Raw genomic sequence first — 49,587 nt, 5'->3', positions numbered from 1 at the left:
CGTACTGCCGTTGCAGTACGCGCGACGGCCTCCGCTCGCACGATGCCGACTACGAAGGCCCCGGACGAGCATGATCGCATGGCGAAACTCCTGTACCGGCTCGGCCGGATCGCGTTCGAGAAGCGGCGACTCGTCGCTCTGCTCTGGGTGGGGATCATGGGCGCGCTGGTGGTCGGGGCCGCCGCCGCGCCCACACCGCCGCCGGACACCTTCTCCATTCCCGGTACCGAATCCCAGCAGGCGTTCGACCTGCTCGAGGAGCGCTTCCCGGGCACCAAATCCGATGGCGCGCAAGCGCGTATCGTCTTCGTAGCCCCCGATGGGCAGCGGATCGACTCGCCGCGCAATCAAGCCGCGGTCGAGCAGGTCATCGGCTCGGTGGCGGGCGGTGCGCAGGTGAAGGGCGTACTCGACCCGTTCCAGGCCGGCGCGGTGAGCGCCAACGGCACGACCGCCTACGCCACCGTGAGCTACGGCGAGACCAGTGATCAGCTCACCGACGCCACCAAGACAGCGCTGACGGACACCATCGAGGCCGGCAAGGCCGCGGGCGTCACCGTGGAGATCGGCGGCACCGCGCTGATGCCCGAACCCGAGATGGGCGCGGCCACCGAACTCGTCGGCGTGGCCATCGCCGCCATCGTCCTGATGATCACCTTCGGCGCGTTCGCCGCCGCCGGACTCCCGTTGCTGACCGCGCTGATCGGCATCGGCGTCGGCATCGCCGCCATCGTGGCGATCGGAATGTCCACCACCACAACGACACTGGCCATGATGCTGGGCCTGGCCGTCGGCATCGACTACGCGCTGTTCATCGTCTCGCGCTACCGCACCGAACGCGCGGACGGGTACACCGCCAAGGAAGCGGTGGGCCGCGCCGTCGGCACCGCGGGCTCGGCGGTGGTCTTCGCCGGCCTCACCGTAATCATCGCGCTGGCCGGTCTCGCCGTCGTCGGCATCCCCGCGCTCACCAAGATGGGCCTGGCCGCCGCGGGCACCGTGGCCGTCGCGGTCACCATCGCGCTGACCCTGCTGCCGGCGCTGCTCGGCTTCTTCCAGAACGCGGTCATGCCGCGCGCTTTCCGCAAGGCCGCCAAGGCGACAGGCGAACAGACCCCGGACGCGGTGAACGCCGCCGCCGCCGCTCAGCTGCGCGAGGACAAGCCCGGCATGGGCACCCGCTGGGCCCGGTTCATCGTGCGCCGCCCGGTCGCGGTACTGCTGATCGGCCTCGTCGGCATGGGCGTGCTGGCGCTGCCGGTGCAGAGCCTGGAGCTCGGCATGCCGGGCGATGAATCCCAGTCCACCGAAACCACGCAGCGCCGTGCCTACGACGCGCTCGCCGCCGGTTTCGGCCCGGGGTTCAACGGCCCGCTCACCATCGCGGTGGATCTCGCGGGCGTCGCTAATCCGCAAGGGGCACTGGAGCAGATCTCGCGCACGCTGACCGAGACCGCGGGCGTGGTGTCGGTGACGCCGCCGATCCCGAACCAGGCCGGAGACGCGGCCATGCTCACCGTGGTGCCCGCCACCGGCCCCTCCTCCACCGAAACCAAGGACCTCGTTCACGAATTGCGCGGCGAGGCAGGCGATCTCAAGGCCGCGACGGGCGCGACCGTGCTGGTCACCGGCGCGACCGCCATGAACATCGACGTCTCGCAGAAGATGGCCGACGCCCTGCTGCCGTACCTGGCGGTCGTGGTCGGACTCGCGATCCTGCTGCTGATGCTGGTGTTCCGCTCCATCGCGGTGCCGATCAAGGCGGCGCTGGGGTTCCTGCTCTCGGTCGGCGCGGCCTTCGGCGTGATCGTCGCGGTGTTCCAGTGGGGCTGGCTGGCCGGTCTCATCGGCGTGGATCAGACGGGCCCGGTCATGAGCATGATGCCGATCTTCCTGATCGGCGTGGTGTTCGGCCTCGCGATGGACTACGAGGTCTTCCTGGTCACCCGCATGCGGGAAGCCTTCGCGCACGGTGAGAGCGCGACCGACGCCATCGTCACCGGATTCCGGCACAGCGGCCGGGTCGTGGTGGCCGCGGCGGCGATCATGATCGCGGTGTTCGCCGGCTTCGTCGGCGGCGGCGAGCCCATGATCAAGATGATGGGTCTGGGCCTGGCGGCCGCGGTGTTCTTCGACGCCTTCGTGGTTCGCATGACCCTGGTCCCGGCCGTGCTGGCCCTGCTCGGCGACAAGGCGTGGTGGCTGCCGCGCTGGCTGGACCGCATCCTGCCGAACGTGGACGTGGAGGGTGAGGCGCTGACCGAGCACGCCGAGCCCGCCGCCCCCGTGCGCGAACTCGAGGACGCGCGCGCCTAGCGACCGGCGCACCAGGTGGGCCGTCCCGGGTGGGGCGGCCTACCGGTCCCGGTGCGGCCCGCCGATTAGGGTTCTCAACGACGAGAAGGGACGCGCACATGACCGCCGAATGGTCGCAGTGGCCGCGCCGGCACAGCCGGGCCGTCGACGTGATGGTTGCGGTGCTGCTGTGCGCGCTGGCCACCTACGCCAGCCGCCTGATCGATCACGGCGACGGCCGCGGGCCGGTGGTCGACCAACCGGCCTCGCTGGTGGTCTTCGGCCTCTCGTGCACGGCGTCGCTGGCGCTGTTGTGGCGCCGGCGTTTTCCACTCGCGGTGCTGGGCGTCACGACCGGCTGCGGTGTCGCGATCGCGGTGTGCGGCTTCGAGCCGTCGATTCTCACCGCGGGCGCGGCGCTGGTGGCGGCGTACTCGGCGGGCATCTGGGCGGCGGATCTGCGCACCGCCAAACTCGCGCCGGTGCTCGCGGGCGGCGCGCTGCTGTTGGCTTCGCTGGTGCACGATTTCACGCCCATCCTCACCGGCGGCCGCATCACCCTGATAGCCGCGGTGCTCGTGGCGGGCGCGTTCGCCGAGGCCGGGCGCAGCCGGCGCGGCTACCTCGCGGCCCTGCACGCGCGCGCCGAACTGGCCGAGCGCACCCGCGAGGAGGAAGCGCGCCAGCGGGTCGGCGAGGAGCGCGTGCGCATCGCCCGCGAACTGCACGACATCGTCGCCCACCACATGGCCCTGGCGCACGCCCAGGCCTCCACCGCCGCATACCTTCTGCGCAGCCAGCCGGACCAGGCGCAGGAGATGCTCGACCAGCTGGCCGGCACCACCTCCGCGGCCCTGCGCGAACTCAAGGCCACGGTCGGACTGCTGCGCGAGGACGATTCGGACGCCCCGCTCGAGCCGACCCCGGGCCTGGATCAATTGTCCGAGCTGCTCGGCTCTTTCGAGCGCACCGGACTGCGGGTCGAGCTCTCGGTCACCGGCGAGCCGCGCCCGCTCTCGCCCGGCGCGGATCTCACCGCCTACCGCATCATCCAGGAGGCGCTGACCAATGTCACCAAGCACGCGAGCACCGCGACCGCGACCGTGCGCCTGGTCTACTCCCGGCTGCTGCTGACCATCAGCGTGAGCGATGACGGCGGGTCCGAAACCGTTCGCGCGGAGCCTGATTCGGCGGACGATGACCAGGGCTACGGTTTGATCGGCATGAACGAGCGCGCGGTCTCGGTCGGCGGTCACCTGCGCGCCGGCCGTCGTCCGGACGGCGGTTTCGAAGTCACCACCGAACTTCCGCTCGAGCCACCCCGCGTCGCCGACCACGAGGACAAACCATGACCATCCGGGTACTGCTGGCCGATGATCAAGCCCTGCTCGCCGGGACCTTCCGGCTGCTGATCGATTCGGCCGAGGACATGGAAGTGGTCGGGATGGCCGGAAACGGCAGGGAGGCAGTGGATCTGGCGCGTGCGACCGGACCAGACGTCGTGGTCATGGATATTCGCATGCCCGGGATGGACGGCCTGGCGGCGACCCAGGAGATCTGCGCCGATCCGGCCCTGCACGAGACCCACGTGCTCATCCTGACCACGTTCGAACTCGATGAGTATGTGGCGCAGGCCCTTCGCGCCGGGGCCAGCGGCTTCCTGGGCAAGGACGTGGGTCCGGAGGAGCTGCTGCGCTCGATCCGGGCGGTCGCCGCAGGGGAGGCGCTGCTCTCGCCCACCGCGACCCGCACCCTGATCTCGCGCTATCTCGCCCGCCCCGAAAGCCGGGTGAGCGCAGCCGAATCGCTCGAGGTGCTCACCGCGCGGGAGCGCGAGGTGGTGGCGATGGTCGCGGAGGGGCTGTCGAACGAGGAGATCGCCGAGCGGATGTACGTCAGCCCGCTGACCGTTCGCACCCACGTGCAGCGCGCGATGTCGAAAGTCGGTGTGCAGAACCGCGCCCAGCTCGTGGTGATCGCGTTCCAGTCCGGCCTGGTACGGGTCGAGCCGCCGCGCCGCGGTACGAGCAACTGAAATTAGCCCGGCCGTCGGCCAGGCGCTGAAATCCCTTCCGGCGGCGGGGCCGTCGGGGATGCGATCCAATTGCTTTGGTACCGTTGATGCCTTACGTGACTGATGTGACGGCTGTTGTCAATCAACACGTGGCGTTCCCGCGTTTCGTCCGATTTCTCGGTTAACCTAGCGACATTTCGGCAAACTGCTCGTGTCCGGTTCGCCCTGTTGGTTGGGGTGGCAGCGGTCGGGGGCAAGCAACGAAGAGGAGTGTCGGCGGATCGTGACTGTCATCAGTGCGGACAAATCCGAGATTCGGTCCCAGGCGCCACAAGCCGAAGCGCAGATCATCGCGCTGTGCAATCAGAAAGGGGGAGTGGGAAAGACGACCTCCACGGTCAATCTCGGCGCGGCACTGGCCGAAGCCGGGCAGCGGGTGCTGCTGGTCGATCTGGATCCGCAGGGCGCGTTGTCCGCGGGGCTCGGGGTGTCCCACTACGACCTCACCATGACCGTGTACGACCTGATCGGCAAAGATACGCCGCCGGTCGACGAGGTGCTGCTGCACACCGGTGTGGAGCGCCTGGATCTGCTCCCGAGCAATATCGACCTGTCCGCCGCGGAGATTCAGCTCGTCAACGAGGTGGCTCGCGAGTACTCGCTGCGCCGGGTCCTCGAACCGCTGCGCGATCGCTACGACTACATCCTGATCGACTGTCAGCCCGCGCTGAGCCTGCTCACGGTGAACGCGCTGGCCTGTGCCGACGGCGTGATCATCCCCATGGAGTGCGAGTTCTTCTCCCTGCGTGGGCTCGCGCTGCTCACCGACACCATGGAGAAGGTCCGCGAGCGGCTCAATCCCCGGCTGAACATGCTCGGCATCGTGATCACCATGTTCGACTCCCGGCTGCTGCACGCGCGTCAGGTGCTCACCCGGGTCGAGGAGATCTTCGGCGAGCAGGTCTACGAAACGATGATCACGCGCACGGTCCGCTTCCCCGACGCCAGCATCGCGGGTGAGCCCATCACCTCGTGGGCGCCCAAATCGCGTGGCGCGGACCAATATCGGGCGCTGGCGCAAGAGGTGCTCAAACAGCGCTGAATCCGGGTGCCGCGGCCGGCGGATGAAATGCGCTGCGGCCGTGGCGTTCGCGAGGTCGTGCCGGTTGCCTCAGCCCACGATGTACGCGGGCTGCGGTCCGGTCGTGGCTATCGTGCTCTGCCCCCGGGTCAGGTTCACCGTCACCTGCCCGCCCGAGCTGTTCGGCAGAATCCGGCCGGGCGCCACGAGATTGCCCGTCCACCGATGCGCCGCCCCGTCGCAGTCCACCTGAACCGGACCGTCGAGCCGGATGGCGATCGGCCCCCCGATCCCGCCCTGGAACATCTGCTCCAGTGAACCGTCCACCACCTCGACCCCCGCGATCCCGCCGCCGTCGCAGGTGGCGCTCCCGCTGATGCCCAGTGTGGCGACCTGATAGACGAGTTCCGCGTCCGCTGACACGGCGGGCGATTGCGCCCCCGCGGGCCCGGCCAGAATTCCGGCGCAGGCCGTGGCGGCCAGTAAATAGAGCGGCAGTCGGCGATTCGGCATGACGGGCCCTCGAATCAATCGATGAATCACGATCGTCTTCCCATCATGCGCGCGCACCCCGGGCCGGTCCGGGAATTTTGCTGAACCGTTGCGCCCGGAATAACGGTCAAATCGGTCAATTCGACTCATTGAAGTCGGCGCCGAGAATTATCGACGGCACCGAATGTCTGGGAATGTGGTCGCGGCTTAGCGATCACGGCACTCGGTGTCAATTCGACCCGCCGGTTCCCTAGGGTCTCATTGTCGATGGATTTCTCGATGCCGTCGCGGTCGATGCCTTCGGCGATCGAGCATGCGGCTCTCTTCGCGGCCTCGGCGTACTCGGTGGAGTTGCAGGTAGCTGCATGAAAGTCGCCGGTGTGCGGCTCGGGCGGCCCGGGAGGGAATCTCGCCGCCGGTCGTTGCGTGGATGGACGGTGTGCGGCCCTGGTCGCCGATCATCTTCTTGTTTCGATGCGTGGTGACCATCGGGTTTTTCTGTTTTACACAGGCGACCAATTGGTACGCGGGCAAGAGACTGGACATTCGATCAAAGTGGTGTAGGTCACAGTTTGATAGAAGTTCGCCCCACGTGCCGCAAACTCTTTTCAGCTTCTTTGGACAGTCTTTACGATTACGCCGTTCCGCTCTGAATAGCGTCGTGCCTACACAGCTTCGCCCGCCGCTCGCTCTCGATGCCAGTACATGTTGACCGATGAACCGGGCCGTAAAACGCTCCGGCGAAGGAGAAATATGTCCACCGACACCGAACAGCTTCCCCGGACGTCGCTGCCCGGCCTCCATGACCTGATCCGCCACGACTTACCGGCCTCACTGGTCGTCTTCCTGGTCTCCCTACCCCTGTCCATCGGCATCGCGGTGGCCGCGGGCGCGCCCGTCGCGGCCGGCCTCATCGCCGCCGTCGTGGGCGGCCTGGTCGCGGGTTCGCTCGGCGGTTCCACCCTGCAGGTCAGCGGTCCGACCGCCAGCCTCACCGTGGTGGTCGCCGAGTGCATCAATCAATTCGGCTGGGCCGTCACCTGTTTCATCACCGTGGCGGCGGGGGTGTTACAGATCGTGTTCGGGCTCAGCCGGATCGCCCGCGGCGCGCTGGCCATCGCCCCGGTCGTGGTGCACGGCATGCTCGCCGGGATCGGCGTCGTCATCGCCCTGCAGCAGGTGCACGTCCTGTCGGGCGGCAATTCGCTGAGCTCGTCCTGGGACGCGATCACCGGACTGCCCGGGCAGTTGCGCTCGGCGCGCCTGGGCGATCTGTTCGTCGGACTGCTCGTCATCGCCATCCTGGTGGGCTGGAAGCACGTCCCCGAACGCGTGCGCGCCATCCCCGCCCCGCTGGTGGCGGTGGTCGCGGCCACGCTGGTCGCCTTCGTCCTGCCGGTGAGCGTCGAGCACATCGTGCTGAACGGCTCGCTCGTCGACGAGCTGAACCTGCCGCAGGTGCCGCACGGCGGCTGGGGCACGGTCGTGCTGATGGCCGTCACCGTCGCCCTGATCGCCAGCGTGGAGACCCTGCTCTCGGCGGTCGCGGTGGATCGCATGCAGAAGAACTCCGCCCGGCGCACCGACCTCGATCGCGAGCTGATCGGCCAGGGCAGTGCCAATGTGGTGTCCGGTCTGATCGGCGGCCTGCCGATCGCGGCGGTCATCGTCCGCAGCATCACCAATGTCAAAGCCGGTGCGCGCGGGCGGTCTTCGACCATGCTGCATGGGCTCTGGATCCTGGTCTTCTCGGTGGCCCTGGTCGGGGTGGTGCGCCAGATTCCCAAGGCGGCGCTGGCCGGTCTGCTCATCGTGGTCGGCATCCAGCTCATCAAGCTGGCCCACATCCGGCTCGCCAAGCGCAACGGCGACCTGGTGGTCTACGCCGCGACGGTGACCGTGGTGGTGTTCTGGAACCTGCTGATGGGCATGCTGTTCGGCTTGGCGCTGGCCTTCGGGCTGCTGCTGTGGCGCGTGGTCCGGGTTTCGGTGTCCGCGGCCGAGGTGGGTCCGCTGCGCTGGAAGGTGACCGTGGACGGCACCTTCACCTTCCTGGCTCTGCCCCGGCTCGCGCCCGAATTGGCCAAGGTGCCCACCGGATCCGACGTCACCATCGAGATGACCGTCGACTTCCTGGACCACGCCGCCTACGACGCGATCCAGGAGTGGGTGGGCGAGCATCGGGCCGACGGCGGCACGGTGGAGTTCGTGGAGCGCGGCAGCGCGACGATGGCAGCCGCGGTGTCCGGTCCGCCCGCGCGCGGGCATTCGCGGCACATGGTCGACGAGGTCCTCTCGCCGTGGCGGCGCAACGGGCAGCGGGTGGATCCGGTGGTCGCCGGCGTCGCGGCCTATCACCGCAACCACGCCCACGCGATGCTCCCGCACCTGGATGTGCTGCGAAATGGCCAGGAGCCCGATTCGCTGTTCGTGACCTGTGCCGACTCGCGCATCGTGCCCAATGTCATCACCAATAGCGGGCCCGGGGATCTGTTCACTGTCCGCAATGTCGGGAATTTGATCCCAGCTGATCGCCGGGACTCCTCGATGGAGGCCGCGCTGGTCTATGCCCTGGACAAACTCGACGTGCGTTCGGTGGTGGTCTGCGGACATTCCGGATGCGGCGCGATGGAGGCGCTGCACGCCGAGGCGGTCACGGGGTCGGGTCTGGACGACTGGCTGGCCAATGCCCGGCCCAGCCTGGACCGATTCCGTTTCGGGCACGTGGTGGCCGAGGCCGCGGCGGCCGCGGGATTCGGTCCCGTCGATCAGCTCGGCATGGTCAATGTGGCGGTGCAGTTGGAGACGCTCTACGCGCACCCGGTGGTGCGGCGCGGCGTGGATGAGAGGGGGGTGGTGCTTTCCGGTCTGTTCTTCGATATCGCGACAGCCCGAGTGGTGGAGGTCACGGTGGACGGAATACGTGAGATCGACGATGTTGAGGCCGATAGCCATTGTGGCTCAGGTTTTCTCAGCCTTTGCTAAGTCTTTACTTCTAGCCTGGCACGACTCGTCCGGTGAGTTGTGGCCAACGCCGTCCACAGCATCTTTCGATGCCTTCAGAACATGTTCGACATCTTGCGGATCGCTCGCGATCCGGAGTAGGAGCCGAAATGTCCACAGACACCGATTCACCGCCCGGCAGAGCGGACCACTGGTCCACCACTCTGCTGCGCCACGATCTGCCCGCGTCATTCGTAGTTTTCCTGGTTGCTCTACCCCTGTCCCTGGGCATCGCCGTGGCCTCGGACGCCCCGATCGCCGCCGGCCTCATCGCCGCGGTCGTCGGCGGCGTGGTGGTCGGCATCCTGGGCGGTGCGCCGCTCCAGGTGAGCGGTCCGGCCGCCGGCCTGACCGTGGTGGTCGCCGAGACCATCAATCAATTCGGCTGGAAGACAGCCTGTTTCATCTTCGCCGCGGCCGGCGTCCTGCAGATCCTGTTCGGATTGAGCCGGATCGCGCGCGCCGCGCTCGCCATCGCACCGGTGGTGGTGCACGCCATGCTCGCGGGCATCGGCATCACCATCGCGCTGCAACAGCTGCACGTGCTGCTCGGAGGGGCGTCGCACAGTACAGCTTTCCAGAACATCGTGCAGCTGCCGGGGGAGCTGACGAGTCTGCACGGCGACGATGTGCTCATCGGCGGTGTGGTCATCGCCATCATGCTGGGCTGGAAGTACGTGCCCGAACGCGTGCGCGCCCTGCCGGGGCCCCTGGTCGCGGTGACGATCGGTACCGTGCTGTCGCTGGTGCTGCCCGGCAATGTGGAGCGAATCGTGTTGAGCGGCTCGCTGTTCGACGCCATCGGCCTGCCCGGCGTGCCCTCCGGGAACTGGGGCGCGGTCGCGCTGGCGGTGCTGACCATCGCGCTGATCGCGAGCGTGGAGAGCCTGCTGTCCGCGGTGGCCGTGGACAAGATGCAGACCGGCCCGCGCACCAATTTCGACAAGGAGCTGGTCGCGCAGGGCGCGGCCAACGTCACCTCGGGCCTGCTGGGCGGTCTGCCGGTCACCGGCGTGATCGTGCGCAGCGCGACCAACGTGCAGGCCGGCGCCAAGACCAAGAATTCGGCGCTGCTGCACGGCATCTGGATCCTGGTGTTCTCGGTCGCGCTGGTCGGCGTGGTCGAGCAGATCCCCAAGTCGGCCCTGGCCGGTCTGCTGATCGTGGTCGGCATCCAGCTGGTGAAGCTGGCGCACATCCGCCTGGCCCGGCGCACCGGCGACCTGCTGGTGTACGTGGTCACGGTGCTGGGCGTGGTGTTCCTGAACCTGCTCGAGGGCGTGCTCATCGGCCTGGTGCTGTCCTTCGCGCTGCTGCTGTGGCGCGTGGTGCGCGTCGTGGTGAACGCCGCGCCGGTGACCGGGACCGATCGCTGGCTGGTGACGGTCGAGGGCACCTGCACCTTCCTGGCCCTGCCCAAGCTATCCTCGGAGCTTTCCAAGGTGCCCGAGGGCGCCGACGTGCTGCTCGAGATGAGCGTGGACTTCCTGGACCACGCCGCCTACGAGGCCATTCACGACTGGGCCAGACAGCACGAAAGCACCGGCGGCAACGTCGAATTCGTGGAGCTGGGCACCGCCCCCATGGCCGACGCCGTGACCGGACCGCCGGTGCGTGGGCGCTCGCGCGGCCTGCTCGACGACGTGCTCAAGCCGGGGCAGGACAGCGACGGCAACCCCGTCACCTCCGGTGTGGCCGCCTACCATCGCCGGCACGCCCACGTGGTGCGCCCGGCGCTGGACGAGCTGCGCGACGGTCAGAATCCGCATTCGCTGTTCCTGACCTGCGCAGATTCGCGCATCGTGCCGAACGTCATCACCAGCACCGGTCCCGGTGACCTGTTCACCGTCCGCAACGTCGGCAACCTGGTGCCGCCGCAGGGCCGGGACAGCTCCATCGAGGCCGCGATCGTGTTCGCGCTCGAGGAGCTCGAGGTCGATCACCTCGTGGTGTGCGGGCATTCGTCCTGCGGGGCGATGCAGGCGCTCATGTCCGGCGCGCCCGCCGGGCCGGGCCTGGGTGCCTGGCTCGGGCACGCCCAGGCCAGCGTCGAGCGCTGGATGCAGCGGCATCCGGTCGGCGTCGCCGCGGACGAGGCGGGCTTCCGCTCGACCGATCAGCTCGCGATGGTGAACGTGGCCGTGCAGCTGGAGAATCTGCGGGCGCACCCGGTGGTGCGGCGCGCGATCCTGGAACGCGGCGTCACGGTGTCGGGGCTGTTCTTCGACATCGGGACCGCGCGGGTGCTCGAGGTGTCCCGCGACGGGATCGCCGAGATCACCGACGCGGACCTATCGGCCCTGGCCGCCGCGCTCGGCTGAGGCAACGACCGGGGCGTGGCGGCTCGCATGCCGCCTTCGCCCCGGTCGCGGCCCGGAACGCGCACGTAGGCTTGCACTGTGCGCACAGAGAAAGACACGGCGACCGCGACGGCCGCCGCGAACGATACGGCGGTCGCAGGCAACGACACCGCGACCGCCGACACCGCGGCGATCGACGCGATCACCGATAACGACCCGGGTCGCTGGCGCGCCTTGCGGGCCTCGATCGCCGCGCGCCCTACCCTGAACATCACCTACCGGATCGCGGTGGGAGTCCTCGGCCTCGTCGTATTGACGCTCGGGATTCTCGCGATTCCGTACCCCGGCCCGGGCTGGCTCATCGTTTTCGCGGGCCTGGGCATCCTGGCCACCGAATTCGCCTGGGCGCACCGGACACTGCACTGGACGCGCGGCAAGTATCGGGTCGCCATGGATTGGCTGGCCCGCCAGGGGATCGCGGTGCGCGGGCTCGCCGCACTGGGTACCGTCGCCATCGTGGTGGCTACGTTGTGGTTGCTCGGCACCTTCGCTGTCCTCGCCGGTCTGATCGGAGTCGAATGGGAACCATTGAGCAGTCCGCTGTTTCGGTGAACACCGGACCGGTGATCGTGCCCGGCGCGGAGTTACTGAACGCGCGCTGGCTCGGTGAGCGGATTGCCGCCATGGGCGGTTCCTGGGGGACCGGCAATACCCGGGTCGCCGGCACCCTGTGGTGGTGCATGGCCGCCTCGTCCCTGGTCGCGCCCGTGGTCGGGGCGTACGCGGCCGGTGATCCGGCGCCCGATTCGGAGCTGGAGCGGATCTCCTGCGAGATCCGCCCGGATGGCGGCGTCGAGCGCGTGTTCGCGCTCGGGACGGTGCCCGCGGACGGGAACGCCGGTCAGATACTGCGGCACACGCTCTCGCGGGTGATTCCGGTTGTGGCCGAGGTGACCGGCGCCGGGGTGGCCTCGCTGTGGGCGATCGTGGCCGACGCCATCGGCAATCGCGCCCTGGACCTGGGCGATCGGGAAGCCGGCGCACGGCTGGCTCGCGACGTGGCCGGACGGCTGCCGGTGCCGCGTTTCAGTGATGTCGGCGCCCGTACTTTTGTGCGCCGCATCTCCTGCTGCCTGGTGTTCGAGGTCTCGGGCTGCGAGATGTGCACCAGCTGCCCCAAACGCCCTGCCGCCCAGCGCGAAGCGCTGCTCACCGAGCTCGCCGCCCGCGGCGAGGGCTGACCCGCACCGCGTCCGGCGTCCGCCCGCGCCGGTGCGGACACCCCGGCGGCCGGTCCATCGGCACGGCCCCGTCACCGTGCCGATAGCATGGTGCGCGACCAAGCGGCGGGCTTTCGCCCGTCCACGACAACTCCAAGGAGCGCACAGCCGTGACCACCTCAGTGCCGAAAACCCCAGTCGCCCTCGTCCGGGTGTCGGCCGGGACTACGGCGGGTGCCGCGGTGCGCGAGGCCGACCTGCCCAGCAAGGGCCCGGAGGCCGTGATCGCCGTGCGCGACGGCGAGGGCAATCTCAAGGATCTGTCCTGGATTCCCGAGATCGACGAAGAGGCCGAGGCCGTCACCGCCGATTCCGAGGACGGCCGCTCGATCATCCGGCACTCGGCAGCCCACGTGCTGGCCCAGGCCGTGCAGCAGGAGTTCCCCGAGGCCAAGCTGGGCATCGGCCCGCCCATCAAGGACGGCTTCTACTACGACTTCCAGGTCGATCGCCCCTTCACCCCCGAGGATCTCACCAAGCTGGAATCCCGGATGAAGAAGATCATCAAAGGCGCGCAGCGCTTTTCGCGCCGCGTCACCGATGTCGAGTCGGCGCGGATCGAACTGGCCAAGGAGCCGTTCAAACTCGAGCTCATCTCCGACAAGTCGGGCATCGACGATCCGGAGGTCATGGAGGTCGGCGGCAAAGAGCTGACCATCTACGACAACCTGGATCCGCGCACCGGCGAACGTCTCTGGGGCGATCTGTGCCGGGGTCCGCACATCCCGACCACCAAGTACATCCCCGCCTTCAAGCTGACCCGCAGCTCGGCCGCCTACTGGCGCGGTGACCAGAACCGCGAGGATCTGCAGCGCGTGTACGGCACCGCGTGGGAATCGCAGGAGGCGCAGGACGAGTACCTGGCGCTGCTGGCCGAGGCCGAGAAGCGCGATCACCGCAAGCTCGGGGTCGAGCTGGACCTGTTCTCCTTCCCGGACGAGCTGGGCTCGGGTCTGCCGGTGTTCCACCCCAAGGGCGGCATCATCCGCAAGGAGCTCGAGGACTACTCGCGCAAGCGGCACACCGCCGCGGGCTACGAGTTCGTGAACACCCCGCACATCACCAAGGGCCACCTCTTCGAGGTCTCGGGCCACCTGGACTGGTACCGCGAGGGCATGTTCCCGGCCATGCACCTCGACGCCGAGTACAACGACGACGGCACCGTGCGCAAGCCCGGCCAGGACTACTTCGTCAAGCCGATGAACTGCCCCATGCACAACCTGATCTTCCGTTCGCGCGGCCGGTCCTACCGCGAACTGCCGCTGCGCATGTTCGAGTTCGGCTCGGTGTACCGCTACGAGAAGTCCGGCGTCGTACACGGGCTGACCCGCGTGCGCGGCATGACCCAGGACGACGCGCACATCTACTGCACCAAAGAGCAGATGCACGCGGAGCTGACCACCACGCTCGGCTTCGTGCTCTCGCTGCTGCGCGACTACGGCCTGGACGACTTCTACCTCGAGCTCTCCACCAAGGACCCGGTCAAGTTCGTGGGTTCGGACGAGCTGTGGGAGGAGGCGACCGAAACCCTGCGCAAGGTCGCCACCGATTCCGGCCTGGACCTGGTGCCGGACCCGGGCGGCGCGGCGTTCTACGGCCCGAAGATCTCGGTGCAGGCCAAGGACGCGCTCGGCCGGACCTGGCAGATGTCCACCATTCAGCTGGACTTCAACCTGCCCGAGCGGTTCGAGCTCGAGTACACCGGCTCCGACGGCGCCAAGCACCGCCCGGTCATGATCCACCGCGCGCTGTTCGGATCCATCGAGCGGTTCTTCGGCGTGCTCACCGAGCACTACGCGGGCGCGTTCCCGGCCTGGCTCTCGCCGGTGCAGGTGGTCGGCATCCCGGTCGCCGAGACCTTCGCCGAGCACCTCGAGGGCGTGGTCGACCGGTTGCAGGAGCACGGCATTCGCGCCGAGCTCGATCGCAGCGACGACCGCATGCAGAAGAAGATCTTCAACCAGACCGCGCAGAAGGTGCCCTTCATGCTGCTGGCCGGCGCCCGCGACGTCGAGGGCAACGCGGTCAGCTTCCGGTTCCGGGACGGCACCCAGGTCAACGGCGTTCCGGTGGCCGACGCGGTGGCGACCATCGTGGACTGGATCAAGCGGCGCGAGAACACCTCTCCGACCGCCGAGGGCTTCGAAATCCGATCGGCAATGGCATGAGTGGTGCGGGTTCGGCGGCGGCACGCGTCACCGTGCGGGGCCTGCACACCTGCCGAGGGGGTACAGCATGAGCGAACGCACGGTTCCCGGTGGTCTCGCGGAAGAGGCTGCCGGGCACGAGGATTCAGCGGGTCGCATCGTGGATCACGGTGCGGGCGAACCGGATCGGCTGCAGCGGCTGTGGACGCCGTACCGCATGTCCTACATCACCGGGGCCACCGCCGAGCGCAAGGAGCGCGCCGAGCAGGACCCGGACGCGCCCAAGAAGACCGGGCACCCGTTCACCGACATCCCGCAGATGTCGGACGAGGACGGCCTGGTGCTGGCGCGCGGGGAGTGGGTGTACGCGGTGCTGAACCTGTACCCCTACAACCCCGGTCACATGATGGTGGTGCCGTACCGCCGCGTGGCGAACCTGGAGGATCTGACCCCGCAGGAGAGCGCCGAGCTGATGGCGTTCACCCAGCAGGCGATTCGGGTCATGAAGCAGGTCTCGCGGCCCGAGGGTTTCAATGTCGGTTTGAATCTCGGCGGTGTTGCCGGTGGTTCACTCGCCGATCACCTACATCAACACATCGTGCCCCGCTGGAGTGGCGACGCGAACTTCATTACCGTCGTCGGCGGTGTGAAGGTGATGCCGCAGCTGCTGCGCGAGACGCGGGCGCTGCTGGCGGAGGCATGGAAGGAATTCGAATAGCGTGCTGAGCTTCTTCGGTCGCGAAACGTTCGCCAAAGCGACTGCGCCCCTGGGCAAAGCGCTGGTGAGCACCGGTCTCACACCGGACGCGATGACGCTCATCGGTACGACCGCCACCATCGCCGCGGCGGTGACGCTGTTCCCGTCCGATCACCTGTTCTGGGGAACGATGGTGATCTGGCTGTTCGTCATGTTCGACATGCTCGACGGCGCGATGGCGCGGGCGCGCGGCGGCGGCACGAAATACGGTGCGGTGCTGGACGCCACCTGCGACCGCGTCGCCGACGGCGCGATCTTCGCGGGTCTGGCGTGGTGGGCCGTCTACAGCGAGGGCTCGCGCGAGCTGTTCGTGGCGACCCTGGTGGTGCTGGTGACCTCGCAGGTCATCTCGTATGCCAAGGCGCGCGCCGAGGCGAGCGGGCTCTCTGCCGACGGCGGCCTCATCGAGCGCCCGGACCGCCTGGTCATCGTGCTGGTCGGCGCCGGATTCACCGGCATCGGCGGGTACTTCGGCATCGAATGGCTCTCGTACGCGGTGTACGCGGCCATGTACGCGCTGGCGGTGCTGAGCATCGTCACCGTGTTCCAGCGGGTGCTGGCCGTGCGTAATTCGCCCGGCGCCCGCGAGGTCATCGCTCCCGTGGCGGCGACCGGCAAGTCGACGAACGCGCCGGAGGAACCGCAGCGGTGAGCACCGATTTCACGTCCGCGATGACCGACAAGGCATACGCGGCCGGGTGGCGACTGGTGCGCGGACTCCCGGACGGGGCCGCGCGCAGGGTTTTCGACGCGGGCGCGGATGTCGCGGCGCGCAGATCGAACCGGGCGTCGCACGCCGGCCATCCGAATCAGTTGCGGCACAACCTGGCCCGGGTCATCGGAACCACGCCGGAACTCGTGCCCGACGCCCTGATCCGCGACAGCATGCGGGCCTACGCCCGGTACTGGCGCGAGGCGTTCCGGTTGCCGTCCATGAATCACGCGGAGATGGCGCGCTCGGGCATCATCCAGGTCGCGCAGATCGAGAATCTGGAAACGGCCCTGGAGGCCGGGCGCGGCGTGGTGCTCGTGCTGCCGCACTCGGGCAACTGGGATATGGCCGGCATGTGGCTGGTACAGAACTACGGGCCGTTCTCCACGGTGATGGAACGGTTGAAGCCGGAATCACTGTTCGAGCGATTCGTCGAGTATCGCGAGAGCCTGGGCTTCGAGGTGTTCGCGCTGACCGGCGGTGAGCAGCCGCCGTTCCACGCATTGGCCGATCGGCTCCGGCAGAACCGGGTCGTATGCCTGCTCGGTGAACGTGACCTGACCGGCAAGGGCGTGCCGGTGGAGTTCTTCGGAGAGCGCACCTGGATGCCGGCCGGCCCGGCCAAACTGGCCGTCGAGACCGGCGCGGCGCTCATCCCGGTGCACGGCTGGTCCATCGTGGACGAGCAGGGTCGCGAGGCGTGGCGCTTCAAAACCGAACAGCCCCTTGATGTTTCCGGTGGAGTAGAAGCCGCGACGCAGGCCCTGGCCGCGCGCTTCGAAGCCAATATCGCCGAGCATCCCGCCGATTGGCACATGCTGCAACCGCTGTGGGAGGGCGATCTGTCGCCCGAGCGGCTCGATCGCATCGCGGCCGCGCAACAGCAGCTCGGTTACCGGGCGCCCGGCATCGCGCGGGGGGACAGCGCACAATGAGAATCGGCATGGTCTGCCCGTACTCGTTCGATGTGCCGGGCGGCGTGCAGTCGCATGTCGTCGAGCTCGCCCAGGTCCTGATCGAGCGCGGGCACAAGGTGAGCGTGCTCGCCCCCGCCGCCGAGGACACCCCGCTGCCGGACTTCGTGGTCTCGGCCGGGCGCGCGGTCGCGATTCCCTACAACGGGTCGGTGGCGCGCCTGTCGTTCGGACCCACCGCCTACACCCGCATCCGGCGCTGGATCGCGGAGAACGACTTCGACGTGCTGCACATCCACGAGCCGAACGCGCCGAGTCTGTCCATGCTGGCGCTCAAGATCGCCGAGGGTCCCATCGTGGCGACCTTCCACACCTCGACCACGAAGTCGTTGGTGCTCAGTACTTTTCAGGGCGTGCTGCGCCCGTACCACGAGAAGATCAGCGGCCGGATCGCGGTCTCGGAGCTGGCGCGGCGCTGGCAGGTGGAGGCATTGGGCGGGGACGCGGTCGAGATCCCCAACGGCGTGGACGTGCCCGCGTTCGCCAACGCTCCCGTGCTGGACGGTTATCCGCGTCCCGGGGGCAGCGTGCTGTTCCTGGGCCGATTCGATGAGCCGCGTAAGGGGATGGACGTGCTGCTGGGCGCGCTGCCCGAACTGGTGCGCCGTCATCCCGAGGTCGAGGTGCTGATCGTGGGCCGCGGCGACGAGGACCGGCTGCGCCGCGAGGCCGGGGCCAACGCCTCGCACCTGCGTTTCCTGGGGCAGGTCACCGACGAGGAGAAGGCCTCGGCCATGCGCAGCGCCGACGTGTACTGCGCGCCCAATATCGGCGGCGAGAGCTTCGGCATCGTGCTGGTGGAGGCGATGGCCGCCGGAACCGCCGTGGTGGCGAGCGATCTGGACGCCTTCCGCCGGGTGCTGCGCGACGGCACCGCGGGCATGCTGGTGCCGGTGGGGGATTCGGATCAGCTCGCCGAGGCCCTGGACACCGTGCTGACCGACGCCGATCGGCGCGAGGAGCTCATCCGCACCGCCAATCAGGTGGTGGGCGAATACGACTGGCCGGTGGTCGCGGAGCAGATCCTGCGGGTCTACGAGACCGTCACCGTCGGTGACCTGCGCGTCAGGACCGCCGGGTGATCACTTTTTCCGCGACGGCCATTCTGGTCCTCGCGCTCATCGCCGCGCTCGTCATCACGGCCGGCGTCTGGGCCTACACCACCGCCAATCGCCTGGACCGGCTGCACGTGCGCTCGGATCAGGCGCGCAACGCACTGGACGCGGCCCTGGCTCGGCGCGCGGTCGTGGCGCGCACGGTGGCCGCGGTACTCGGGGTGCCGAGCGCGGATCCGGCGTTGTTCGAGCAGTCCCGCAGGCTCATCGCCCTGGCCGATCGGGCCGAGCGCTCGGACTGGCAGGGTCGCGAAGCGGTGGAGAACCAGCTCGCGGGCGCGCTGTCCGCGGTCGACATCGATTCGCTGCCACCGCAATTGGTGGCCGAACTGGCCGACGCCGAGGCGCGCGTGCTGATCGCCCGCCGCTTCCACAACGACGCGGTCCGCGACACCCTGGCCCTACGCACCCGCCGCCTGGTCCGGATGCTGCACCTGGGCGGCACCGCACCGCTGCCGACGTATTTCGAGATCGCCGAGCGCGTGACCGCCGCCGCGTCCACCGGGCTCGAGGTGGACACCGTGCGCACCTCGGCGCGCGTGGTGCTGCTCGACGAGCAGGACCGGGTCCTGCTGCTGCGGGGCCGCGATCCCAAGGTCCCGGACGTCGACTTCTGGTTCACCATCGGCGGCGGCGTGGAATCCGGGGAATCCCTGCGCGCGGCCGCGATTCGCGAACTGCACGAGGAGACCGGCTACGTAGCCGACGCGGCCGGTCTGCGCGGGCCGCTGTGGCGTCGCGTCGCGGTCTTTCCCTTCAACGGCGAACTGATTCGATCCGAGGAACTCTTCTTCGCCCTGCGGGTGCGCAATTTCGAGCCCAAGCCCGCCAAACTCGACTTCATCGAACGCCGCTCGATCACGGGCAACAAATGGTGCGCCCCCGCCGACATCAAGGACCTCGATCACTCCGGCGAGACCGTCTACCCCTATCACCTGGACGAACTGCTCGCCGAGGCCATCGCGGCCGCGGATGCCGACATCGATCCCGAGGTCCGTTCCATCCGCTGAGCCGGCCGCCGTTCCGGTGGCCGAGACTTTAAGCGAAAGTGCTTAACTTTCGCCTACCTTGCGGATACGGTGAGCCGGTCAATGGTGATCGGTCGCAAGGATTTCGAATGAAGCTGATGTACGCGCTGTGGGGCTCCGGGCTGGACGAGCGGTTGCACGCGGCGGAACTGCGGCACCGGCTGGCCGACCTCGGCGCGAGTGAGTTGCAGGTCAACGTGCGCGACGGTGACGTGGCCGCGGCGCAGGTGCGGCACTCCACCTACGAGTCGCCGATCGACGCGATCGTCAGCGTGCGCACCCGGGCAGGGCACGAGGCCGTGACCGCGGCCCTGTCGTCGGTGGCCGACGAGGTGAACGGGTGGATCGTGGACGAGCGGACGCCGATCGTGCCGCCGCGGGCGGAGAACGGGGCGCGCGCCGACGCGCTGGCGAATTTCGCGCTGCTGCGGATTCCCGCCGAGCTGACCCGGGAAGAGTGGTTGCACATCTGGCACGATCGGCACACCACCGTCGCCATCGAAACCCAGGACACGTTCGGGTACGTGCAGAACACCGTCACCGAGCCCGTCACCCCGGGCAACCGGGTCGACGCCCTGGTGGAAGAACTCTTCCCGATGACGGCCATGACCAGCGCGCACGCCTTCTACGGCACCGGCGGCGACGACGCCGAACTGCAGCGCCGGGTCACCCGGATGATGGAGAGCGTGGTGAGTTTCGGCGCGCACCTGAATCTGGATCTGGTGCCCACCAGCCGGTACGTCTACACCCTGACCTGATCCGGGTCCGAAAACCGGGCGCAGGCAACGGTATGCGCGCGCTAGTCTCGGGGCCACTGTCCCGACGGAGGATCTGAATCACCATGACGCATACCGTGCCCGGTGCAGCGCAGCCCCGAGCCGACGACCGGTACGACGAGTTCCTCGCGAGCGTGCGAGACCGATTCGCGGCGCAGGTCGCCGACGACGTCGAACTGTTCACCGTCGACACCGACGGTCTGTTCGAGGTCTTCCTGGGCGAACTGCCGCCGGATCTGCTGGCGGAGAACACCTGTGGGACCTGCCGCGCCTTCGTGCGCAGGTACGGCGGGCTGGTGGCGATCAGCCCGCGGGGCACGGCCGAATCGGTGCTGTGGCGCGGCGACGGCACCCCGCCGATGTACGCCAAGGCCGTCGCCGCCCTGTCCGAGGTGGTCGAGAACCGGCCCGTCACTTCGGTTTTCCGGTCCAGCGACGAGACCTGGGGCGTCGGGGCGACCGATGACTGGACGCACCTGTCGGTGCGCCCGCCCGGCGGCCTCGTCTTTCCCGCGGGCGGGCTGTACACCGCGCGCCAGTACGCCGCCGCCAAGCGCGCGGACCGCGGGACGCTCGAGCGCGCGCTCGCGGAGTTCTCGATCGAGATCGTGCGAAAGGCGGTGGCGCTGCTGCGCACCGAGCAGCTCTACCGCTCGGACGCCGTGCTCGGCGCGGGCACCTGGCTGCTGGACCTGCACGAGCAGCTGGCGGCCGTGCGCGGCAAGGGCGTGGTCGCACGGCGACAGCGCGAGAATCTGCTGTGGCTGGCAACCGCCTCCGCGCCGGCGGGCTACTGCCACGTCAAGAGCGGCATGATCGGCACCCTGCTCGCCGACCTGGCCGCGGGCCTGCCGGCCGCGGAGATCGAGCGCCGCTTCGCCGAGAAGATGCATCCGCTGCAGTATCGCCGTCCCACCGCCGCCCCGACCGAGCAGATGATCGAGCGGGCGGAGCGGGTCATCGGCGAGCTGCGCGCGGCGGGATCGCTGGGGCGCAGGTTCGCCAAACTCGCGGACGTGCATCCGATGTGGTCGCCGGTCGCGGCCCCCACGCCGCGGGCCGACAGCGTGTTCGGGCACCTGAAGCCGGCCGTGAAGACCGGGGCGGCAACCGATCTCGACGTCGATCCGGTGATCATCACCTGGGACAAGTTCGCCCGCACGGTCCTGGCGGGCGCCGAGCGCATCGAGTTGTCCGTGCCCGAGGCCAAGACCACCTACGGCGCGATGGTGACAGCGGCCGACGCCGCCGCGCCGCCGATCGTGCAGTGGGACAGGCCCGATCGGCGCAATCCGGTGACCTGGTACGTCTATGTCAACGGATCTCCGGCCGAGCAGTGGGGGCTGCGGCCGGGGGAGTTCCGCGAGGTGACCGCGGTCGTCGCGCATCCGGCGACCTGGCACGTCGAGGTCGATCGCACCCGGCGCGAGCAGTCGGTGCTGTTCGCCCTCGCGGGCGCCACCGACACGACCTACACCAAGGGCGCGGGCTTCTTCCCGGAATTCCTGTCCGGGGAATTGCACGAGATTCGAAAGACGCTGGAGGCGTACGCGAAAGACGCGGTGGTCGCGGACAGGGACGACGCCGAAGTCTGCGGACTGCTGGTGTCCAAGGGCGGCGCACTGAATCACACCTTCCGCGTGACGTCGGGGGGAATCCGAACCCGCTATACCCTCGATCGCTGGGATTAACCGGCCCGAACGCGTATTCGGTGGTGGCACTCGCCACCACCGAAATGTGCACTCGATGCCGTTCGCGCGGTTGCGGATGTGGGTTCCGCGCATGTGGGCTATGGTCGGACACGCTTGCCGCACACCGGGTGTGGTGAGCTGGAACTGGAGGTGACTCGTTCGTGTCCTACCTGCTCTATGACTTTCTCATGCCCTACATGGGTCCCGCGGCCGCGGAATACTGGGCGACGGTATTCGTGCTGGAGCCGTTGAGCAATCACTAGCCGACCGGTTCCGGATCACCGCGTCCGGGGCTGTGAATTACCGGCCCGGGGGCAATGATCCGGCGGTCCGCGACGCTCGGGAATATCAGCCCAGCGGGCTGTGACCCAGGAGCACATGGCCGGTGAAGCGGAGCTGCTTGGCACGCGGCAGCGGGTGGAACAGGCAGCCGTGAATATCGCGGTACCACATTTCCAGCGGAAGACCGCGGGAATAGCCTGCGCCGCCGATGGTTTCGATGGCGAGACGAACGGTTTCGATGAGCTTGTCCGCGGAAACCGTTTTCCGGCTGAGAATTCGGGCGGCGCCGGCATCGGTGTTGTCGAAGTTCAGATTGTCCGAGGCGGTGAACATGGCCTCGATCACATCGACGGCCGTGGTGTAGGCGTTCATCATCTCGCCCGCCGAGCCGACGGTATGCGCGTCGGTGCGCCCCGCCAGCAGCTCCGTCACGGTTTCCACCGCACGATCGGCGATACCCAGGTAGGCGGCCATGACCAACGGCATGGCCGCGCCGATCACCACGTTGAGCACCGGCGGCCAGCCGGTCGCCGGGCGATTCAGCGAGACCGCGGCGTCCGGCACGAAGACGTCGTCGAAGACCACGGTGTGCGAGCCGCTGGCTCGCAATCCGAGAGTGTCCCAAGACTTTTCGATGCGGACGCCGTCCGCGCTCAGCGGCACGGCGAAGTGCAGCACGCGCGGTCCCTCGGGGGAGTCCTCCCACCGAATGCTGGACACCGCGATCGTGCCCGCCTCGCACCCGCTGGCCGGAGCCTTGCGGGCGGTGATGCGGTAGCCGCCGTCGACCTTGACCGCGTGACCGTTGGAGTCGACCCAGTCCGAGGCGCCCGTGCTGACCAGGAACGCGCCCGCGACGACCTTGCCGAAGACCGCACTGGCGTCGATGCCGTGCTTGTGCCGCCAGACCTGCGCGGCGACCAGATGGGTGTGCATGGCGAAGGCCACGGCGGTCGAGGGATCGTGCCGGCCCAGGACCCGCAGGATCTCGCCCATCTCGCGATGGCTGACGCCGCCGCCACCGAACTCCACCGGAACCAGCGCGGCGCTCAGGCCCGAGGATCGCAGCAGGTCGTAGGCCTCGGTGGTGAATTCACCGGTGCGATCACGTTCGGCTACGCCCGCGCTCAGTGTCGCGCCGACAGCGGTGGCGGTAGCGGTCCAGTCCAGGGTGGGGGATGCGGTGGTAGTCGTCATGTACGTTCGGCGCGTATACCTTTCGAGCGAAAGGTATTGCGATCGCGCCTTCCTCCTTGTGGTGGGTGGCCGGGGATTGTGGTTGTGCGGGGTGGGCCCTGCGCGGGGCCGGTACTTGGTTGTTGATCGTGCGAATCGGCGGGATGCGCAACAGTGGAGCGAAAGATCATCGGATTCGTGATCCGGTGAAAAGGCTCTGTTGATGAAGGTAAAGACGTGCGCGATAACCGAATAGTCCAGAAAATGGACCTGTCGGCGCCGGGTCCATCGGGCCTGGTCCCGGCGGTGGAACGGCTCGATCTCGGTGAGGTGCGCGATGAAGATGACCACGGTGGCGGGCTACGGCCAGTACTGCCCGATCTCGCGGGCGCTCGACCTGCTGGGGGAGCGGTGGTCGCTGCTGATCCTGCGCGATCTGATCACCGGCACGACGCGATTCAATGATCTGGCCCGGGGTCTGCCCGGCCTGTCGCGCAGTCTGCTGGCCAAACGGCTACGCCAGTTCGAGCGCGCCGGACTGGTCGAGAAAGTCGATGTTCGGTATGTGCTGACCGATGCCGGGCGGGAGCTGGAACCCATTCTGTTCGGCCTCGGGGCCTGGGGTGCGCGCTGGTCGTTCGGTGAGCCCGAGCCCGCGGAGCTGGATGCGCAGCTGCTGGTGTGGTGGATGCACACGCGGCTGGACACGTCCTCGTTCCCGGGTAAGCGGCATGTGCTCGGGGTGCGGTTCAGCGATGATCCGCATCGGTACTGGATCGTGGTGGAAGGGGGTGTGCCCTCGGTGTGCGACTCCGATCCGGGATTTCCGGTCGATGTCACCATCGCCTCGGATGTGAGTTCGCTCTATCAGGTGTGGCTCGGGCGCATACCGCTGCACCATGCCGTGCGCACCGGCCGGCTCGAGTTCCAGGGGCCATCGGACCTGACGCGCCGCATGTCCAGCGTGCTTCGGCTCTCGCCTGTTGCGGCAGGTTAGCCTGCTGGCTGTGATCTGCATTACTGGCTGTCGATGCAGGCAGTCCAGTGGTGCCCAACTGGCTATGAAGTGGCCTCGGGTGGACGCCTAGAATCAGGGTGTTCGAAACCAGATGACCCCTCGATTGGCCCAGATGACACAGGAGTTTGCCGTGACCTCGTCCGACACCACACCCTCCATCGGCACCGCCCGCGTGAAGCGCGGCATGGCCGAGATGCTGAAGGGCGGTGTGATCATGGATGTCGTCAACGCCGAGCAGGCCAAGATCGCCGAAGACGCCGGCGCCGTCGCCGTCATGGCGCTCGAGCGCGTGCCCGCCGACATCCGCGCCCAGGGCGGCGTGTCGCGCATGTCCGATCCGGACATGATCGACGGCATCATCGCCGCGGTGTCCATCCCGGTCATGGCCAAGGCGCGCATCGGACACTTCGTCGAGGCGCAGATCCTGCAGTCGCTCGGTGTGGACTACATCGACGAGTCCGAGGTGCTGACCCCGGCCGACTACGCCAACCACATCGACAAGTGGAACTACACCGTGCCTTTCGTCTGTGGCGCGACCAACCTGGGCGAGGCGCTGCGCCGGATCACCGAGGGCGCGGCCATGATTCGCTCCAAGGGTGAGGCCGGCACCGGCGACGTGTCCAACGCCACCACCCACATGCGCACCATCCGCGGTGAGATCCGCCGCCTGACCTCGCTGTCCGAGGACGAGCTCTTCGTGGCCGCCAAGGAACTGCAGGCACCGTACGAGCTGGTCCGCGAGGTCGCCGAGACCGGCAAGCTGCCGGTCGTCATGTTCACCGCCGGTGGCATCGCCACCCCGGCCGACGCCGCCATGATGATGCAGCTCGGCGCCGAGGGCGTGTTCGTCGGCTCGGGCATCTTCAAGTCCGGCAACCCGGAGCAGCGCGCGGCGGCCATCGTCAAGGCCACCACCTTCTACGACGACGCCGATGTGCTCGCCAAGGTCTCGCGGGGCCTGGGCGAGGCCATGGTCGGCATCAACGTCGAGGAGATCCCGCAGCCGCACCGGCTTGCCGAGCGCGGCTGGTAAGCGGCGCGGCGTAGCGCGAACTCACCGCCGGGTGGTCCTTCGGGACCGCCCGGCGGTTCTTTGTTTTCGTGACCTTGAATTGCCGGGAGCGGTAAGGGTTCGGTGCCGAATGTGTGCGACTTTCCGTGCCTCGGACTCTAGACAGCGCGCCATTGTTGTGCCGCGACGCCTTTCGATTTGTTTGGTATTTGCTGTGCATTGCGAAATGTCAAGGATGCCATACGCGGCAATGGATTACGGCGGGTCTCGGGCCGGACCGCTGTTTGCCTGCGGAGTTGGTTTCAGCTAACCCCGGCAACTTTTCTGTCATTGTGCCTGAACAAATTTACTACCTGCTGATTCGTCGCTAATGTTCGGCTCAGCCGCCGGTGGGACGGTCCCGGCGCAGCCTTCCGGCAAGGAGCCCGCATGCTCGAAATCAATCAGTTCACCTACGGGTGGCTGACTCCGCTTCTGGCGTATGCCATGTCGGTCACCGGGTCGTTGCTGGCCCTGCGCTGCATGGTCCGGGCGCGGGGCGATTCGGGGCACGGCGGGTGGATAGCGACGGGCGCGGTTGCGCTGGGCGGCACCGGGATATGGGTCATGCATTTCATCGCGATGCTCGGGTTCTCGGTGCACAACGCGACCATTCGATACGACATTCCGGTGACGATATTGAGCGCGGCCATCGCGATGGGCGTGGTGTGGCTGGGATTGTCGATCGTGGTGAACCGGCACGGGGGTGAGGGATTCGCGCTCTGCGTGGGCGGCGCGGTCACCGGGCTCGGGGTAGGGGCCATGCACTACTCGGGCATGTACGCGATGAAAACCGATGTGGCCGTGCGCTTCGACCCGTGGATCGTGTTCCTGTCGCTGGTGATCGCGGTGGTGGCGGCGACGGCGGCGCTGTGGTTCGCGCTGCACGTGGACGGCATCGTGGCCACGATCGGGGCGGCGCTGATCATGGGAATCGCGGTGTGCGGCATGCACTACACCGGGATGTTCGCGATGCAGGCGCACGTGGCCGACCACGTCGCCGCGCCCTCGGGCGCGCAGGCCGGTCAGCTGCTGACCCCCTTGATCATCGCGGTCAGCATGGTGACGATGCTCCTGCTGCTGCAGGTCGGCATCACCGACATCGACGAGCCCGACCTGAGCCGGATCCGCGGCCAGCACGCCAGCCGCTACTGGCCGGTTCCCGAAAAGCCCAGGCGCCGTTTCCGTCCCGAGGATCGCCCCCGCCCGCGTTTCCGTGCCGACGACTTCCCGACCGAGAAGTTCGATCCCCGCCACCGCCGCATGGACGGCTAGCCCGGAAACCGCCGTGACGTAGCGGTTCCGCTTTGCCAGGATGGGTCGGTGATCACCGCACCGCCGACCTTCCGCGGTGAGTTCGAGACGCATGTGACCGTGCGCGCCGACTCCCCGGCCACCCTGGACGCCTTCGAACGCTTCGCGGGCGCAAGGGATCTGAAGTTCACCCACATCCGGCTCGCCCGCGGTCGCGTCTGCGATCAGCCGATGCTGACGGCGGGTTTCTCCGGCGCGTACGCGGAGGTGAGAGCGTCGGTCGATCGGCTGGTGGCGGATGTGGTGGCGGCCGGTTTCCCGGTGGTGCGCACGAAGATCGAGGCCACGCCGTGGGCCGAGGGTGTTCCCGCCGATGACGAGCAGGCTCGTGCGCTGGGTCCGGGCTACTACTTCGAACACCACGTGAAGCTCCTGCTCCCCGCGGGCACGGACGGCGACGCCCTCGCGGCGGTGGCTGCCGCGCACGCGGCTCACCTGTCCGCCAACGCCCGCCGTACTCGCGCGGACGGCGGCGCGGAGCGTTTCGTTACCCAGCGCTGCCGCCTGGTCGGCGATGCCGACGCCGCGGCCCGAGCACGGGAGCTGCTGGTGGATCTGGAGCTGCGCGGCTACGAAATCCTGTCCGTGGAACGCGAGTTCGTGGTTCACGACAGTGACGAGTCCGTCGACGCGGGCTGGATCGATGAGCGCCGCGAATCGTTGACGGCCGATGTGAGGGGTGCGGTGTTGTGACGGTTACGCCGTGGGACGAGTTTCGGTACGGGCCGTGGAGTGCTGATCTGGTGGTGCCGGGGGAGCCGCCGTCGGAGGAGGTGCGGGCGAACAAGGGGCTGCCTGGCACCTTGCGGCCCGTGCCCGGGGACGGGGTGGTGCAGCGGCCGGTGTTCGATCCGGCGATGAGCGGTCGGGCGTACGGCATGCGGTTGAGCGAGCCGCATTTCGCCGATGCGGAGCGCAGCGCGGGGTGGTTGGCGGCGCGCCGGGCGGCGATCGATCATGTGCTGGCGGCGCTGGCCGGATCGGAGTGGGCGGGGCAGCTCATGGTGCGGGGGAGCGTGCTGCTGGCGGCGTGGTTCGGCGCCGCCGCACGGGAGCCGGGAGACGTGGATTTCGTTGTGCTGGATCAGGGGTGGGCGGTCGACTCGGATCGGACCACCTCGATGTTCGGGGATCTGGCGGTGCGGGCCGCGCATGCGTCGCGGGCGGCGGACAGCCTCGTGCGCCTCGACGCGGCGGGTGCGCTGGACAGTGAGATCTGGACCTACGATCGGGTCCCCGGTCGCCGCCTCGTACTGCCCTGGACATCGACCGCCCCCGGAATTCCCTCCGGCACGGTGCAACTCGATTTCGTCTTCAACGAGACCCCGCCGCAGGCTCCGGCCTGGACCGAGATCGCGCGCGTCGGTACTCCGGGTCCGGCGGCGCGGTTGATCGCGGCGAGCCCGGAGCTGTCCCTGGCGTGGAAGCTGCTGTGGATCTACACCGACAGGTACCCCGAAGGCAAAGACCTGTACGACGCGGTGCTGCTCGCCGAGAACTGCACGCTGCCGCCGGACCTGCTGAACGCCGTGATCGGCGAGGTGACGCTGGCGAGCGTGCCGAACGCCGTGTTCGAAGCGGACTGGGAGGAGTTCGCCAAGGACTATCCGCGGCTCGCGAACGATCGGGACTCGATGATCTGGCGTTTGACGGTGGCCCTGGCGCCGACTTTGACGCCCGGCCTGGGCCCCGCCCTGTACGACGAGATAGCCCGCTTCCTGGCGCGCGGAATCTCCAAGCAGCGCAAGCAATTCGCGACGAAGGGAAACACGGTGGTCCAGGACCTCCTCGATCCCACCTACCCCCCGACCCCCTACCTGCTCGTGATGCTCCGCGAGATCCTGGGCCCGGCAGCGCATTCCCTGGACGACGTCGCCGATCTCGTAGCCGCGCGGTGGCGGGAGATCGGGGCCGACGTGCTCCGCGCCGATCCGCACACGGTCGCCTCGGGCTTGCGGTGACGAACGCGGACCCCGCTCCCGGCTCGATCCATTTCGGCCGTGGATTCGCCGGTTTCACGGCGGGGCACGTGAGAGTGGTTCGGAAAGGGCGGAATTCGGGCTCGGGAGATCAGGGAGCGCCGTGTAGGGGGACCGCGCCGGGGACCGCGGCCACGGCTTCCGCGCCTGCCGCGTCGGCGGCCACGTAGAAGTCCGCCGTCGTCGCGCCGTTGAAGAAATCGCCGGCCCAGCCCGCCGTCAAGAGCTCGACAGTGTCGATGTTCGTCGCGTCGGGGGTGCCGCAGAGGGCCTCGCCGAGGGCGTCGGAGCTGGTGCCCTCGGCGTCGGTGTGCGTGCCCGCGGGGAGGCGGACGCCGAGGAAGGGGCGGTGGAGCAGGGTTTGCAGGGCTGTCGTGCCGGTGCCGAAGTTGTTGCACAGGGACGGGGGTGCGGAGATCGCGAGGATCGGGAGGTCGGTGTCGTCCAGGTCGGTGAGGGCGCGGTCGGTGTTCGCGCCGAGGAAGGATTTCACGGGGTCCAGGAGCACCACACCGCGCAGGTGGTCCCAGGTTTCGGGGTGGCGGACGTGCAGGGAGTGGGCGACGTACTCGACGGCTTCCCCGCCCGCCGAGTGTCCGACGAAGACGAAGTTCGCGGGGATGGCCGGGGGCGTCACGCCCTGGCGGGCGGCCGCGTCGGACAGGCTGCGGGACAGCGCGCCCGCGGGGTCGCCGGCGGTGGCGAAGAGCGTGGCGATCGCGTCGAGGAACGGGGTGTTGTCGCCCAGGTTCTGCAGGGTGCAGCCCGCGAGGTCGAAGAACGGCAGGCTCGGGGCGAACACGAGATAGCCGGAGTCGGACAGCGTCCGGGCCAGGCTCGCGACGTTGTCGGAGTTGCGCGCGAACCCGTGCTGCACCCAGACCAGTCCGCGCGGATCGCCCTCGGGCAGATACCAGCTCGCGCTCTGGCGCAGTACCGATGCGGCGCAGGGTATTTCGATCGATCCGCCGAGTACCGGGGCGGCCGCGGCCGGGGCCGTCGCGGGCCCGGCGGACACGACCGCGATCAGCGCCGCGGCGACGGCGGCCAGGGCCGGTCCTCGATGGTTCATGGCTACTCCCGTGGTGAGCGCACCGCCCTCTGAGAAAGTGGTGTTTCATACTTGGCGTGCTCAGTATGTGGGTGCGAGCCGATCTTGGTTGACGGTTCGCCGATGAGCGCCGATTTCGCCGAGAGTGGGTAGCCCATGGTGTCCGTCCTGATGCTGGCGATCGCCGCGGTGCAGCTGGCCTGCGTCGCCGCGCTACCGATCGCGCTGCGCGAACCGCGGGTGTGGTTGCTGCGCCTGGTGGGCGTGGGCGTGGCCTACGACTCGGCGATCATCGGCCTCGGTGCGCTGATCGGCGCGGGCGATCTGCTGCACGACCTGAGCATGGGCCGTTTCCTCGGCCACGCGATCCTCACGCCGCTGCTCGTGGTCTGGGCCGCGGATCGCGTCCGGACCCGGTGGTTCCCGGTGTGGGCGGCGTGGCTGGTGACGCTCGCGCTCGTGGCGTGGGCGGTGCTGAGCGAGGTGGCCGGACTCGAACTCGAGACCCGGGACTACGCCGACACCCTGCGCTACACGGCGCAGGATCCCGCCGGGCCACCGTATCCGACCCTGGTCGTCATCGCCCTGCTCTTCGTCGCGTGCGTGGTGCTGTGGCGGCGCGAGGGCCTGTACTGGCCGCTGCTCGGCGTCATCGGGGTGACCGTGGCGTCCGGGGCCGCGTTCGCGGTCCCGCCGCTGGGCAACGCGGGCGAGGCGCTGCTGCTCGCGGGACTGGTGACCGCCGAGCGTTCCCGGCCCGCGCGGCTCGACGCCACTGTGCCGGACTGACGCCGTTCCCCGCGGGCTCAGCGCCGATCGGCCGGGCTGAGCCGGACGGCCGGGCGGTCGGGGTGATCCCAGGCGACCAGCAGGTCCGGCTCCTGTGGATGCGACCGGGCGTGTTCGACCGCCGCGGTGACGGTGAAGCCGTTCTCGGGCGCGGTGCGCCGCCGCACCGCCGCCTCGGACATGCGCAGTGCGACCGACAGATCGACCGACAGCCCCCGGCCCAGCAGCATCGGCCCGGCGATCAGCACCACCAATCCGGCCGGGGCGGTGCGGATTCGGGCGCGAGCGGAGCGATCGGTGGTCTCGTTCCAGAGCGCGGGCAGCCACCGCCCGTGTTCGTGCAGCGCGTCGATCACCTCGCGGGTGAGTGCGGGATAGTCGAACCAGCCTGTGCGGTAGGTGAATTCGTCGTCGCGGTCGTATTCCAGCCGCACCGAGGCGGGCCGGACGTAATCGTGCAGCGACACCACTTCGGCCGGGCGGCCGTGCGCGCGCAGGTGGGCGGCGACCTTGTGCGCGAAGGACACCGGATCGGCGGCGTCGGCCCCGTCGACGGCCACGATCGCGAACCCGGGCAGTTCGGCCACGCGGTCCGCGACCAGTTCGGTCAGGGCGTCGGGGGTGATGGGGGCGAACGCGGGCACAAGCCCATCATGCCGGTCACGGATCCCCGCCCGCCCGTCCCGCGGTCGCGCCGCCCCGCCGCCCCGCCGCACCGCGGTCAGGAGTAGTCGCGGAACGTCATCAGGAGTCCGGCCGCGCCGAGCACGAACAACCCGATCCAGCAGAGCACTCGCACCCACGTCCACGGCAGGTCCCGCACCCACAGCCCGCTGACCAGGACCGTGATCAACATCAGCGCCCCGTAGAAGGGCGTGCGCTCGGGATGACCGCCCATAGTTCCTGGGTACGCCCCTTTCCGTGCCCGCGCCACCGCCCGCCCTGACACGCGGACTCGGGACGGGTACCGTCCGCCGGATCCCCGGTCCCCGGTTGTTAGCCTGAGCCGGACAATCCGGAAGGGGACGTGCATGGCGACGATCGAAGAGGCCCTCGAAATAGAGCGGCTCGAGCGCGACATCTTCCGCGGCGCGTCCACCAAGACGCAGCTGCCCCGCACCTTCGGCGGCCAGGTCGCCGGGCAGTCGCTGGTGGCGGCGGTGCGCACGGTGGATCCGCACTACCAGGTGCATTCGCTGCACGGCTACTTCCTGCGCCCGGGCAACCCGCTCGAGCCGACCGTCTACCTGGTGGATCGCATTCGCGACGGCCGCTCGTTCTGCACCCGCCGCGTGACCGGCGTCCAGAACGGCGAGGCCATCTTCACCATGTCGGCCTCCTTCCACACCGCCGGCGACGAGGGCCCCGAGCATCAGGACGAGATGCCGCAGGTGCCGCCGCCGGACGAGCTGCCCGACGCCATGACCACCATGAGCCCGGAACGCCTGTGGGCCATGCGCGAATGGGAGCACTGGGACATTCGCACCGTGCCGCAGGAGCAGGTGGCCCGCCGCGACGGCCTCGCCGCCCAGCAGCAGGTGTGGTTCCGGTACCGGCATCCGCTGCCCGAGGATCCGCTGTTCCACGTCTGCACCCTGGCGTACATGAGCGATATGACCCTGCTCGGCTCGTCCAAAGTGCCGCACCCGGATTCGCCGACCCAGAACGCCTCGCTCGATCACGCCATGTGGTTCCTGCGCGACTTCCGCGCCGACGACTGGCTGCTGTACGACCAGCAGTCCCCGTCCGCGGGCTTCGGCCGCGCACTGACCGCGGGCCGCATCTGGAATCAGCGGGGCGAGCTCGTGGCGGTCGTGGTCCAGGAGGGCCTGATTCGCACCTTCCGCGACAAGAACGCCGAGTCGTTCCCGCCCGGGACGAACTGAGCTCGAACGGGGATTCGCGGTGATCTGCCGTCGGCGAGATCGCCGCGAGCCGGGGCGATGACCTCGACCGTCGGGCCGTGAGCCGGTTGCGTCCGAGACCGGTTGACGGGTTGGCCGCCGGGCCGGTCGGGATCCCGCCACGCGATGCGAACCGGCACGGCGACAACCGCTTTCGGCAAGCACGGGGCCCCGGCGACCGAAGCCGCCGGGGCCGCCGTCACCCGATCCGGGCCCTGCTGCGGGGCGGGCCGGATCAGGCGGTCGGTATCCGCAGGTGACAGACGACGGTGTCGGGCAGCTTGCGCAGCACCCGTTCCAGTTCGTCGCTGCGGTGACTGGGCAGCAGGTGATTCCAGCCCGCGGGCGGCTCGACCTCCGCGATCACCACGACCTTGCGGCGGCCGGCGAAGTTGTCGCGCACGTAGCGCGCCACCGGCCCGGCGACCGTGGTGTCACCGTCCTCGAGTAGCAGCAGCCGCACATCGGGATGCCAGGTCTCCCATTCCTTGGTGAATACCCGCAGGTTCTCCCCGGGTAGGCAGACATGGACGGCGGTCACGTCGCGGCCCAGTGACAGGGCGGCCGAGAGGGCTTCGCGGCTGAGTTCGGAGACCTCGGAGACCGGCACCACGATGGCGGTGTCACTCGCGCGCGGCGGCGCGGGCACGCAACCCGCGCCGCGGCATCCGTCGATCCTGCTGTAGGTCTTGCGAATTCGCTCCATGCCGAGGACCAGCAGCGGCAGCACGAGCACGATGAGCCACGCCCCCTCGGTGAACTTCATCGCGGTGGTGACGACGGCGGCCACGAAGGTCAGCGTCGCGCCGAAGCCGTTCAACGCGATTCGCCATCGCCAGCCGGTGGATCGGACGGCGAGCCAATGCCGCACCATGCCGAACTGGGCGATGGTGAAGCCGACGAAGACGCCGATGGCGAACAGCGGCACCAGGGCGTTCATGTTGCCCTCCGACGCGACGATCAGGACGGTGGCGCAAACACCCAGCGCCAGCACGCCGTATCGGTACACCGCACGCGGCGAGCTGACGGCGAACCGATGCGGTAGGCAGTTGTCGTCGGCCAGGATCTTGGTCAGCGTGGGCAGCCCGCCGTAGGAGGTGTTGGCCGCCAGTGCCAGCAGGATCACGGTGGCGAATTGCACCACGTAGTAACCGATTCCGTGCCCGAGCGCGGCCTCGGTGAGCTGGGAGAGCACGGTGGTGCCCTCGATGGGGTGCACCTCGAACTTCTGGATGAGGGTCGCCAGCCCCAGCAGCATGACGCCGAGCAGCACCCCGAGTGCCACTTCCGCGCGCTGGGCGCTGCGCACCTCGGGCCGGCTGAAGGACGGCACCGCGTTGGCGATCGCCTCCACGCCGGTCAGCGCCGCGCACCCGCTCGAGAACGCCTTGAGCAGCAGCAGCGCGCCGACGGTGTGAGCGTCGATCACCACGGCAGATCCGGTCGCCACACTCGCCGGTTCCGAGCGCAGCAGGCCGCCGATGATCACCGCGAAGATGCCGAGCACGAAGACCACGGTCGGCGCCATGAACGCCCGCGCGCTCTCGCGAATGCCGTACAGGTTGAGCACGGTGATCCCCGCGAGAATGCCCAGGCCCAGCCACACCGTGTACGGCAGCAGTTGTGGGAAGGCCGAGGTCAGCGCCGCGACGCCGGCCGCGATGGACACGGCCACGTTCAGGACGTAGTCGACGATCAGCGACGCCGCGGCAACCAGGCTCGTGCGATCGCCGAGCCGTTCCCTGGCCACGGCGTACGCGCCGCCGCCGTTGGGGAAGGCGGCGATGACCTGCCGGTACGAGGCGATCAGCACCGCCAGCAGCACCACGATGGCCGCGGTGACGGGCAGGGTGAAGCCGAGCCCGGTCGCGCCCGCGGCGGCCAGGACCAGCACGATCGCCTCGGGGCCGTAGGACACCGAGGCCATGGCATCGAGGGAGAGTCCGGCCAGGCCGGTCGAAACGGTCAGCCCGCGCCGCGGTGGGGGAGCGGTGATCCCCGCGCGCGGCCCGGGCGAGGTTTGCGGTAGCACATCGGTCACATCGCGCAGTGTTCTCCGAATTCGACCACCTGACGCCCGTCCTGACGGAACCTCTACACCCCGGGTGAGCAGGGCCACACCACCCCGCGAACGTATGCTCGGGGGCGTGACTGCGACGATTGGTGTGCTGGCTCTGCAAGGCGATGTGCGTGAGCACATGCACGCGCTCGAGGCGTGTGGCGCGCGGCCCGTGCCGGTGCGCCGCGAGGCGGAATTGGCCGCGGTCGACGGGCTCGTGATCCCGGGTGGCGAATCCACGGCGATCAGCAAGCTGCTCGAGGTCTTCGAACTGCTGGAGCCGCTCAAGCAACGCCTGCGCGAGGGACTTCCCGCCTACGGCTCGTGCGCGGGCATGATCCTGCTCGCCTCCGAGGTGCTCGATACCCGCCCCGATATGAAGCCGCTGCACGGCATCGATATGACCGTGCGCCGCAACGCCTTCGGCCGTCAGGTCGATTCGTTCGAAACCGATCTGGAGTTCGCGGGCCTGGACGACGGGCCGGTGCGCGCGGTCTTCATTCGCGCGCCCTGGGTCGAGCGCGCGGGCGAGGGGGTCGAGGTGCTGGCCCGGGTGCCGTCGGGCCCGGCGGCGGGGACGATCGTCGCGGTGCGTCAGGGCAATGTCATGGCCACGTCCTTCCATCCCGAGGTGACCGGCGACCTGCGCGTGCACCGGCTTTTCGTCGACACCCTGGTGCGTCCGCGCGCCGGAGTATGACCCGCTGGACCCCGATCATGTGCGCGCGGCCATGATGGGGGCGCGCAGTAGACTGGGGCGCTGTCCGTCCGTGGGCTCTTCGGCGGTACTTCCGGGTAGGTAGTACATGTTGGAAGTACCGAGCCCCCTGAACCGAGGAAGTAGGGAATGAGCGGCCACTCCAAATGGGCCACCACCAAGCACAAGAAGGCCGGGATCGACGCGAAGCGCGGCAAGCTCTTCGCCAAGTTGATCAAGAACATCGAGGTGGCGGCCCGCACCGGTGGAAGTGACCCGGACGGCAACCCCACGCTGTACGACGCCATTCAGAAGGCGAAGAAGTCGTCGGTCCCCAACGACAACATCGAGCGCGCTCGCAAGCGCGGCGGTGGCGAAGAGGCCGGCGGCGCCGACTGGCAGACCATCATGTACGAGGGCTACGGCCCCAACGGCGTTGCGGTACTGATCGAATGCCTCACCGACAACCGCAATCGCGCGGCCGGCGAGGTGCGCGTCGCCATGACCCGCAACGGCGGCAGCATGGCCGACCCGGGTTCGGTGTCGTACCTGTTCCACCGCAAGGGCATCGTCTCCCTGGAGAAGAACGGCCTGTCCGAGGACGACGTCCTGATGGCGGTGCTGGACGCGGGCGCCGAAGAGGTCAGCGATCTGGGCGAGACGTTCGAGATCATCTCCGAGCCGACCGACCTCATCGCCGTGCGAAAGGCGTTGCAGGAGGCGGGTTACGACTACGACTCCGCCGATTCCGGCTTCCAGCCGTCGATGTCGGTCGCGGTCGACGCCGATACCGCCCGCAAGGTGTTCAAGCTGGTCGACGCCCTCGAGGACAGCGACGACGTGCAGAACGTCTACACCAACGTCGACATCTCCGACGAGGTGATGGCGGAGTTGGACGCCGACTAGGCGCCCATCCATTCCGTCACCACGGCCGCTCCCCGAATCGGGAGCGGCCGTGGTGCTTTCCGGCTGGACGAACGGGGCACGGCGCAGCGGATCCCCTCGTGTAGCGGACGGTCGTGGGCAGTGGTTGCCGCATGCCGTCGTCGCTGATCAGCCCGGTGCGGAGCGGTTCTTGTCGGTGGCTCCTGGCATGGTGTTCGCGTGACTATCGCCGATGAACCCTTCCGGATCCGAGTCGAGGTCAGGGTGTCCGATCTGGACCCCCAGTTGCACGTCACCGGATCCGCGTATCAGCAGTTCGCCGATCACTCGCGGTTCGAATGCGTACGGGCGGCGGGCATTTCGGTGGAGGACATGCTCGCCGACGGGCTGGGCCCGGTGAATCTCGAGACCGTCATCAAGTACCACCGCGAACTGCGCGCCGGTGACGCCGTGGACGTGACGTGCTCCTGGGAGTGGGGTCCGGGCAAGACCTATCGGGTGGAGCACAGGCTGATTCGGCCCGACGGCGAGCTGTCGGCCACGGTCGCCTTCGTCAGCGGGGTGTTGGATCTGCGCACCCGGCGGCTGGTGGCCGATCCGAAGGCGGCGTGGGCCTCGCGGGCCACCGACCCGACGCTGCTCGGCCTGAGTCCGGTGTGCAACTGAGCGGTGGGTGATGTCCGGATGTGCCGGGCGCGGAGCGACTTCCGGCGATCGCGCGGGGGTCCGTGTCGATGGCCGATCGGGGCGCTCGGCTGCGCTACACTCTCGAACAATTGTTCGTCTGTGGTGAGAGGGGATGTCGTGCGGGTGATGGGCGTCGACCCCGGGCTCACCCGGTGCGGGCTCAGCATGGTCGAGGGCGGAGTGGGCCGGACCGTGAAGGCCATTCACGTCGATGTGGTGCGCACCCCGCCGGACATGAATCTCGCCGAACGCCTGATGGGCGTGGCCGATGCCGCCGAGCAGTGGATGGACAGGTACAAGCCGCAGGCCGTGGCCATCGAGCGGGTGTTCTCCCAGCACAACGTGCGCACCGCCATGGCCACCGCGCAGGCGGCCGGCGTCATCGCCCTGGCCGCCGCGCGGCGCGGCATTCCGGTGCACTTCCACACCCCGAGCGAGGTCAAGGCCGCGGTCACCGGCAGCGGTACCGCGGACAAGGCGCAAGTGACCGCGATGGTGACCCGTATCCTCGGGCTGGCGGTCGCGCCGAAACCCGCCGACGCCGCCGACGCGCTCGCGCTGGCCATCTGCCACTGCTGGCGCGCGCCGCTGATCGAGCGCATGGCCAAGGCGGAGGCCGCGGCGGCGGCGCAGCGGCGCATGTACGAGGAAAGGCTTGCCCAGCAACGAAAGGCGGTATCCGGGTGATCGCGTCGGTACGCGGTGAAGTGCTCGAGATCGGGCTCGACCATGTGGTCCTGGAGGCCGCGGGGGTCGGGTACCGGCTCAACGCCACTCCCGCCACGCTATCCACGCTCACTCGCGGTGAGGATTCGCGGCTCTACACGACCATGATCGTGCGCGAGGATTCCATGACGCTCTTCGGTTTCTCCGACACCGAGTCGCGCGAGCTGTTCGGACTGCTGCTCAGCGTGTCCGGCGTCGGCCCCAAGATCGCCATGGCGGTGCTCGCGGTGCTCGAGCCCGAGGCGCTGCGCAAGGCCCTGGCCGAATCCAATGTGGCGGCGCTGACCCGGGTGCCGGGTATCGGCAAGCGCGGGGCCGAGCGCATGGTGGTGGAACTGCGCGACAAGGTGGATCTGGTTCCGGTGCAGTCGGGTCCGCCCGGATCCGCGGCCGCCGCGCCGGTCACCCCGGTGCGCGAACAGGTCGTGGAGGCGCTTGTCGGCCTCGGTTTCCCGGCCAAGCAGGCCGAACCGGCGGTGGACGCGATTCTGGTGACCGACCCGGATCTGAGTATCTCGCAGACGCTGCGCGCGGCGCTGGGACTGCTGGGCAAGAACCGGTAGCAGACCATGATCGACGAATCGGACGACTTCGAACCCGGCGAGTTCGGGGACGAGCCCTATCCCATCGACGCCGACGCGGCCGAATCAGCGGTCAGCGCAAGCTATCTCGCTTCCGACGGCGAGATAGAGGCGAGCCTGCGTCCCAAGTCGCTGGATGATTTCATCGGCCAGCCGCGGGTGCGCGAACAGCTCGCGCTGGTGTTGCGCGGGGCCAAGATGCGCGGTGGCACACCGGATCACGTGCTGCTGTCCGGACCGCCCGGGCTGGGTAAGACGAGTATGGCGATGATCATCGCGGGGGAGTTGGGCACCGCGCTGCGCCTGACCTCCGGGCCCGCGCTCGAGCGAGCCGGCGATCTGGCGGCCATGCTCAGCAATCTCGTCGAGGGCGATGTGCTGTTCATCGACGAGATCCACCGCATGGCCCGGCCCGCCGAGGAAATGCTGTACCTGGCCATGGAGGATTTCCGCGTCGACGTGGTGGTCGGCAAGGGGCCGGGCGCGACCTCGATTCCCCTGGACATCGCGCCGTTCACCCTGGTCGGCGCGACCACGCGCTCCGGCGCGCTGACGGGCCCGCTGCGGGACCGCTTCGGTTTCACCGGCCACATGGATTTCTACGAGCCCGCCGAGCTGAAGCTGATTCTGGAGCGGTCGGCCCGAATCCTGGGCGTTCGACTGGAATCCGATGCGGCCGCGGAGATCGCCGGGCGCTCGCGCGGTACGCCGCGTATCGCGAACCGGTTGTTGCGCCGTGTGCGCGACTACGCGGAGGTCAAGGCCGACGGTCTGGTCACCAAGGAGATCGCGCACGCCGCGCTGGCGGTGTACGACGTGGACGTGCTGGGCCTGGATCGCCTGGACCGGTCGGTGCTCTCGGCGCTGATCCGCAGCTTCAACGGCGGTCCGGTGGGTGTCTCGACGCTGGCTGTTGCCGTGGGCGAGGAAGCCGCGACCGTGGAAGAGGTCTGCGAACCGTTCCTGGTCCGTGCGGGTCTGGTGGCGCGCACGCCCCGGGGCCGGGTGGCGACCGCGGCCGCGTGGGAGCACCTGGGCCTGGTGCCGCCCGCGGATCTGGTGTTCGGTTCGATCGAAGTGCGTGCTCGGGAACAACATCCGGGTCTGTTCGACTCGCTGTGAGCCGTCGGCACGGTCGCTGAGCCGTGCCGCGCCGACCCCATGCCGGCACCGGTGAGTGGGAGTGACCGCGATCGCGTCGGCACGGCTGTCGACCGGCGCCGGATCGGTCGCGATCGATCGGGTCGGCGGTGTGGAAGACCGAAATCGGCGTCGTCCCGTATACGGCGCGGGTCGGTCGCGCCGCGCCCGCAATCCGGTCGGCGCGGCCGTTATTGCTGGGACATCCTAGGAGTTCTCTTCGGCGCGAACGGGATTCGCCTCCGCCGCGCCGGTGATGTTGCGGACCATCCCTCCGAACACCACGCCGTGGAAGGGGGCGATCGCCTTCCAATAGGCGTGGCCGGACAGGCCGTGCGGCTCGAAGATGGCGCGCTGGCGGTACAGCGTGCCGCCGTCCGGATCGGGGTCGGCGGACAACTCCAGCCACGCGCCGCCGGGTACCCGCATCTCCGCGCGCAGGCGCAGCAGGCGGGGGCGTTCGATGTATTCCACGCGCCACCAGTCCAGGGCCTCGCCGGTGCGCAGGCGGTGCGGGTCGCGGCGGCCGCGGCGCAGGCCGACCCCGCCCGCGAGCTTGTCGATCCAGCCGCGGACCGACCAGGCGAGCGGGAACGAGTACCAGCCGTGTTCGCCGCCGATGGACTCGATGACCTGCCAGACCGCTTCGGGTGAGGCGTCGGTGTGGCGTTCGCGGTAGTCGAGGTAGACCGAGCCGCCGGACCATTCGGGGTCGGTGGGCAGGGGATCGGACGGGGCGTCGGGGTATTCGGCGTCGGACCAGCGGGTGGTGACGTCGAAACTGCGGATGCGGGTCAGGGCGAGTTCCACCGCGCGTTCGAAGCCGATGAGTCCACCGGGCGGGTCGGGGATGTACTCGGCGATGTCGTGCTCGTGGCAGACGACCTCGTGGATCAGCGATTCCACCAGCGGCACCGCGATCGCGCGCGGCACCGGGGTGACCAGGTTGACCCACTGCGCCGAGAGCCAGGGGGTCAGGATCGGCACGGGGACGATGCGGCGGTGGGGCAGGTCGGCGATCTCGGCGTAGCGGTGCAGCATGTCGAGGTAGGTCAGGACGTCGGGGCCGCCGATGTCGAAGGAGCGGTTCACCTCCGGCGGCAGGGTCGCGGCGTGGGTCAGGTAGTACAGGACGTCGCGGATGGCGATCGGCTGAATGCGATTGCGCACCCAGCGCGGGGTGATCATCGCGGGCAGGCGTTCGGACAGGTAGCGCAGCATTTCGAAACTGGCGGAACCGGATCCGATGATGACCGCGGCCCGGAACTCGACCGTGGGGACGCCGGAGGCGAGCAGGATCTCGCCGACTTCCACCCGTGAGGACAGGTGGGGTGAGAGATGGTCGCTGTCGGGTTTGATGCCGCCCAAATACACCAGTCGGGTCACGCCGGTCGCGGCGGCGGCTTTGGCGACGGTGGTCGCGGCCTGCCGATCTATCTCGACGAAGTCGCGCCGGACCAGCGAGTGCACCAGGTAGTAGACGACGTCGGTGTCTTCGAGGGCCCGGGTCACCGCGGCCGCGTCGGTGACGTCGCCGGTCATGATCTCCACGCGGTCCTGCCACGGGGCCTCGGCGAGTTTGCCCGGGTTACGGGCCAGGACCCGCACCGTATGGCCCTGATCGAGGAGTTCGGGGACCAATCGGCCGCCGATGTATCCGGTCGCACCGAGCACCACACACCGCACAGGTAGCCTCCTAGCCGCGTTCAATATCGACGATTCGGTCTCGAACAGCGATTTCCCTGGCCCGCAGGACCCAAACTACGCCTACCTGTGGCTAGGGTCGGTGTGCAGATGTGGCGTGAACGGGTAGGTCTCGGAGAGTTCCGTAAAACACTCACCCTGGAGGACGTTGATGCGATCCCGAACCCATCGTGCGGTCACCGGCGCGGCGCTGGCGGGCCTGCTGGCGACAGCGCTGCTCACCACCGGCTGTGACAAGGCCGAGGAAGTGGTGAACAAGGGCGGCGACACCCCGTGTAGCGAGTTCCTGTCCCAGGACAGCGAGAAGCAGCGTGTGACCGTCAAGAAGTATCTGGACAAGGACACCGAGGTCGCGACGTCCTCGCCCAACGGCGATGTGGTCGGCCCGGCGATCACCGCGATCGACCTGATGTGCCGGGCGCAGGCCAATCCCGACACCCCGATTCGCAACGCGGATCTGAGCGGGATCGTCATCCCCAAGAAGTAGCGGCAAAATATCTGGGGCATAGACCGTTTGACTTCCACCGCCTCGGCTATTGCGTGGTCAGGCACCCGGATCTACGGGGTGCGGAGAACACGGAGGTAGTGGTTATGGTCATTCTCGGTTTGATCCTGCTCCTGGCCGGCATTCTGCTGGGGATCCCGATTCTGACGACGATCGGCATCGTGCTGGTGGTCGTCGGGGCGGTCTTGGTGCTGCTGGGTTCGACGGGCCGTCGGGTCGGTGGACGCAGCCACTACTTCTAACCCGTAGCAGCTCGGAATCGGGGCCGCTCAGCTTTGGCTGAGCGGCCCCGATTCGTGTCCGGCGGAGGTGTTTTCGGTGCGTTCGGGGCGGTCGCGCCCGAGTAGGCTGCGTGCGGGCGCGGGCTGCGGCGCCGGGGTCTCACGGTGGTGCTTCGACGGACGAGGAGCGGTATGGCTGTGCGCGAATCGACATTTCGCCGGCGACTGCTGTGGGCGGTGGCCGTGGTGGTGCTGGTGTTCGCGGCGCTGGGTATCTACGTGAAGGTCGTGGCGGCGGTGGAGCGGGCGCGCCCGGCCGCGGCGGCGCCACCCGACCTGTGTGCGGCGGTGGGGACGTCGCTGTTCGAAAAGCTTGTGCCCGAGGGTGTTCCGCTGGCGGACGCCAACTATTCGTCAGGTCCGGGGGCGGCCTGCGACTACGTGTCCGCGCGGAGCGGCAGTGGTTCGGAGATGTACGGTTCGCTGCACGTGCGGCTGCTACGGCACGGCCAAGTGAATTGGGATACGGGGTCCGAGCGCGCCGCAGCCTATTTGGCGGATCTGTGCCGTGCGACCGCGATGGGCGGGAAGTTCAGCGCCACTACGGCGTTCGGCGACGAAGCATGCGCGGTGTCCACCGTCGACGGCGGCGGGACCGCGTACGCGTCGGCGGTGGTGCGCCGCGGCGCGGACCTGTTCGAGGTGAACTACTACGTGCATCCGGGCGGCGCGGCGCAGGCGCAACGGGCGGTGGAGGAAACGGTGGCCGCGGCACTGGCGGGTGTTCGGTAACGGAATTCGCCCGCAGTCCAAGATGATGCGGGCCGGTCTTGCTAGCTTGGGCCGGTGCGTGCGCTCGATGTGTTCAACGATTACGTGGCCTGGCTGCGAGATAACGTTCCCCTGGCGTACGAGAATCTCGCGGGCCCCGCGCGCCCCCGCCAATTGGCGATGCTGGAGCGGGCGATCGGCCGCCCGCTTCCCGCAGAGGTCGCGGCGGTGCTGAGTGTGCACAACGGTCAGATCGATTCTGCGGTAGGTGATTACGATCACGGCGTCCCGTGCATTCCGACGCTGGTGTTCATGTCCACCCGTGAGATTCGCCGCACCTGGCAGCTCTGGGACAGCGTCAAGGACAACCCGGCCACCCAATCTCTCCAGTCGTCCGGCATGGTCTATCCCGCTGCCCAAGGCAAGATCAAACCCCTGTACTCCTCCCCGGGCTGGATCCCCCTCTGGTCGGACCCCACCCGCCCCGACTACATCGGCTTGGACTTCGACCCCGGCCCGGCCGGAACCCCGGGTCAGATAATCAATTTCGGCCGCAACGAGGAGTGCCACCACCTCTGCGCTCCGACCTACACGGACCTCCTGGAGTTCCTCCTCGCCGAGGTGACCAGCGGCGCCTGGCCGGCGACCGAGATCGTCGAGGACGACGACGACCGGGATCCGCTCCCGTGGTTCGGCGAGCCGAGAAGCTCGTTTTTCAACGCCCTGCACGACAGGTTCGAGCCGCAGCGCCGTGATTGACGACTTCGTCTGCTCGCGATGTGCGCTTCGCCTAGTCGCAGTCGCTGAAGTCCTCGACGCGGACGGGCGTGGTGTCAGCGAAGGTGACCCCCACGCCGTAGGGGTCGCAGATCGGGAACGTGCCTTCGGCGAAGCGGATCAGCCACTCGGAGTCGGCGTAGAAGGTCAGTTGGGGGTGGTCCACCGGGAACGAGGTGGGATCGAAGCGGTGGTAGCGGGTTGCCTCGTTGTCCGTGAGGCCGAATGTCGAGGGGTTCGACAGCAGGGAGCGGTGCAGGAACCGTAAGGCGGCCGAGAGGTGATCGTCGATGTCGGCGAGGATCTCGGTGATCAGGGGTGCGTTCGGGGATTCGCCGGGGGAGAGGATGACATTCACCTCGATCCGGGCGGGGAACAGGGTGCTGGTCACCTGGACTTGGGGCGACCACATGGCCTGGCCGTCCGGGGCGGGGACGGGGACGAAAGCGCCGATTCCGGGGATGAACACATCAGAATGCTAGGTCACGGTGGTGGGTGGCGGATCGTGCATTCAATCTGTGGCTGTTGCGTTCGGCGAGGGTCGAGGGGTATTAGTAAATGAACGATCATTTATAAACGAGCGATGCGTCGAGTGGAAGGAGGTGCTGTGCCACGACCACGATCTACCAGTGACGTCGATATTCTCGCCGCCGCCGGGCGGGCGATCGGGATGCACGGTCCCGGGAAGTTGACGCTCGCGCAGGTGGGGGCGGAGGCGGGGGTGTCGCCGGCCACCCTGGTCCAGCGGTTCGGGTCCAAGCGGGGGTTGTTGCTGGCGTTCGCCGCGGATGCGGCGGCGGGCGCGGGGGAGCCGTATCGGCGGGCGCGGGCGGAGTGCGAGTCGCCGTTGGCGGCGTTGTATGCCGTGGCCGAAGGGGTGGCTCGGATGATGGCCACCCCGGATGTTCTGGCCAACCACCTCGGGATGTTGCAGCTCGATCTGTCCGATCCGGAGTTTCGGGTGCACGCGGTCGCGCATACCCGGGCCGTCGATGCGGAGCTTCGGGAGTTACTCGCCGAAGCTGTTGCGCAAGAAGAGCTTCCGGCCGATGTGGACGTCGCCCAGCTCGCCCGGGCCGTGAAGATCACCACCGACGGATCCCTGCTGCGATGGGCGTTGACCGGCGACGGCGACCCGGCCGAACTGCTTCGTTCTGATCTGGATCATCTGTTCAGGAGAGTTGAATGAGTTTCACCGCAACCGTTTTCATCGGCACCAGCCTCGACGGGTACATCGCCCGGATGGACGACGACATCGAGTGGCTGACCTCGCGGGGAGAGAAAGCCGGCGATCTGGGCTATCAGGAGTTCTTCGCGACGGTCGATGCCGTGGCGATGGGCCGCAAGACCTACGAAACAATGCTCGGCTTCGGCACGGAGAACTGGCATTTCGGCGATCGCCACGTCGCGGTGCTGAGCACGACCCTGCCCTTGGGCGCCGATCCCCGCATCACCGTCCACCGCGATCTGGACAGCCTCGTGGCGGACCTCGACGCCCGCGGAATCGACCACGTCTACCCCGACGGCGGCCGCCTGATCCAGAGTTTCCTCCGCGCGGGCCGCGTGGATCGCCTGGTGATCAGCGTCGCCCCGGTCCTGATCGGCGGCGGCCACCGCCTGTTCGGCGAACTGCTCGAAGACGTTGCGCTGCACCTGGAGTCGGCCACCGACCTCGGCCACGGGTTCGCTCAGCTGAAGTACAGGGTGGAGAAGTGGCAACCATCGCGACCGGCCCGGATCAGCGCAGGGCCGCGCTAGTGCGGCATGCCGGGGATATCGACACGCAATGCCGCCGCGAGGGCGATCGTTCTGCGCGGGGTGGTGCATTGGCGGCCGAGGCTCGCGAGATCGAGTTTGCCGCCGCGGGTTTGGAACAGGAACATGGCGGCGGGGTGATGTCGCATGTGGGCGGGGTCGAGTTCGGCGGCGGTCGCGTAGGCGGACTCGACCAGTGCGGGCATGCGCGACCGGAGGTCCGCGGCCCAGTGCTCGATCGACGTCAGCCAGGCGCGAGCGGCCGGATCGGAGGTCCTGGCGAACCGGGTGATCGCTTCGTCGAGTTCCTGCCAGGAGTAGTCGGTCCAAGGCTTGGTCCTCAGGACCGGTAGCTGCCAGTGTTCCTTCACACGCGACCAGTGATCCGTGCGGGCCCGCACCGCGTGGAAGGTGAAGTCCGGCAGGGAGAGCGCGGTCAGATAGCCGCCGTGGCAGGCTCCGGTGTCCAGGCCCACGACCCGGCCGTCGCGGGCCAGGGGCGCGTCGCCGGTGACGTGGTGACCGAACACGACCGGTTTGGAATCGGTGTAGTGCTCGTGCCAATAGCCCTCGGGAAAAAGGTCCCTGAGTTCGTGCTCGCCCCGCGTCGACCCGCACAGGATCTCTTCCCGCTGCTCGCCCAGCGGTATGCCCGGAACCATGGCCGCGTGCACGACCCGAACGTGCTCGTTCTCGAAGAAATACGGCAGCCCGGTCATCCACGCGACCATCTCGTCGTAACCCGCACCGGCCTGCAACCGCGTGATCTCCTGCGCATACGAGAAGATCCCACGCACATGCTTGCGCTCGTGATTACCCATCAGCGCAACAGAATTCGGCCGCCCCCGAAAGAAGTCCACGACCTCGAGCGGCTTCGGCCCACGGTCGACCAGATCCCCGACACCGACAAGCAGGTCGCCCGCCCCCAACCCGACCTTCGCGACCAGCTCGCCCAACTCGTCGAAACAGCCGTGAATGTCGCCGATGATGACGGTCCGCATCGGGCAGACGCTAGATCGGCGCACGCGGGTGGGCAATCGAGTTTCTGTCGGCCGGCTGCCGTGCTGATCCTGCTTCCGCACACGCGGCGGTGGTTCACCCCGCGCGACGACTATTCGCCCGAACCCATCCCGCGATAGATCCGGTCCTCGTCTGCCGCCTCGGAAATCTCGTCCCAGCCCATGTTTCCGAGGTTGATGTTGTTCTCCACGCTCCAGAGCGCGCCGGGGACGACGCGGAACGGGCGGGTGTCCGTTCCCTCTTCCTCGTCGTATTCGTCCGCGCCCACGTAGACGGCGAGGACGGGGAATTCGGGATGGGTCAGGGTGACTTCGTCGGCCAGGAACGAGACCAGCGGCTCGTCGGGCTGTAGGGCCGTGAGAGCGTCCGGGGACAGGTCCTGAAAAGCCTTGTCATCGACGCACATCACCGTCGCTACGAAATCTTCGACGCTCGGAGTTCTGACCTGTTCGACCAGCCGCTTCCAGGCGTTGTCGTCGCCGAACCAGGTGCGGACCAGAACCGATTCGTTCGGTAGGACTGTCATGCCTGAAATCTAGCGGCATCGGCCGGCAATCCGGCCGCCCAGCGGGCGGCGCGGATGCCGTCGATTTCATTGCCACCACTATTGGTGGCGGGGGTCAGGCGATCGTGTCGGCCAGGCGATCGATCTGGGTGGGATCGGTTCCGTAGCAGTAGAAGACGACCTCGTCCGCGCCGAGAGCGTCGAACTGCGTTATCGCGGTGCGGATTTCGGCGGGGGTGGTGAGCATCCCGTTCACCATGAAGTCGGCTCGGTCGGTGAAGCTGTAGTAGGCGCGCATCGTGGTGCGGGCCTCCTCGATCACCGACGGAGCGCCGAGGGCGACATTGACCTGGGTCACGATGCGCGGGGAACCGCTGCGGCCGTGTGCTTTCCAGGATGCGCGGGCCGTGTCGAACAACCCGCCCGCCCAGGACGGCGGGGCGGCGGCGAGCAGGCCGCCGCCCCAGCGGCCGACGCGATCGATCGCGGCGGGCTGGAAGCCACCGAACAGGAGCTGGGGACCTTCGGGCTGGAGCGGGGCGGGGCCGACGGGACCGCAGTCGTCGCCGTACGGCTTGCCCGACCAGAGGCGGCGCATGACTTCCAGGTTCTGATCCAGGCGCTTGCCGCGGGTGCGCAGGTCGGTGCTGGAGGCGATGTGGTCGTCCGCGCGGCCGCCGACGCCGAGCCCGAGGGTCAGGCGACCGCCCGACATGACATCGAGGGTGGCGATCTGTTTCGCCAGTAGCACCGGATCCCGCAGTGGGGCCAGCAGCACCTCGGTTTGGACGCGGATGCGGTCGGTTGCGCCCGCGATCACGGCGAGTGCGGTGAGTGGCTCGGGGTTGTCGTAGACCAGCCGGTCGAGCAGGCCGAGCGTGGCGAACGGACCGGCTTCGGCGCGTCGAGCCCAGTCGAGCAGGGCGTGGGGAGCGGAAATGGGCAGACCGATACCGAACTGCATGTGAGATACCTCCAGGAGGGGTCAGCAAATACACTGCCGCCCCTTCATCACCGCGAAGACCCGAGGTGCGTGGCTCCCATCTGCGACGTACTTCCGGGGAGCTCCGAACTGAAGTGATTGCGACTAAACCACGCCACCCCGCGCCGGCGCAAGCCGGTATCGCGCGGAAGCCGGCGATTCACTTGCCGTTCGCCGGGTATCCGATCCCCGAGAAAGGAGGCTCTCCAATGCCTTTCACGTTCCGTAAGAGCTTCAAGATCTTCCCCGGCGTCCGCCTCAACATCAACAAGGGATCCCTGTCCCTCACCACCGGCGGCCGCAGCGGCCCCCGTTACACCACCAGCACCACCGGCCGCGAAACCACCTCCATGGACCTGCCCGGCCCCTTCGGCTGGCGCCGCACCCGCCGCCGCAAGGGCTGACCGCTCGGCAATTCGTTGTATGGAAACCCGGTGCCGTCCGGGTGATCCACGCCGGAGCGGTGGCGCAAATGCGCCGTTCACACCGAATTGTGCAGCGGTGGAATGATTCTCGGACCCGGTAGAACCTGGCGACCCGGTGCGCCCGTCTTCGAGTGGCCTCGATGTGGGTACGTTCGGTGGGCAGATTTGCCGAGCGCTCGAAGAGGATCATGTCGAGAACGTCCAGAATTGCCGGGTTGTTCACCGCCGTCGCCGTCGCGTTGCTGTCGCCGGGGGTGGTGCCGCCGGCCGGGTTCGCGTACCCCGGCGGGGCGGGGTACGCGCCGACCATGATCGTGCTGGACGCGTCGGGGTCGATGCAGCGGCCCGACCGTGGCGGGACGATGATGGACTCGGCCAAGCGGGCCGTGCGGGGGTTCGTCGAATCCGCCCCGGCCGAATCCGCGGTGGGGCTGGCTGTTTACGGGGCCGGGACCGGCAACGACGAGGCCGAGCGCGCGGCCGGGTGCCGGGACGTGCGGGTGTTGCAGCACCCGGGGAAGCTGGACCGGGGTGCCCTGACCGGAGCCGTGGACGGGGTGCAGGCGCGCGGGTGGACGCCGATGGGGGTGTCGTTGCGAGAGGCGGCCGCGGCCCTGCCGGATTCGGGACCGCGGTCGATCGTGCTCGTGTCGGACGGCGACGACACCTGTGCTCCGCCCGAACCCTGTGACGTGGCACGGGAATTGAAGCAGAAGGGTGTGGACCTGGTCGTGCATTCGATCGGGTTCGCGGTCGACGAGAAGGCCCGGGCACAGCTGAGCTGCATGGCACAGGTGACCGGCGGAACCTACGCCGACGCCGCGGACGGGGCCGCGCTGGAGCGGATCCTGCCCCGCGTCACCGGTGCGGCGCTGCGCAATTACGCGGCCTCGGGCACCCCGATCGTCGGCACCGACACCTACCGCACCGCACCCGTCGCGGCGGCCGGTCACTACCTGGACACCATCGGCCAGCGCGAGAAGCGGTACTACGGCGTGGACGCGCCCGCCGGTGGGACGGTCTATTTCACGGGGCTGATGTCGTTCCCGCGGTTGCCCGACATCAACGTTCTCGATGATTTCAACACCGTGCAGATCCGGGTCTACGACGCGAACGGCAAGGACTGCAACGTCTTCGAGACCGATCAGGCCTCCCGCTCCAGCGACGGCGTCACGCTGTCCGTGAGCTCGACCTTCCGGGGCGCGCAGGAGAAGGGCAGCGGCGGCTGCCGGGGCGCGGGACGCTACTACTTCGAAATCACCTGGGACAGAACCTCCGACGGCCTGCCGCAGCGGCTGCCCCTGGAATTGCTGATCGGCGTCGAGCACGGCGTGACCGATCCCGGCCCGGCCCCGAGTTCGGAGCCGACCGCGCTCACCGATTCCGGCGGCCCGGATCAGCCGGTCACCGGCGGCGCATCCCTGGCAGCGGCCGCCACCCTGGACGGCAGCGGGCACTACACCGACACCCTGCAACCCGGCGAGTTCGTGTTCTACCGGGTGCGCGCCGACTGGGGACAGGGCCTGGCGTACCGGGTCGATTTCACCGGCAACGGCGGTTCGGGCACCGAAGCCACTTCCAATATCGCGACCGCGCTGTACTCCCCGGTCGGCGCGGAGGTCGACTTCGACACCCACGTCTACACGGGAAAGGATGTGTCGCTACCGCTTTCGGGCAAGGTGATGGCCACGGTGCCCATTCGATACGCCAATCGCACCGCCTCGACCGCGCGACTGCGGCAGGAAGCCCTCGCCGGCTGGTACTACATCGCGGTCAAGGTGGGCCCGCCCGCGACGGCGGGGGATGAGCGGCCGGTCCCGGTCCGCTTGACGCTGACCCTGGCCGGGAATCCCGAGCCGGGCCCGGTCTACGAGGCGGGAGCCGCCGACGCCATGCCGGCCGACAGGACCGGCGCGCC

48 protein-coding genes are annotated in these 49,587 nt (G+C 68.6%); 37 read left to right on the top strand and 11 right to left on the bottom strand.

Translation table 11 applies throughout. The features are described from left to right. The first annotated feature begins 42 nt into the window (after window positions 1-42). From ABZ319_RS24730 to ABZ319_RS24715, 4 genes are all read left to right on the top strand, one after another. A complete protein-coding gene (locus ABZ319_RS24730; RefSeq protein WP_354988850.1) occupies window positions 43-2,316 on the top strand; it encodes an MMPL family transporter in 2,274 nt (757 codons plus the stop codon). A 98-nt stretch (window positions 2,317-2,414) separates the two neighbouring features. Continuing rightward, on the top strand, window positions 2,415-3,647 hold the full coding sequence (locus tag ABZ319_RS24725) for a sensor histidine kinase (protein ID WP_354988849.1): 1,233 nt from the start codon (window positions 2,415-2,417) through the stop codon (window positions 3,645-3,647). Next, the gene (locus ABZ319_RS24720) at window positions 3,644-4,330 is read left to right on the top strand and encodes a response regulator transcription factor (RefSeq protein ID WP_354988848.1); all 687 of its coding nucleotides are present in this window, start codon (window positions 3,644-3,646) and stop codon (window positions 4,328-4,330) included. The genes ABZ319_RS24725 and ABZ319_RS24720 overlap by 4 nt, the downstream gene beginning before the upstream one ends. Window positions 4,331-4,592: 262 nt before the next feature. Next, window positions 4,593-5,411, top strand: a complete 819-nt coding sequence (locus tag ABZ319_RS24715) for a ParA family protein (RefSeq protein WP_354988847.1) — start codon at window positions 4,593-4,595, stop codon at window positions 5,409-5,411. A gap of 69 nt (window positions 5,412-5,480) precedes the next feature. Here the strand turns inward: ABZ319_RS24715 and ABZ319_RS24710 are convergent, their stop codons facing one another. Then, a complete protein-coding gene (locus ABZ319_RS24710; RefSeq protein ID WP_354988846.1) occupies window positions 5,481-5,903 on the bottom strand; it encodes a hypothetical protein in 423 nt (140 codons plus the stop codon). Between the two features lie 732 nt (window positions 5,904-6,635). Here ABZ319_RS24710 and ABZ319_RS24705 point away from each other — a divergent pair. The 12 genes from ABZ319_RS24705 to ABZ319_RS24650 all read left to right on the top strand — a co-directional run bounded on the left by ABZ319_RS24705 (window position 6,636) and on the right by ABZ319_RS24650 (window position 21,665). Then, window positions 6,636-8,867: a SulP family inorganic anion transporter gene (locus ABZ319_RS24705; protein WP_354988845.1), complete on the top strand. Its 2,232-nt coding sequence runs from the start codon at window positions 6,636-6,638 to the stop codon at window positions 8,865-8,867. 128 nt (window positions 8,868-8,995) lie between these two features. Continuing rightward, window positions 8,996-11,206: a bifunctional SulP family inorganic anion transporter/carbonic anhydrase gene (locus ABZ319_RS24700; RefSeq protein ID WP_354988844.1), complete on the top strand. Its 2,211-nt coding sequence runs from the start codon at window positions 8,996-8,998 to the stop codon at window positions 11,204-11,206. Window positions 11,207-11,377: 171 nt separating this feature from the next. Beyond that, window positions 11,378-11,797 (top strand): TIGR02611 family protein, encoded by a 420-nt coding sequence (locus ABZ319_RS24695; RefSeq protein ID WP_354988854.1) that lies wholly within the window; start codon window positions 11,378-11,380, stop codon window positions 11,795-11,797. Beyond that, window positions 11,764-12,426 carry a (2Fe-2S)-binding protein gene (locus ABZ319_RS24690; protein ID WP_354988843.1) on the top strand — a complete coding sequence of 221 codons (663 nt, stop codon included), beginning with the start codon at window positions 11,764-11,766 and terminating at the stop codon, window positions 12,424-12,426. The genes ABZ319_RS24695 and ABZ319_RS24690 overlap by 34 nt, the downstream gene beginning before the upstream one ends. Before the next feature lie 149 nt (window positions 12,427-12,575). Further along, the gene (gene thrS, locus ABZ319_RS24685; RefSeq protein ID WP_354988842.1) at window positions 12,576-14,633 is read left to right on the top strand and encodes a threonine--tRNA ligase; all 2,058 of its coding nucleotides are present in this window, start codon (window positions 12,576-12,578) and stop codon (window positions 14,631-14,633) included. A gap of 67 nt (window positions 14,634-14,700) precedes the next feature. Beyond that, window positions 14,701-15,330 carry an HIT domain-containing protein gene (locus tag ABZ319_RS24680; RefSeq protein ID WP_354988841.1) on the top strand — a complete coding sequence of 210 codons (630 nt, stop codon included), beginning with the start codon at window positions 14,701-14,703 and terminating at the stop codon, window positions 15,328-15,330. Window position 15,331: 1 nt separating this feature from the next. After that, on the top strand, window positions 15,332-16,021 hold the full coding sequence (pgsA, locus tag ABZ319_RS24675; RefSeq protein WP_354988840.1) for a phosphatidylinositol phosphate synthase: 690 nt from the start codon (window positions 15,332-15,334) through the stop codon (window positions 16,019-16,021). After that, on the top strand, window positions 16,018-17,016 hold the full coding sequence (locus ABZ319_RS24670) for a phosphatidylinositol mannoside acyltransferase (RefSeq protein WP_354988839.1): 999 nt from the start codon (window positions 16,018-16,020) through the stop codon (window positions 17,014-17,016). Before pgsA ends, ABZ319_RS24670 begins: the two co-directional genes overlap by 4 nt. Beyond that, entirely contained in the window at window positions 17,013-18,137 is a 1,125-nt protein-coding gene (locus tag ABZ319_RS24665) for a glycosyltransferase family 4 protein (protein WP_354988838.1), read from the top strand. The genes ABZ319_RS24670 and ABZ319_RS24665 overlap by 4 nt, the downstream gene beginning before the upstream one ends. Continuing rightward, the gene (locus ABZ319_RS24660; protein WP_354988853.1) at window positions 18,137-19,180 is read left to right on the top strand and encodes an NUDIX domain-containing protein; all 1,044 of its coding nucleotides are present in this window, start codon (window positions 18,137-18,139) and stop codon (window positions 19,178-19,180) included. Before ABZ319_RS24665 ends, ABZ319_RS24660 begins: the two co-directional genes overlap by 1 nt. A gap of 107 nt (window positions 19,181-19,287) precedes the next feature. Beyond that, a complete protein-coding gene (locus ABZ319_RS24655; protein ID WP_354988837.1) occupies window positions 19,288-19,956 on the top strand; it encodes a hypothetical protein in 669 nt (222 codons plus the stop codon). Between the two features lie 83 nt (window positions 19,957-20,039). Beyond that, entirely contained in the window at window positions 20,040-21,665 is a 1,626-nt protein-coding gene (locus ABZ319_RS24650; protein ID WP_354988836.1) for a hypothetical protein, read from the top strand. Window positions 21,666-22,013: 348 nt separating this feature from the next. Here the strand turns inward: ABZ319_RS24650 and ABZ319_RS24645 are convergent, their stop codons facing one another. Further along, window positions 22,014-23,144: an acyl-CoA dehydrogenase family protein gene (locus ABZ319_RS24645; RefSeq protein ID WP_354988835.1), complete on the bottom strand. Its 1,131-nt coding sequence runs from the start codon at window positions 23,142-23,144 to the stop codon at window positions 22,014-22,016. A 316-nt stretch (window positions 23,145-23,460) separates the two neighbouring features. Between ABZ319_RS24645 and ABZ319_RS24640 the strand changes: the two genes are divergently transcribed. The 5 genes from ABZ319_RS24640 (at window position 23,461) to ABZ319_RS24620 (ending at window position 28,467) form a co-directional block, all read left to right on the top strand. Continuing rightward, the gene (locus tag ABZ319_RS24640) at window positions 23,461-24,120 is read left to right on the top strand and encodes a winged helix-turn-helix transcriptional regulator (RefSeq protein ID WP_354988834.1); all 660 of its coding nucleotides are present in this window, start codon (window positions 23,461-23,463) and stop codon (window positions 24,118-24,120) included. Window positions 24,121-24,253: 133 nt separating this feature from the next. Then, window positions 24,254-25,174 carry a pyridoxal 5'-phosphate synthase lyase subunit PdxS gene (pdxS, locus tag ABZ319_RS24635; RefSeq protein ID WP_354988833.1) on the top strand — a complete coding sequence of 307 codons (921 nt, stop codon included), beginning with the start codon at window positions 24,254-24,256 and terminating at the stop codon, window positions 25,172-25,174. Window positions 25,175-25,582: 408 nt separating this feature from the next. After that, window positions 25,583-26,467: an MHYT domain-containing protein gene (locus ABZ319_RS24630; RefSeq protein ID WP_354988832.1), complete on the top strand. Its 885-nt coding sequence runs from the start codon at window positions 25,583-25,585 to the stop codon at window positions 26,465-26,467. Window positions 26,468-26,515: 48 nt separating this feature from the next. Beyond that, window positions 26,516-27,199 carry a hypothetical protein gene (locus tag ABZ319_RS24625; RefSeq protein ID WP_354988831.1) on the top strand — a complete coding sequence of 228 codons (684 nt, stop codon included), beginning with the start codon at window positions 26,516-26,518 and terminating at the stop codon, window positions 27,197-27,199. Continuing rightward, window positions 27,196-28,467, top strand: a complete 1,272-nt coding sequence (locus ABZ319_RS24620) for a nucleotidyl transferase AbiEii/AbiGii toxin family protein (RefSeq protein WP_354988830.1) — start codon at window positions 27,196-27,198, stop codon at window positions 28,465-28,467. Before ABZ319_RS24625 ends, ABZ319_RS24620 begins: the two co-directional genes overlap by 4 nt. 109 nt (window positions 28,468-28,576) lie before the next feature. On the opposite strand, the gene ABZ319_RS24615 is transcribed toward ABZ319_RS24620, so the two are convergent. Further along, the gene (locus ABZ319_RS24615) at window positions 28,577-29,557 is read right to left on the bottom strand and encodes a hypothetical protein (RefSeq protein ID WP_354988829.1); all 981 of its coding nucleotides are present in this window, start codon (window positions 29,555-29,557) and stop codon (window positions 28,577-28,579) included. 135 nt (window positions 29,558-29,692) lie between these two features. Here ABZ319_RS24615 and ABZ319_RS24610 point away from each other — a divergent pair, with 135 nt between their 5' ends. Then, entirely contained in the window at window positions 29,693-30,325 is a 633-nt protein-coding gene (locus tag ABZ319_RS24610) for a hypothetical protein (protein ID WP_354988828.1), read from the top strand. Between the two features lie 17 nt (window positions 30,326-30,342). Here the strand turns inward: ABZ319_RS24610 and ABZ319_RS24605 are convergent, their stop codons facing one another. Beyond that, a complete protein-coding gene (locus ABZ319_RS24605) occupies window positions 30,343-30,969 on the bottom strand; it encodes a hypothetical protein (RefSeq protein ID WP_354988827.1) in 627 nt (208 codons plus the stop codon). Window positions 30,970-31,046: 77 nt separating this feature from the next. Next, the gene (locus tag ABZ319_RS24600; protein ID WP_354988826.1) at window positions 31,047-31,223 is read right to left on the bottom strand and encodes a hypothetical protein; all 177 of its coding nucleotides are present in this window, start codon (window positions 31,221-31,223) and stop codon (window positions 31,047-31,049) included. A 133-nt stretch (window positions 31,224-31,356) separates the two neighbouring features. Here ABZ319_RS24600 and ABZ319_RS24595 point away from each other — a divergent pair, with 133 nt between their 5' ends. After that, on the top strand, window positions 31,357-32,211 hold the full coding sequence (locus ABZ319_RS24595; RefSeq protein ID WP_354988825.1) for an acyl-CoA thioesterase II: 855 nt from the start codon (window positions 31,357-31,359) through the stop codon (window positions 32,209-32,211). 253 nt (window positions 32,212-32,464) lie between these two features. Here ABZ319_RS24595 and ABZ319_RS24590 read toward each other — a convergent pair whose 3' ends face one another. Continuing rightward, window positions 32,465-34,156 carry an APC family permease gene (locus tag ABZ319_RS24590; RefSeq protein WP_354988852.1) on the bottom strand — a complete coding sequence of 564 codons (1,692 nt, stop codon included), beginning with the start codon at window positions 34,154-34,156 and terminating at the stop codon, window positions 32,465-32,467. Window positions 34,157-34,364: 208 nt separating this feature from the next. Between ABZ319_RS24590 and pdxT the strand changes: the two genes are divergently transcribed. The 6 genes from pdxT to ruvB all read left to right on the top strand — a co-directional run bounded on the left by pdxT (window position 34,365) and on the right by ruvB (window position 38,986). After that, on the top strand, window positions 34,365-34,988 hold the full coding sequence (gene pdxT, locus ABZ319_RS24585) for a pyridoxal 5'-phosphate synthase glutaminase subunit PdxT (RefSeq protein WP_354988824.1): 624 nt from the start codon (window positions 34,365-34,367) through the stop codon (window positions 34,986-34,988). A 147-nt stretch (window positions 34,989-35,135) separates the two neighbouring features. Then, on the top strand, window positions 35,136-35,891 hold the full coding sequence (locus tag ABZ319_RS24580) for a YebC/PmpR family DNA-binding transcriptional regulator (RefSeq protein WP_354988823.1): 756 nt from the start codon (window positions 35,136-35,138) through the stop codon (window positions 35,889-35,891). Window positions 35,892-36,089: 198 nt separating this feature from the next. Then, the gene (locus ABZ319_RS24575; protein WP_354988822.1) at window positions 36,090-36,536 is read left to right on the top strand and encodes an acyl-CoA thioesterase; all 447 of its coding nucleotides are present in this window, start codon (window positions 36,090-36,092) and stop codon (window positions 36,534-36,536) included. Window positions 36,537-36,674: 138 nt separating this feature from the next. Further along, complete coding sequence (gene ruvC, locus ABZ319_RS24570) at window positions 36,675-37,244, top strand: crossover junction endodeoxyribonuclease RuvC (RefSeq protein ID WP_354988851.1); 570 nt, start codon at window positions 36,675-36,677, stop codon at window positions 37,242-37,244. Further along, on the top strand, window positions 37,241-37,846 hold the full coding sequence (ruvA, locus tag ABZ319_RS24565; RefSeq protein WP_354988821.1) for a Holliday junction branch migration protein RuvA: 606 nt from the start codon (window positions 37,241-37,243) through the stop codon (window positions 37,844-37,846). The genes ruvC and ruvA overlap by 4 nt, the downstream gene beginning before the upstream one ends. Window positions 37,847-37,852: 6 nt before the next feature. Beyond that, window positions 37,853-38,986, top strand: coding sequence for a Holliday junction branch migration DNA helicase RuvB (gene ruvB / locus ABZ319_RS24560; RefSeq protein WP_354988820.1), 1,134 nt, complete (start codon window positions 37,853-37,855; stop codon window positions 38,984-38,986). 225 nt (window positions 38,987-39,211) lie between these two features. Here the strand turns inward: ruvB and ABZ319_RS24555 are convergent, their stop codons facing one another. Then, window positions 39,212-40,690 (bottom strand): SDR family oxidoreductase, encoded by a 1,479-nt coding sequence (locus ABZ319_RS24555; RefSeq protein WP_354988819.1) that lies wholly within the window; start codon window positions 40,688-40,690, stop codon window positions 39,212-39,214. Window positions 40,691-40,859: 169 nt separating this feature from the next. On the opposite strand from ABZ319_RS24555, the gene ABZ319_RS24550 reads away from it, so the two are divergent. The 4 genes from ABZ319_RS24550 (at window position 40,860) to ABZ319_RS24535 (ending at window position 42,964) form a co-directional block, all read left to right on the top strand. Further along, entirely contained in the window at window positions 40,860-41,195 is a 336-nt protein-coding gene (locus ABZ319_RS24550) for a hypothetical protein (RefSeq protein WP_354988818.1), read from the top strand. Between the two features lie 104 nt (window positions 41,196-41,299). After that, window positions 41,300-41,455, top strand: a complete 156-nt coding sequence (locus ABZ319_RS24545) for a hypothetical protein (protein WP_354988817.1) — start codon at window positions 41,300-41,302, stop codon at window positions 41,453-41,455. Between the two features lie 171 nt (window positions 41,456-41,626). Next, window positions 41,627-42,226, top strand: a complete 600-nt coding sequence (locus tag ABZ319_RS24540; protein ID WP_354988816.1) for a hypothetical protein — start codon at window positions 41,627-41,629, stop codon at window positions 42,224-42,226. 54 nt (window positions 42,227-42,280) lie between these two features. Then, entirely contained in the window at window positions 42,281-42,964 is a 684-nt protein-coding gene (locus ABZ319_RS24535) for an SMI1/KNR4 family protein (protein WP_354988815.1), read from the top strand. Window positions 42,965-42,995: 31 nt separating this feature from the next. Here ABZ319_RS24535 and ABZ319_RS24530 read toward each other — a convergent pair whose 3' ends face one another. Then, a complete protein-coding gene (locus ABZ319_RS24530; RefSeq protein WP_354988814.1) occupies window positions 42,996-43,451 on the bottom strand; it encodes a hypothetical protein in 456 nt (151 codons plus the stop codon). A gap of 114 nt (window positions 43,452-43,565) precedes the next feature. On the opposite strand from ABZ319_RS24530, the gene ABZ319_RS24525 reads away from it, so the two are divergent. Further along, window positions 43,566-44,171, top strand: a complete 606-nt coding sequence (locus ABZ319_RS24525) for a helix-turn-helix domain-containing protein (protein WP_354988813.1) — start codon at window positions 43,566-43,568, stop codon at window positions 44,169-44,171. Beyond that, window positions 44,168-44,740: a dihydrofolate reductase family protein gene (locus ABZ319_RS24520; protein ID WP_354988812.1), complete on the top strand. Its 573-nt coding sequence runs from the start codon at window positions 44,168-44,170 to the stop codon at window positions 44,738-44,740. The genes ABZ319_RS24525 and ABZ319_RS24520 overlap by 4 nt, the downstream gene beginning before the upstream one ends. Here the strand turns inward: ABZ319_RS24520 and ABZ319_RS24515 are convergent. From ABZ319_RS24515 to ABZ319_RS24505, 3 genes are all read right to left on the bottom strand, one after another. Continuing rightward, window positions 44,737-45,738, bottom strand: a complete 1,002-nt coding sequence (locus ABZ319_RS24515; protein ID WP_354988811.1) for a metallophosphoesterase family protein — start codon at window positions 45,736-45,738, stop codon at window positions 44,737-44,739. The genes ABZ319_RS24520 and ABZ319_RS24515 overlap by 4 nt on opposite strands. A gap of 110 nt (window positions 45,739-45,848) precedes the next feature. Then, window positions 45,849-46,283 carry a hypothetical protein gene (locus tag ABZ319_RS24510; protein WP_354988810.1) on the bottom strand — a complete coding sequence of 145 codons (435 nt, stop codon included), beginning with the start codon at window positions 46,281-46,283 and terminating at the stop codon, window positions 45,849-45,851. A 94-nt stretch (window positions 46,284-46,377) separates the two neighbouring features. After that, entirely contained in the window at window positions 46,378-47,226 is an 849-nt protein-coding gene (locus tag ABZ319_RS24505) for an LLM class flavin-dependent oxidoreductase (protein WP_354988809.1), read from the bottom strand. A 227-nt stretch (window positions 47,227-47,453) separates the two neighbouring features. On the opposite strand from ABZ319_RS24505, the gene ABZ319_RS24500 reads away from it, so the two are divergent. Together ABZ319_RS24500 and ABZ319_RS24495 are read left to right on the top strand one after the other, a co-directional pair. Continuing rightward, window positions 47,454-47,648 carry a DUF4236 domain-containing protein gene (locus tag ABZ319_RS24500; protein WP_354988808.1) on the top strand — a complete coding sequence of 65 codons (195 nt, stop codon included), beginning with the start codon at window positions 47,454-47,456 and terminating at the stop codon, window positions 47,646-47,648. 236 nt (window positions 47,649-47,884) lie between these two features. Further along, window positions 47,885-49,587, top strand: a 1,703-nt coding sequence (locus ABZ319_RS24495) for a VWA domain-containing protein (RefSeq protein WP_354988807.1), incomplete at its 3' end; no start/stop codon positions are given.

Origin of the sequence: Nocardia sp. NPDC005978 (genome assembly GCF_040614455.1) — a bacterium.
Lineage (GTDB): Bacteria > Actinomycetota > Actinomycetes > Mycobacteriales > Mycobacteriaceae > Nocardia.
Note: the sequence above shows the minus strand (reverse complement) of the source record. Positions and strands in the feature narration are given on the sequence as shown.

Bases quoted from the DNA above. Each gene is read 5' to 3' on its own strand.
- ABZ319_RS24730 (WP_354988850.1), top strand. From the start codon at position 43: ATGCCGACTACGAAGGCCCCGGACGAGCATGATCGCATGGCGAAACTC.
- ABZ319_RS24725 (WP_354988849.1), top strand. From the start codon at position 2,415: ATGACCGCCGAATGGTCGCAGTGGCCGCGCCGGCACAGCCGGGCCGTC.
- ABZ319_RS24720 (WP_354988848.1), top strand. From the start codon at position 3,644: ATGACCATCCGGGTACTGCTGGCCGATGATCAAGCCCTGCTCGCCGGG.
- ABZ319_RS24710 (WP_354988846.1), bottom strand. From the start codon at position 5,903: ATGCCGAATCGCCGACTGCCGCTCTATTTACTGGCCGCCACGGCCTGC.
- ABZ319_RS24705 (WP_354988845.1), top strand. From the start codon at position 6,636: ATGTCCACCGACACCGAACAGCTTCCCCGGACGTCGCTGCCCGGCCTC.
- ABZ319_RS24700 (WP_354988844.1), top strand. From the start codon at position 8,996: ATGTCCACAGACACCGATTCACCGCCCGGCAGAGCGGACCACTGGTCC.
- ABZ319_RS24690 (WP_354988843.1), top strand. From the start codon at position 11,764: ATGGGAACCATTGAGCAGTCCGCTGTTTCGGTGAACACCGGACCGGTG.
- ABZ319_RS24680 (WP_354988841.1), top strand. From the start codon at position 14,701: ATGAGCGAACGCACGGTTCCCGGTGGTCTCGCGGAAGAGGCTGCCGGG.
- ABZ319_RS24665 (WP_354988838.1), top strand. From the start codon at position 17,013: ATGAGAATCGGCATGGTCTGCCCGTACTCGTTCGATGTGCCGGGCGGC.
- ABZ319_RS24655 (WP_354988837.1), top strand. From the start codon at position 19,288: ATGAAGCTGATGTACGCGCTGTGGGGCTCCGGGCTGGACGAGCGGTTG.
- ABZ319_RS24650 (WP_354988836.1), top strand. From the start codon at position 20,040: ATGACGCATACCGTGCCCGGTGCAGCGCAGCCCCGAGCCGACGACCGG.
- ABZ319_RS24645 (WP_354988835.1), bottom strand. From the start codon at position 23,144: ATGACGACTACCACCGCATCCCCCACCCTGGACTGGACCGCTACCGCC.
- ABZ319_RS24640 (WP_354988834.1), top strand. From the start codon at position 23,461: ATGAAGATGACCACGGTGGCGGGCTACGGCCAGTACTGCCCGATCTCG.
- pdxS (WP_354988833.1), top strand. From the start codon at position 24,254: ATGACACAGGAGTTTGCCGTGACCTCGTCCGACACCACACCCTCCATC.
- ABZ319_RS24630 (WP_354988832.1), top strand. From the start codon at position 25,583: ATGCTCGAAATCAATCAGTTCACCTACGGGTGGCTGACTCCGCTTCTG.
- ABZ319_RS24615 (WP_354988829.1), bottom strand. From the start codon at position 29,557: ATGAACCATCGAGGACCGGCCCTGGCCGCCGTCGCCGCGGCGCTGATC.
- ABZ319_RS24610 (WP_354988828.1), top strand. From the start codon at position 29,693: ATGGTGTCCGTCCTGATGCTGGCGATCGCCGCGGTGCAGCTGGCCTGC.
- ABZ319_RS24600 (WP_354988826.1), bottom strand. From the start codon at position 31,223: ATGGGCGGTCATCCCGAGCGCACGCCCTTCTACGGGGCGCTGATGTTG.
- ABZ319_RS24595 (WP_354988825.1), top strand. From the start codon at position 31,357: ATGGCGACGATCGAAGAGGCCCTCGAAATAGAGCGGCTCGAGCGCGAC.
- ABZ319_RS24590 (WP_354988852.1), bottom strand. From the start codon at position 34,156: ATGGCCTCGGTGTCCTACGGCCCCGAGGCGATCGTGCTGGTCCTGGCC.
- pdxT (WP_354988824.1), top strand. From the start codon at position 34,365: ATGCTCGGGGGCGTGACTGCGACGATTGGTGTGCTGGCTCTGCAAGGC.
- ABZ319_RS24580 (WP_354988823.1), top strand. From the start codon at position 35,136: ATGAGCGGCCACTCCAAATGGGCCACCACCAAGCACAAGAAGGCCGGG.
- ruvB (WP_354988820.1), top strand. From the start codon at position 37,853: ATGATCGACGAATCGGACGACTTCGAACCCGGCGAGTTCGGGGACGAG.
- ABZ319_RS24550 (WP_354988818.1), top strand. From the start codon at position 40,860: ATGCGATCCCGAACCCATCGTGCGGTCACCGGCGCGGCGCTGGCGGGC.
- ABZ319_RS24545 (WP_354988817.1), top strand. From the start codon at position 41,300: ATGGTCATTCTCGGTTTGATCCTGCTCCTGGCCGGCATTCTGCTGGGG.
- ABZ319_RS24540 (WP_354988816.1), top strand. From the start codon at position 41,627: ATGGCTGTGCGCGAATCGACATTTCGCCGGCGACTGCTGTGGGCGGTG.
- ABZ319_RS24525 (WP_354988813.1), top strand. From the start codon at position 43,566: ATGCGTCGAGTGGAAGGAGGTGCTGTGCCACGACCACGATCTACCAGT.
- ABZ319_RS24520 (WP_354988812.1), top strand. From the start codon at position 44,168: ATGAGTTTCACCGCAACCGTTTTCATCGGCACCAGCCTCGACGGGTAC.
- ABZ319_RS24515 (WP_354988811.1), bottom strand. From the start codon at position 45,738: ATGCGGACCGTCATCATCGGCGACATTCACGGCTGTTTCGACGAGTTG.
- ABZ319_RS24510 (WP_354988810.1), bottom strand. From the start codon at position 46,283: ATGACAGTCCTACCGAACGAATCGGTTCTGGTCCGCACCTGGTTCGGC.
- ABZ319_RS24505 (WP_354988809.1), bottom strand. From the start codon at position 47,226: ATGCAGTTCGGTATCGGTCTGCCCATTTCCGCTCCCCACGCCCTGCTC.
- ABZ319_RS24500 (WP_354988808.1), top strand. From the start codon at position 47,454: ATGCCTTTCACGTTCCGTAAGAGCTTCAAGATCTTCCCCGGCGTCCGC.